Origin of the sequence: Rhizobium sp. 2MFCol3.1 (assembly GCF_000377565.1) — a bacterium.
In the GTDB taxonomy this organism is placed as follows: Bacteria; Pseudomonadota; Alphaproteobacteria; order Rhizobiales; family Rhizobiaceae; genus Rhizobium.
Map to the genome: position 1 here is coordinate 1 of NZ_KB898380.1, position 48,647 is coordinate 48,647.

General features: G+C 57.5%; 47 protein-coding genes and 4 pseudogenes. 29 read left to right on the forward strand and 22 right to left on the reverse strand.

Annotated features, from left to right (window positions below; translation table 11 throughout):
* The first annotated feature begins 171 nt into the window (after nucleotides 1-171).
* Nucleotides 172-1,725 carry an IS21 family transposase gene (gene istA, locus D460_RS0130390; protein ID WP_026282616.1) on the forward strand — a complete coding sequence of 518 codons (1,554 nt, stop codon included), beginning with the start codon at nucleotides 172-174 and terminating at the stop codon, nucleotides 1,723-1,725.
* 11 nt (nucleotides 1,726-1,736) lie between these two features.
* On the forward strand, nucleotides 1,737-2,513 hold the full coding sequence (gene istB, locus D460_RS0130395; RefSeq protein WP_018896424.1) for an IS21-like element helper ATPase IstB: 777 nt from the start codon (nucleotides 1,737-1,739) through the stop codon (nucleotides 2,511-2,513).
* 667 nt (nucleotides 2,514-3,180) lie between these two features.
* On the opposite strand, the gene catE is transcribed toward istB, so the two are convergent.
* The 5 genes from catE to xth all read right to left on the reverse strand — a co-directional run bounded on the left by catE (nucleotide 3,181) and on the right by xth (nucleotide 9,184).
* Nucleotides 3,181-5,325, reverse strand: a complete 2,145-nt coding sequence (gene catE / locus D460_RS0130400; RefSeq protein ID WP_026283714.1) for a catalase C — start codon at nucleotides 5,323-5,325, stop codon at nucleotides 3,181-3,183.
* 276 nt (nucleotides 5,326-5,601) lie between these two features.
* The gene (locus tag D460_RS0130405) at nucleotides 5,602-6,150 is read right to left on the reverse strand and encodes a response regulator (RefSeq protein ID WP_018902393.1); all 549 of its coding nucleotides are present in this window, start codon (nucleotides 6,148-6,150) and stop codon (nucleotides 5,602-5,604) included.
* 272 nt (nucleotides 6,151-6,422) lie between these two features.
* Nucleotides 6,423-6,956, reverse strand: a complete 534-nt coding sequence (locus D460_RS0130410; protein WP_018902394.1) for a DUF4142 domain-containing protein — start codon at nucleotides 6,954-6,956, stop codon at nucleotides 6,423-6,425.
* Between the two features lie 547 nt (nucleotides 6,957-7,503).
* Nucleotides 7,504-7,734 (reverse strand): hypothetical protein, encoded by a 231-nt coding sequence (locus tag D460_RS35640; protein ID WP_081620015.1) that lies wholly within the window; start codon nucleotides 7,732-7,734, stop codon nucleotides 7,504-7,506.
* 652 nt (nucleotides 7,735-8,386) lie between these two features.
* On the reverse strand, nucleotides 8,387-9,184 hold the full coding sequence (gene xth, locus D460_RS0130415) for an exodeoxyribonuclease III (protein ID WP_026283715.1): 798 nt from the start codon (nucleotides 9,182-9,184) through the stop codon (nucleotides 8,387-8,389).
* 84 nt (nucleotides 9,185-9,268) lie between these two features.
* On the opposite strand from xth, the gene D460_RS36250 reads away from it, so the two are divergent.
* Nucleotides 9,269-9,745, forward strand: a complete 477-nt coding sequence (locus D460_RS36250) for a hypothetical protein (protein WP_155947897.1) — start codon at nucleotides 9,269-9,271, stop codon at nucleotides 9,743-9,745.
* Nucleotides 9,746-9,901: 156 nt separating this feature from the next.
* Entirely contained in the window at nucleotides 9,902-10,279 is a 378-nt protein-coding gene (locus D460_RS0130420) for a response regulator (protein WP_018902396.1), read from the forward strand.
* A gap of 429 nt (nucleotides 10,280-10,708) precedes the next feature.
* On the opposite strand, the gene D460_RS0130425 is transcribed toward D460_RS0130420, so the two are convergent.
* The 5 genes and pseudogenes from D460_RS0130425 to D460_RS0130445 form a co-directional block, all read right to left on the reverse strand.
* Nucleotides 10,709-11,311: a general stress protein gene (locus D460_RS0130425; protein ID WP_018902397.1), complete on the reverse strand. Its 603-nt coding sequence runs from the start codon at nucleotides 11,309-11,311 to the stop codon at nucleotides 10,709-10,711.
* Nucleotides 11,312-11,333: 22 nt separating this feature from the next.
* Nucleotides 11,334-11,645 carry a hypothetical protein gene (locus tag D460_RS0130430; RefSeq protein ID WP_018902398.1) on the reverse strand — a complete coding sequence of 104 codons (312 nt, stop codon included), beginning with the start codon at nucleotides 11,643-11,645 and terminating at the stop codon, nucleotides 11,334-11,336.
* A 371-nt stretch (nucleotides 11,646-12,016) separates the two neighbouring features.
* Nucleotides 12,017-12,454, reverse strand: a complete 438-nt coding sequence (locus tag D460_RS0130435; protein ID WP_018902399.1) for a pyridoxamine 5'-phosphate oxidase family protein — start codon at nucleotides 12,452-12,454, stop codon at nucleotides 12,017-12,019.
* A 430-nt stretch (nucleotides 12,455-12,884) separates the two neighbouring features.
* A pseudogene (locus D460_RS34175) lies at nucleotides 12,885-13,136 on the reverse strand (GlsB/YeaQ/YmgE family stress response membrane protein).
* A 443-nt stretch (nucleotides 13,137-13,579) separates the two neighbouring features.
* Nucleotides 13,580-13,885 carry a hypothetical protein gene (locus D460_RS0130445; RefSeq protein WP_018902401.1) on the reverse strand — a complete coding sequence of 102 codons (306 nt, stop codon included), beginning with the start codon at nucleotides 13,883-13,885 and terminating at the stop codon, nucleotides 13,580-13,582.
* 655 nt (nucleotides 13,886-14,540) lie between these two features.
* Between D460_RS0130445 and D460_RS0130455 the strand changes: the two genes are divergently transcribed.
* The 6 genes from D460_RS0130455 to D460_RS0130480 are packed head-to-tail and all read left to right on the forward strand — an operon-like array spanning nucleotide 14,541 to nucleotide 21,744.
* Nucleotides 14,541-15,527, forward strand: coding sequence for a BMP family protein (locus D460_RS0130455; protein ID WP_018902403.1), 987 nt, complete (start codon nucleotides 14,541-14,543; stop codon nucleotides 15,525-15,527).
* A 9-nt stretch (nucleotides 15,528-15,536) separates the two neighbouring features.
* A complete protein-coding gene (locus D460_RS0130460; protein ID WP_018902404.1) occupies nucleotides 15,537-16,940 on the forward strand; it encodes an amidase in 1,404 nt (467 codons plus the stop codon).
* Nucleotides 16,937-18,454 carry an ABC transporter ATP-binding protein gene (locus tag D460_RS0130465; protein ID WP_018902405.1) on the forward strand — a complete coding sequence of 506 codons (1,518 nt, stop codon included), beginning with the start codon at nucleotides 16,937-16,939 and terminating at the stop codon, nucleotides 18,452-18,454. Before D460_RS0130460 ends, D460_RS0130465 begins: the two co-directional genes overlap by 4 nt.
* The gene (locus D460_RS0130470; protein ID WP_018902406.1) at nucleotides 18,444-19,493 is read left to right on the forward strand and encodes an ABC transporter permease; all 1,050 of its coding nucleotides are present in this window, start codon (nucleotides 18,444-18,446) and stop codon (nucleotides 19,491-19,493) included. Before D460_RS0130465 ends, D460_RS0130470 begins: the two co-directional genes overlap by 11 nt.
* On the forward strand, nucleotides 19,490-20,434 hold the full coding sequence (locus D460_RS0130475; RefSeq protein WP_018902407.1) for an ABC transporter permease: 945 nt from the start codon (nucleotides 19,490-19,492) through the stop codon (nucleotides 20,432-20,434). The genes D460_RS0130470 and D460_RS0130475 overlap by 4 nt, the downstream gene beginning before the upstream one ends.
* Nucleotides 20,435-20,457: 23 nt before the next feature.
* The gene (locus D460_RS0130480; protein ID WP_018902408.1) at nucleotides 20,458-21,744 is read left to right on the forward strand and encodes an amidohydrolase family protein; all 1,287 of its coding nucleotides are present in this window, start codon (nucleotides 20,458-20,460) and stop codon (nucleotides 21,742-21,744) included.
* A gap of 157 nt (nucleotides 21,745-21,901) precedes the next feature.
* Here the strand turns inward: D460_RS0130480 and D460_RS0130485 are convergent, their stop codons facing one another.
* Nucleotides 21,902-22,135: a hypothetical protein gene (locus D460_RS0130485; RefSeq protein WP_018902409.1), complete on the reverse strand. Its 234-nt coding sequence runs from the start codon at nucleotides 22,133-22,135 to the stop codon at nucleotides 21,902-21,904.
* 268 nt (nucleotides 22,136-22,403) lie between these two features.
* On the opposite strand from D460_RS0130485, the gene D460_RS0130490 reads away from it, so the two are divergent.
* From D460_RS0130490 to D460_RS0130505, 6 genes and pseudogenes are all read left to right on the forward strand, one after another.
* Nucleotides 22,404-23,912, forward strand: coding sequence for an ATPase domain-containing protein (locus tag D460_RS0130490; RefSeq protein WP_018902410.1), 1,509 nt, complete (start codon nucleotides 22,404-22,406; stop codon nucleotides 23,910-23,912).
* Complete coding sequence (locus D460_RS0130495; protein ID WP_018902411.1) at nucleotides 23,896-25,941, forward strand: response regulator; 2,046 nt, start codon at nucleotides 23,896-23,898, stop codon at nucleotides 25,939-25,941. The genes D460_RS0130490 and D460_RS0130495 overlap by 17 nt, the downstream gene beginning before the upstream one ends.
* Before the next feature lie 17 nt (nucleotides 25,942-25,958).
* Nucleotides 25,959-26,066 (forward strand): annotated as a pseudogene (locus D460_RS36990) (short-chain dehydrogenase); the annotation flags it as partial.
* A 98-nt stretch (nucleotides 26,067-26,164) separates the two neighbouring features.
* Nucleotides 26,165-26,428, forward strand: coding sequence for a hypothetical protein (locus tag D460_RS36995; protein ID WP_245267845.1), 264 nt, complete (start codon nucleotides 26,165-26,167; stop codon nucleotides 26,426-26,428).
* Nucleotides 26,346-26,561, forward strand: a complete 216-nt coding sequence (locus D460_RS37000; RefSeq protein ID WP_245267846.1) for a hypothetical protein — start codon at nucleotides 26,346-26,348, stop codon at nucleotides 26,559-26,561. The genes D460_RS36995 and D460_RS37000 overlap by 83 nt, the downstream gene beginning before the upstream one ends.
* A 1,155-nt stretch (nucleotides 26,562-27,716) precedes the next feature.
* Nucleotides 27,717-29,084 carry an FAD/NAD(P)-binding protein gene (locus D460_RS0130505; RefSeq protein WP_018902413.1) on the forward strand — a complete coding sequence of 456 codons (1,368 nt, stop codon included), beginning with the start codon at nucleotides 27,717-27,719 and terminating at the stop codon, nucleotides 29,082-29,084.
* A gap of 250 nt (nucleotides 29,085-29,334) precedes the next feature.
* Here D460_RS0130505 and D460_RS34180 read toward each other — a convergent pair.
* The 8 genes and pseudogenes from D460_RS34180 to D460_RS0130545 all read right to left on the reverse strand — a co-directional run.
* Nucleotides 29,335-29,706, reverse strand: a pseudogene (locus D460_RS34180) (LLM class flavin-dependent oxidoreductase); the annotation flags it as partial.
* Between the two features lie 131 nt (nucleotides 29,707-29,837).
* The gene (locus tag D460_RS0130515; protein ID WP_155947898.1) at nucleotides 29,838-30,041 is read right to left on the reverse strand and encodes a hypothetical protein; all 204 of its coding nucleotides are present in this window, start codon (nucleotides 30,039-30,041) and stop codon (nucleotides 29,838-29,840) included.
* Nucleotides 30,042-30,092: 51 nt separating this feature from the next.
* Entirely contained in the window at nucleotides 30,093-31,127 is a 1,035-nt protein-coding gene (locus D460_RS0130520) for an aliphatic sulfonate ABC transporter substrate-binding protein (protein ID WP_018902416.1), read from the reverse strand.
* Nucleotides 31,128-31,168: 41 nt separating this feature from the next.
* Nucleotides 31,169-32,026 carry an ABC transporter permease gene (locus tag D460_RS0130525; RefSeq protein WP_018902417.1) on the reverse strand — a complete coding sequence of 286 codons (858 nt, stop codon included), beginning with the start codon at nucleotides 32,024-32,026 and terminating at the stop codon, nucleotides 31,169-31,171.
* A gap of 14 nt (nucleotides 32,027-32,040) precedes the next feature.
* A complete protein-coding gene (locus tag D460_RS0130530) occupies nucleotides 32,041-32,877 on the reverse strand; it encodes an ABC transporter ATP-binding protein (RefSeq protein WP_018902418.1) in 837 nt (278 codons plus the stop codon).
* A gap of 14 nt (nucleotides 32,878-32,891) precedes the next feature.
* Nucleotides 32,892-33,218 (reverse strand): ferredoxin family protein, encoded by a 327-nt coding sequence (locus D460_RS0130535; RefSeq protein WP_018902419.1) that lies wholly within the window; start codon nucleotides 33,216-33,218, stop codon nucleotides 32,892-32,894.
* Nucleotides 33,215-34,846 (reverse strand): FAD-binding protein, encoded by a 1,632-nt coding sequence (locus D460_RS0130540; protein WP_018902420.1) that lies wholly within the window; start codon nucleotides 34,844-34,846, stop codon nucleotides 33,215-33,217. The genes D460_RS0130535 and D460_RS0130540 overlap by 4 nt, the downstream gene beginning before the upstream one ends.
* Nucleotides 34,847-34,898: 52 nt before the next feature.
* A complete protein-coding gene (locus tag D460_RS0130545; RefSeq protein ID WP_018902421.1) occupies nucleotides 34,899-35,486 on the reverse strand; it encodes a thioredoxin family protein in 588 nt (195 codons plus the stop codon).
* Nucleotides 35,487-36,235: 749 nt separating this feature from the next.
* Between D460_RS0130545 and D460_RS34185 the strand changes: the two genes are divergently transcribed.
* A complete protein-coding gene (locus D460_RS34185) occupies nucleotides 36,236-37,003 on the forward strand; it encodes an EAL domain-containing protein (RefSeq protein ID WP_018902422.1) in 768 nt (255 codons plus the stop codon).
* A 201-nt stretch (nucleotides 37,004-37,204) separates the two neighbouring features.
* Nucleotides 37,205-40,390 (forward strand): type II toxin-antitoxin system ParD family antitoxin, encoded by a 3,186-nt coding sequence (locus D460_RS0130555; protein ID WP_018902423.1) that lies wholly within the window; start codon nucleotides 37,205-37,207, stop codon nucleotides 40,388-40,390.
* Nucleotides 40,391-40,496: 106 nt separating this feature from the next.
* Here the strand turns inward: D460_RS0130555 and D460_RS0130560 are convergent, their stop codons facing one another.
* Together D460_RS0130560 and D460_RS34190 are read right to left on the reverse strand one after the other, a co-directional pair.
* Nucleotides 40,497-40,838: a hypothetical protein gene (locus D460_RS0130560; RefSeq protein WP_018902424.1), complete on the reverse strand. Its 342-nt coding sequence runs from the start codon at nucleotides 40,836-40,838 to the stop codon at nucleotides 40,497-40,499.
* A gap of 228 nt (nucleotides 40,839-41,066) precedes the next feature.
* On the reverse strand, nucleotides 41,067-41,258 hold the full coding sequence (locus tag D460_RS34190; protein ID WP_018902425.1) for a CsbD family protein: 192 nt from the start codon (nucleotides 41,256-41,258) through the stop codon (nucleotides 41,067-41,069).
* A 507-nt stretch (nucleotides 41,259-41,765) separates the two neighbouring features.
* Between D460_RS34190 and D460_RS35660 the strand changes: the two are divergent.
* The 11 genes and pseudogenes from D460_RS35660 to D460_RS34195 all read left to right on the forward strand — a co-directional run bounded on the left by D460_RS35660 (nucleotide 41,766) and on the right by D460_RS34195 (nucleotide 47,385).
* Nucleotides 41,766-42,038 (forward strand): annotated as a pseudogene (locus D460_RS35660) (aspartate-semialdehyde dehydrogenase).
* 92 nt (nucleotides 42,039-42,130) lie between these two features.
* Nucleotides 42,131-42,421 carry a hypothetical protein gene (locus tag D460_RS0130570; RefSeq protein ID WP_018902426.1) on the forward strand — a complete coding sequence of 97 codons (291 nt, stop codon included), beginning with the start codon at nucleotides 42,131-42,133 and terminating at the stop codon, nucleotides 42,419-42,421.
* Between the two features lie 235 nt (nucleotides 42,422-42,656).
* On the forward strand, nucleotides 42,657-43,133 hold the full coding sequence (locus D460_RS0130575) for an Hsp20 family protein (RefSeq protein WP_018902427.1): 477 nt from the start codon (nucleotides 42,657-42,659) through the stop codon (nucleotides 43,131-43,133).
* 75 nt (nucleotides 43,134-43,208) lie between these two features.
* Nucleotides 43,209-43,508 carry a DUF982 domain-containing protein gene (locus tag D460_RS0130580; RefSeq protein ID WP_018902428.1) on the forward strand — a complete coding sequence of 100 codons (300 nt, stop codon included), beginning with the start codon at nucleotides 43,209-43,211 and terminating at the stop codon, nucleotides 43,506-43,508.
* Between the two features lie 9 nt (nucleotides 43,509-43,517).
* Nucleotides 43,518-43,790, forward strand: coding sequence for a hypothetical protein (locus D460_RS0130585; RefSeq protein ID WP_018902429.1), 273 nt, complete (start codon nucleotides 43,518-43,520; stop codon nucleotides 43,788-43,790).
* A gap of 471 nt (nucleotides 43,791-44,261) precedes the next feature.
* On the forward strand, nucleotides 44,262-44,471 hold the full coding sequence (locus D460_RS0130590; RefSeq protein WP_018902430.1) for a cold-shock protein: 210 nt from the start codon (nucleotides 44,262-44,264) through the stop codon (nucleotides 44,469-44,471).
* A 124-nt stretch (nucleotides 44,472-44,595) separates the two neighbouring features.
* On the forward strand, nucleotides 44,596-44,820 hold the full coding sequence (locus tag D460_RS0130595) for a hypothetical protein (RefSeq protein WP_018902431.1): 225 nt from the start codon (nucleotides 44,596-44,598) through the stop codon (nucleotides 44,818-44,820).
* A gap of 31 nt (nucleotides 44,821-44,851) precedes the next feature.
* Nucleotides 44,852-45,232 carry a DUF6481 family protein gene (locus D460_RS37005; protein ID WP_018902432.1) on the forward strand — a complete coding sequence of 127 codons (381 nt, stop codon included), beginning with the start codon at nucleotides 44,852-44,854 and terminating at the stop codon, nucleotides 45,230-45,232.
* Nucleotides 45,233-45,327: 95 nt separating this feature from the next.
* Nucleotides 45,328-45,603 carry a hypothetical protein gene (locus D460_RS0130605; RefSeq protein ID WP_018902433.1) on the forward strand — a complete coding sequence of 92 codons (276 nt, stop codon included), beginning with the start codon at nucleotides 45,328-45,330 and terminating at the stop codon, nucleotides 45,601-45,603.
* A gap of 137 nt (nucleotides 45,604-45,740) precedes the next feature.
* Nucleotides 45,741-46,736, forward strand: a complete 996-nt coding sequence (locus tag D460_RS0130610) for a PAS domain S-box protein (RefSeq protein WP_018902434.1) — start codon at nucleotides 45,741-45,743, stop codon at nucleotides 46,734-46,736.
* Nucleotides 46,737-46,899: 163 nt separating this feature from the next.
* Entirely contained in the window at nucleotides 46,900-47,385 is a 486-nt protein-coding gene (locus D460_RS34195) for a hypothetical protein (protein WP_018902435.1), read from the forward strand.
* Nucleotides 47,386-47,497: 112 nt separating this feature from the next.
* On the opposite strand, the gene D460_RS0130620 is transcribed toward D460_RS34195, so the two are convergent.
* On the reverse strand, nucleotides 47,498-48,529 hold the full coding sequence (locus D460_RS0130620) for an IS110 family transposase (RefSeq protein WP_018902436.1): 1,032 nt from the start codon (nucleotides 48,527-48,529) through the stop codon (nucleotides 47,498-47,500).
* Nucleotides 48,530-48,647: the final 118 nt, after the last annotated feature.

Genomic DNA, 48,647 nt, shown 5'->3' on the forward strand with positions numbered 1-48,647 from the left:
TGCGGGTTTCACAAAGTCGCGGACAGGCATTTCAGTAAGTCGCGGACACCGATTTCACTAAGTACGGGACAGTGATTTCAGTAAGTCGCGGACAGTTCTTGCGGCGGATTTTGATCGATTTTCGTGAGCGCCGATCTGGCACATTCCCCTCGTGGTTTGAGCGAGGACATGATGCCCAGGCGGAAGCAAGCGAGACATACTGACGTGAAGGATATCCGATCGATCCTGCGGCTTACCTTCGAGCAGGGATTATCGATACGTGCCGTTTCCGAGCGGCTGAAGATCAGCAAGACATCGGTTTCGACGTACCTACTGCGGGCAAGGGAAGCTGGGCTTGCGGTCTGGCCTCTACCTGCGGGCCTGGACGAGGACGACGTTCTCGAGCGTCGACTATTCCGGCGTATGGGACGGCCTCCACGCGATACCGTCGAGCCAAACTGGCCAAAGATGGCCAGCGAGCTGAAGCGCAAAGGCGTCACGCTCCATTTGCTTTGGCAGGAATATCGGGAAGCTCATCCGGATGGCTATGGCTATACGTGGTTTTGCGGCCGGTTTGCCGATCATGAAAGCCGAGCCAGGCCCACCTACCGCAGCCGTCACGTTGCTGGTGTCGCGATGGAATGCGACTATGCTGGCCATACGATCCCGATCATCGATCCATCGACTGGCGAGATCCGCGCAGCTCAGATCTATGTCGCGGTTCTGAGCGCGTCGCAACTGACGTTCGCCTATGCCAGCTTCAGCCAAAAGCTGCCCGACTGGATTGAGGCCAATCAGCGGGCCTTTAGTTACTTTGGTGGCGTTACGAAGACGACGATCTGCGACAACCTCAGATCGGCTGTTGCCAAGGCTCTTTGGTTCGAACCCACACTGAATTCGACGTTCGCCGCTTTCGCCGAGCATTACGACACAACCGTTGTTCCGGCACGCCCGCGACATCCTCGCGATAAGCCGTCTGCTGAAGGGACGGTCTTGATCGTGGAACGGTGGGTTCTAGCGAGGCTTCGCAACGAGCGCTTCTTCAGCCTTGTCGATCTTAATATCCGCATCAGCGCTTTGATCGAGGACCTCAATACCCGAACCATGCGGCGATATGGAAAATCTCGCCGCGCATTGTTCGACGAAGTCGAACGCTCTCAACTCAAACCTTTGCCGTCAACGCCGTTTGAGTATTCGGAATGGAAAACCGCAAAAGTCCATCCCGACTACCATATCGAAGTCGACAAGACCTTTTATTCCGTACCGCATGGGCTGATCGGACGACGGGTCGATGTCAGGCTGACGTACCGGGCGGTTGAGATCTTCTTCGACCACAAACGTGTCGCAAGTCACATCCGGAGCTCGCAGCGTTCAGGCCACGTCACCGTCAATGAACACATGCCTAAGGCGCACCAGCGCTATGCAAACACGACACCCCACTCGTTGCGCAGCGAAGCAGCAAAGGTCGGGGTTAATACGGCGACGTTCATCGAGCGTCTCCTCAGTGATCGCCCCCACCCGGAACAGGGCTACCGATCTGCTCAAGGCGTTCTTTCCCTGGCGCGTCGCTACCAATCCGATCGGTTGGAGTTGGCTTGCGAACGGGCGCTGGTGATCAACGCGCTGAGCTATTCGTCTGTCGCCAACATTCTCAGATCTGGTCTCGATCAGGCTCCGGCCATGACCGAGGCTGTGAAGCCGGCCCCGCCGCACGGCAATATCCGCGGCAAAACCTACTATCAATAAGAGGACATCAGATGCTGACACATCCAACACTTGAGCAAATGAGTGCGCTTGGTCTGGCCGGTATGGCAACGGCCTATCGCGAGCTCCTGGAGCAGGCTCATGGAAATGATCTGAGCTTCGACGAACGACTGGGGTTGATGCTTGACCGCGAGATCGCTCTCAGAACGGACCGTAGACTGACAAACCGGCTCGCCACCGCCAAACTCCGTTTTGCCAATGCTTCCATTGAAGACATCGATTTTGGAGCGCACCGGGGACTGGATCGCCGAAACGTCCTGTCTCTGGCGCAGGGTGCATGGCTCAAGGCAAATGAAAACTTGATCCTGACAGGCCAGACGGGCACCGGAAAGACGTGGATCGCGTGTGCCTTTGCACGCCAGGCGGCCCGCCTCGACCACTCCGTTCTTTACGTTCGCATGCCACGGTTATTTGAGGACCTCGCGCTTGCCAGACTGGACGGACGCTTTCCGCGCCTCATCGACAAGCTTGCACGCGTTCATCTGCTGGTGCTTGATGACTGGGGAACCCATACCCTGAACGATCGGCAGCGCCTCGATCTGCTGGAAATCTTTGAAGAAAGATACCGTCGGAAATCCACTCTGATCACGGCCCAGCTTCCTGTGGCCGCATGGCATGAGATGATCGGCGAGGCAACTCTAGCGGACGCGATCCTGGACCGTATTGTTCACAATGCCCACCGTATAACGCTCGAAGGCGACAGCATGCGGAAGCGGAAAACACCAACGCTCTTGACCGGCGCCGAAATAAACGAAATCAATCACCCATAACAGCAACCAGGCTGGCGGAACTCGATCGAGCACGCTGTCCGCGACTTAGCGAAATGCTTGTCCGCGACTTGCTGAAATCGCTGTCCCGATTCATTGAAATCCGCATCCGAAAGTCAGCCGCGCTCTTCTATCGGTTGAATTAAGAGGAAATCAGGTCAGCCAAGACGAGATCAATTGTATCGAAGCTTCGAGCGGCCCGCTTTCGCAGGAGTAGCTTGAGTTTCGAGAGTGCCATTTCGATGGGGTTCAGCTCCGGCGACAGGGTGGCAGGAAGAGAAGTCTTGCGCCTTTTGTCTTCAGCGACTGTTCTGCCCTTTTGCTTTTGTGGACGTCGACATTGTCGAGGATGACGACATCGCCAGGCCGACAGTGTCGGCATAAGTTATGTCTCGATCCAGGTTTCGAAATGCGACTGTTCATTGGAGCATCCACAATCCATGGTGCAGTCAGGCCATGGCAGCGTAGACAGGCAATGAAGGTCTGCGTCTTCCATTTCCCGAAGGGAGCATTCACGGATAGACTGTTTGAAATCCCGAATCTGGTCGACACGCTTTAGGTCGCTCATTAGCAAGGCCAGCAGTCGTGCGTCCAGATCTAACAATTCGAAATTGCATCGAGCTCCATTCAACCCAGAGGAGGGCGCGGATCGCTCCGCACCCGCGCTCCCTCATGAGATTGGCGATGAAGCTTTCCCAAGTTTCACCGAAGGTTCGCGGCCCCAGACACGAAGTTTACCGAGTTCCTTGACGAAGGCTGCAACAGTTTTGCCGGCTGCCAATTCAATCGTACCCTCATCGAGCTGACCGGCAACGCCCGCTTTTTCCAGGAGCGGCATGGCGGACTGCTCAAAACCTATGAACTTGCAGTGCTGAAAGGCGTCCGCGACGAAGTCGCGCGCAGTCGCTTCCTTAACAAGATCATCAATTGCTTGATGGGACGTCAAAAGGACAATTGCGTCGAACAAAATCGACGGCCCGCCATCAATCATATGATTGGCTTCGATGAGAGTTCCGTCGTCGGCTGTGACACCGCCAACCTTGGGCGCGATCAGCTCGACGCTGGCTTTTTCGGCCACGACCGCCTTGATCAGCGTATTGAGCAGCTTTCGATCGACGCCGTCAGAAACAAGGATGCCAAGCTTGCGTCCTTCGAAACGTTTCGGTCCCCCTTCGACGATGCTAAGTGCGGGGGAGACATCTAAATCTTGGCGGGTCGGAATTGCCGCGTCAGCAGGATTGGGCATCGACTGAAAACCCAGCTTTTGCGCAACCGTGGTTGCAAGCGTCTCGTCGATATTAAGCAGGTGCGCTACCATCCTCTCTCGAATCGCTAATATTTCGACCTTGCTCAACTCAAACGTCAGCGCCGCAGCAATGTGACGCTGTTCCGCAGGGGTCTGGCTGATAAAGAACTGCCGGGCCTGGCTATAGTGATCCGCGAAGCTTTCTGGCCTCGCCTGCACCTTCTGCCCCTGTTCTTCCGCCGTGAAGTGCCGATAACCCCGCGTCGGAGCTTCGCGCGGGCCGTCGCCATGTGAGTTCGGCTGGTAATTGGCGCGGCCCACGGGGTTGCGCATAGCCATATGCCCGTCCTGCTGGAAGTTGTGCATCGGACACTTCGGCGCGTTGATCGGAAGGTGGGTGAAGTTAGGGCCTCCGAGGCGTTTGAGCTGAGTGTCAAGATAAGAGAAGTTGCGGCCTTGAAGAAGTGGATCGTTGCTGAAATCGATGCCAGGTGGCACGTTCTGCGTCATGAACGCGACCTGCTCGGTCTCGGCAAAAAAGTTATCGGGCATGCGGTCGAGGACCAAGCGGCCGATCCGACGCACTGGCAAAACTTCCTCCGGAATGATTTTCGTCGGATCGAGTACGTCGAAGTCGAACTTGTCGGCGAAGTCCTGATCAAAAAGCTGAACCGCGAGCTCCCATTCTGGAAAGCTGCCAGACTGAATTGAGTTCCAGAGGTCGCGGCGATGAAAGTCCGGGTCTGCACCGTTGATTTTCACGGCCTCGTTCCATACAACCGACTGCAGGCCCAGCTTTGGTTTCCAGTGGAATTTAACAAATGTAGATCTGCCTTGCGCATTGACAAAGCGGAAGGTGTGGACTCCAAAACCCTCCATGAAGCGGAGGGATCGGGGGATCGTTCGATCCGACATGATCCACATTACCATGTGCATGCTTTCTGGCGTTAAACTGATAAAATCCCAAAAGTTATCGTGAGCAGTTTGGGCTTGCGGGAAAGCTCGGTCCGGCTCCTGCTTGGCGGCGTGAACTAGGTCGGGAAACTTGATCGCGTCTTGAATAAAGAAAACTGGAATGTTATTGCCAACGAGGTCCCAGTTGCCTTCCTTTGTATACATCTTGACGGCAAAGCCGCGGACGTCACGTGCTAGATCGGCCGAGCCTTTGTTGCCGGCCACCGTTGAAAACCGCACGAATACCGGCGTTTTTTCGCCCGCACGCTGGAACACGTCTGCACGTGTGATGTCTGACAAAGATTCGTAGGTTTCGAAGAAGCCATGTGCGCCGTAGCCACGAGCATGGACCACACGCTCGGGAATACGCTCATGATCAAAGTGGAAAATCTTCTCCCGAAAATGGAAATCGTCCATCAAAAGGGGCCCGCGAGGACCAATACGAAGTGAGTTTTGATCGTCAGCGACTGGTGCGCCCTGTGAAGTGGTGAGCACATCCTGACCATTTTCGGCAAACTGATGGAGTTCACCTCCAGGACCACGCTGAAGCTGCTGGTCGTGAATAGCAATGGTATCATCGGTCATAGATGCGGATTTCGATGGACGTTTGGCCATGATAATGTCCCCTGGTGATAATCGTGCAATTGAGAAAAAGAGCCTGCCTACCGCGGCAGTTGGTTTGCTGTCTCCCTGACGGCGGCAAATACTCCTCGTGCACTGGCGCTATTTGATAGGAAGACGAGAGCAAACTTGGCTGTGACAGGTTTGTTCCTGTCTGATAGCGGACGAATGACGGGGTATGTAGAGAGCTTGCTTTGGTCGAAGTACCCGGCTTACACGCGCGACAGCGCCTGTAGTGACCCCCCGACGCTAAGGCGCGGTCCGGACTTTCTATTTGTCAGTGGTAAACAAGTCGAGCAACTCAAAAGCCGAGGCAGGTTTGGCGATAAACGAAATACCCAGCGCCTCATCAAAGTGCGGAAGTGCAATTAGACCGGACGTCACAATGATCTTGATTTCTGGCCACTTAACTCGGGTCTGCGCCGCCAACCCGAGGCCGTCCAGGCTGCCAGGCATGTCGACATCGGTGAACAGAATGTCGATCACGTTATTCCTGAGGTGTACCAGCGCTTCGTCCGCATTGCCCGCTTCGAACGTTTTGTGTCCGGCTTCGTCAAAGAAATCGACGAAGTTATAGCGGAGCTGTGGCTCATCCTCCACAATTAAAATGCTGCGTTTCGCGCCGAGGCCAGAACGGGCGATTTGCCGCGCGCGCGTTATCACCTCGGCGCCATCGCTCGAAGCGCGGGTGCGCTCGAGAAGATTCCGTTCAAGTACCGCCTGCGCCCAATGCCTTTCGTCTTGGCCGAATGGTCGTCCTGCCTGTTCCCAAAGAGAATAAGCTCGAGCTGCTGTCCAATCGTCTCTGTTCTCATCCATGATCGTCGCTCGCGGTCGTAGCAAGTTAAGGTGCGTGATTGGGAGCAGTAATCGGCACTGTTCTCAACGGGGCTGTTTACGGCCGAAAAATGTCCAAGCTTGTATTTGGTTCCGGGGGAGTTTTGCCATGAGTTATCACCATTGGCACATTGACGCGCTTGAACACACAGTCATCCGGATCGCAATCGGCCACGCCAACTTCGACCTTACGGTGTCGACCCTTACGAACATCTTGCGCGTATTCGCAGGGGACGCGATTCGCACGTCACACCTTATTTATTCAGGTCTTTCGCCATCATGAGATGGTGCTCCAATGCGGGCCGTGTCTTCGCTGCCCACGCCTTGAGATCGGCGTTCTCACCTCCATCACTATATCTTTTGAACAGATCGACCGCATCTTCATGCGTATCTTCCTGCTCTGAATGATATAGCTTGGCAAAGTCGTCACCCTTAACTTTCTTGAGATCGTCGAGCATGTTCTGCTGCCCCGAGGTCATTGAGGCGGGGACAGTGGCCTTGATCTTTCCACTCGTAATCATGGCCTTCAACTCTTCCGAGGTCTTGGTATGATCGGTGATCATCTGCTGAGCAAAACCCCGAGTAGCCGTATCTTGCGAGCGCTCAAGAGCAAGCTTGCTCGCCTCGATCTCGAACATGTCTGAACTAGCCGCTTCGGTGACAAAGTCCTCGGTCTTCGGCGCAACGCCCATCACGGAATTGACGCCAGTTTTCTCGGCGGCCGACTGAGCAAGTACGGGAGACGATAAGGCAATCGCTACCCCGACAGCGGTGAGGATGGTTTTCATCGTGTGATACTCCAATCAGGTGAACAAAGCGCCGGGTTAACCTAGAGCTCGACTGATCGTTCCATGATGCAGTGTCCGTTCACCGTTGCGAGGAGCGGGAAAACTGGAAAAGTAGAAATGCGACCGCTCAAGCCCAATCGAGGCACCAACGCCAAGCTCGAGTTCGAGCACATCGGAAGCTCAAAAACCGCTGCGCCCATCGTCTCAACGCTCAAATGTTTAGCTATAATCGCGAGATGCACGTCGACACCGCGTACGGTTGGATCCGCTGAGCTTGTCTGCCAAAGTACGCCCGGAGGTAAAATCTCGACCAATTCATTGCACACAATCGAGCAGGGCCGCTCATTCAGAAGACCGACCTGTTATTTGCCGAGGATGGATCAATTGAATTCGCGCTGCCCGTATTCGCCCTCATCGACAATACATGGCAAGAGGACATTCTGCTGAAGCGCATACCGGTGATACGATCACAAACCCCTGGCTCTTAGCTGGGTCCCCGTCTGCAACGGTTAACATGTTGCGGCCGATTTCGGGTCCGCGAGCGGCTCTATCTGCCATGAGGTTCTTGGCGTTCATCATTGAGCGATGGTAGGAAAGTTTCCACATCGCGTCGTTTGCGATCGGAAAGTGATGCGACCCTTTCTTTCCAGAACTTTGCCGCCTCCGGTGGATCGCCTTCCCAATCGCGAGACGAGCCAAGGTTGTCATCGATCACCGCGACCCGACGCCCCCCCAAACGAATGTACTCGTCTGCCAACTGCTTTGAGCTATTTTCCATTTCCGATTATCTCCTCAGTTACCGATAACTAAACTGTCAGGACGCCAGGGTGTTCCCAATCGCGTGCTGCTTCTTCGGATTGCACAGGCTCAGCCGATGGTCCAAAGTAGGCAGATTTTCGGCACTTCAATTGCTCGAGCTGGTCCGCTGATGCTGCGTGAGTGACGCATCCGTGAACCCTTGAACATCGACGCGAAGGTCAATAGGCTTCGTTGAAGATAGGGTTGTGCCGCGATCTCACCCTGGTACAGAGAGCGCAACAAAATTGTTTCAGGGCGACAATCTCAATGTCCAGAACATTGAACTGATCGATATTGACGCTTTGCCCTCTTGCGAAGATTGTACTCAATACTCCATCGTGAAGACGTCCTGATAGCCCTCGCAACGTTGAAGAACCCGCTGCAGGGGTTGCTTCTGCACGCGACGATCCTCCGCCTGTCAGTACTCTGAAATTAAAAGAGGTCATCTTGCTCCCTAGACCCAGCACCGACAATGGGACGTCGCTGGTGCTGGGCGTAGACAAGTGGTACCCAACTCTGGAAACTATGCAGTAGAATGAGCGCTCGGCTTACTTTCGTGAATGGATGCGATTGCGACAACTTGGGTGAACGCACCGGGCTTGCTTGTATCCTTGGCGTCTGAGCACAGGTCATCAGTCATCTGAGTTGCCCTCCATCGGGTTGTCTATTTCGATCATGACAGGCGCGTGGTCGCTCGTGTGTTCCCATGATCGCGGTCCTCGTCGCACGGACGCCGTTTTTAGCCCGCGCGCCATGGCTGGGCTGAGCAATAGGTGGTCGATTCGAAGTCCGGCGTCCCGAGCAAACGAATTCCTCCAATACTTCCAAAATGTGTAGATCCGTTCGTCGGGATGTAGATGTCTAACCGCGTCCGTCCAGCCCTGCGTGATAAGATCGGCATAGGCCTTTCGAACTTCCGGCCGGAACAGTGCGTCGTCCATCCATCGTTCCGGCTTGTACACGTCGAGTACCGTGGGAATGACATTGAAGTCCCCGACAAGAACGGTTGGTACGTCCAGCTCCAGCAATTCTGAGGCATAGTTTTTCAGACGATTGAACCATCGAATCTTGTAGTTGAATTTTGGGCCAGGTGCCGGATTGCCGTTCGGGACATATAGACAGCCAATAAGCACCCCGCTGACAGCCGCTTCGACATAGCGGCTTTGGCTGTCTTTGGGATCGCCAGGTAGTCCCCGTCGGGTCACATGGGGTTGTTGGCCTCTCGCAAGGATAGCGACCCCGTTCCAACTTTTTTGGCCCTGCCACACCGCGCCGTATCCGGCCTTTTCCAATTCCCGGCTGGGGAACGCGCTGTCTGCACACTTTAGCTCTTGAACGCAAACAGCATCGGGTTTGTCCTCTTTGAGCCATCGAAGCAGTATGTTCAGCCGCGCGTTAATTCCGTTCACGTTGTAGGTTGCGATTCTCATCAGCCAAAACCCTTTGTCGCTTGTGGCGGTAGATAAGCACAGACTTTGCGAACGACGTCTGCAAAGGCCGTCTTGTGGCTTTGCATGCGTAAAGCGAGCCTGAAACGGATTAACTGCTTCCTAAAGATGGTCTTCGTAACTGCATCGGCCGGCTGCACAGCAAGGCTCGGTGAGAAGCAGCTAGCCTTTTGCTCGCAAGAGTACTGCCGTTCATTGGAAGAGGTTGGCGGGTGGGTCAAGATCGATGGTTCATTTTGCCATGGAGCTGACATGGTTCTTTTTCGAGGCTTTGCAATCCCCCTGGATAAAACATCAGCGTTGCGTGTTTTTTGCCGTCGCAGGTCGGCTTTCCATTGCTTTCCCGGCATGTCCTGTGCCGAGGGTTGCCATCAAGGCGCATTTGGTCAGGCCTATGCTGTCGGTTCATCTATCGCTCTAGCTGAAGCTCGTAATTACTTCAAAAGCGCCAACGAGAAAGCTGGTCTTGGTTCCGCTCTCCTGAAATGCTCACCCGCTGCCGGTGCCTCCGACGCTCACGGCAAAGGTGATGTTGTTGGGTGAAAATGACTGCTTAAGATGCGAGTTTCCACGCCGGGAGGAACCAGGTTTTGGCGGATCGTTCGCATTTTATTAAATATGTCTGCGAATACTCTCGTCCGAGGGCGATCGAAATCTGGGTGGGCGAGTTCATCTCGTATCCACGGAAGGGAGACGGCCATGTACGAGCGTACCGTACTTATCGTAGAAGACGAGCTTTTAATCCGGATGGTGCTCGCCGACGCATTGTTTGACCAGGGTTATGATGTGCTGGAAGCGGGGAACGTGATTGAGGCTGTCGCGATCATCGGGCAAAAGCGGGTCGATGCCGTGATCACCGACGTTGACATGCCGGGGGGCTTTAGTGGCCTGGATCTTCTGCGAATGATGTCGACAAATCACGCGAACGTTCCAGTTATTGTTGCCTCTGGTGGTCATCAACTGCGTCAGGATGATATGCCGGTAGGCGCGGTATTCGTGCCAAAGCCTTACAGTGTGACAGGTATTGTGTCGATGGTCGGCGAAATGATCTGCGCCGACAAGCGCCGTCGTGCGTGAACAGAAAAAAGAATCAAGGGTCGAGTTGCGCCGAGTTTGTCGTCTCGAAACTAATCAATGCGAACGGGGTCTTTATCAGATTGTAAAAAGCTAAATACCGTGGCGTTTGCCTTTTTCGATCGTATCTCTGCGCGGTGTAAACTGCACGGAGCCTGCGCGCCCGCTGCATGACGCAGAGCCCTCTGTGTGGAGCCAGGCCCCCCATCAGCGGTAGCAGTCTTGTCACACTGGTCAATGGAAAATGTCGTGAGTTACCCGCTCGCTCGGCGCTGTCCAATGTTGTCACTCCGATGAAATGCGGCCGCGACTTTAATCACCTATATCCTGCCGCAGGACGTTCGTCTTGCGGGATGATGTCTTCTTGGTCCCGCACGATGCGCTTCGAGCGGCCCCTCAAGGACCGCTCGACAAGGTATTGCACACGGTGGATCAACCGCGACGGTAACGCGAACGTTCTGCCTCAATCTGGTCCGCGGAATAAGGCTCAGCATTCTCGTCGAAGCTGTTCCAGCCCTGTTCCTCATAGTTGGCGCGTCGCGATGCATAATCGACCGGATGAGACTGAGAGAGAATGGACTGAGCGGATGCAATCTTGCTCTCCTCGACCCTCGCGGTAACCACCGAACCGCCGCGGCGAATACCCTCGGCGTAGAAGTTAGCTTCGTCCTCGGGAACCCCTTCGCTTACCATAGCGCCGACAATCCCGCCAACCGCGCCTCCCGCGACCGCACCGGCGACAGCGCCAGCGGCTGTGGCTGCCAACCATCCGGCCGCGACGACCGGGCCGACGCCTGGAATCGCTAACATCCCGAGGCCAGTCAAAAGACCTCCTGCGCCGCCAGCGACGGCCCCGACGCCGGCCCCGGTTCCGGCCCCTTCTGCCGCGCGGGACCCCTGTCCTTCGACATCGATGCCACTTGCGTTGCTCGTGACAATACTGATGTCGTCAGACGGGACACCAGCGTTTTCAAGCGCTTTCACAGCGGAACGGGCATCGTCGTAGCTATCATATAGTTGAGTGACTGTTCGCATCTCATTTCTCCTCGTTTCGTCGTTACTTGGCCAGCGTCACGTTGCCCTGGAAGTCCAGGGAGACCTTGGCGTCTGCTCCATCCTTCTTTGCGTTCGCACGCCAAACGCCTTGGTCGTCGAGCTTCAAGCCTGTGACGTCGCTGTAGCCAGCGCCCTCGATGCGTGATTTAGCCTGATCTTCGGTGAAACTGTTCTTGCCGGCGACCGGCGCGGCCGGGTTGTGTTGCGTGTTTACGGCCGGGGTAGTCTGCGAGGTTGAAGGCGCCTCGCTCTGCGCAAACGCACATGTTGCCGAAAGCATAATTGCGGCTGAAAGCGTTGTGATCTTTTTCATTGGTGTCTCCTCGATTTGCGATGACCAAACCTAGAAATAGACTGTTTGTTCCATGTTTTACCGGAATTGGCTGATTGGATTGATGGATAGCAAGCGCCCATTTCCTCCTCTTTTTCTGCATCTCCTAGCAAGAGCTTCGCTCGGATTGAGCGCTCCTGTCCGTCCGGCTGTAACCGTGGAATTTGGGACCAGACGTAGTTGGAGAGAACGGGATACTATCAAGGCGAGTTTATAAGGAAACTGGACGCTGAGTTCCATGCATGGGCGGCCATATCTACAGTGAGCGGACGTCACGCACGTGCCACCGCCTCGTGCTGAGCGCACTACGTCGACGGACATAAAGTCCTTCCTAATTCGCGTGTATGCTCGGATCACATGTTTCTGGAAACGGCGACTTCGCCATTTTCCTCGCCATCCCAGTAGTGTAGCGATGAGCTTACGATCCGGATTAGTACGAGATCTGACGTCAAGACGCCTTGAGGAAACCAGCGCTCAAGCCCCGAAATCCAATGCTCCTCGAAGGCGGCCCTGTCTTGAATGATCGTCGCTTTTCCTTGAACCGTAATGAACATTCCTGGAGTTCCAAAAAGGCTTGGCGCCTCCGTGAACGTCAGCAACACATCATCCACGTTGCTAATTTCGGCAACTTTTCGTGTACCAGCGTGGGAAAAGAACCAGAAGTCTCCATCATAATCGACGTCACGGTTGTTGCTCATGGGCCGGCTGGAGATCTTTCCCGCGCCGTCATTTGATGACAGCATGCAGAAATCGATTTTCTTTGTTTTGGATGCAAGTTCCTCGAAAGTCATCGTCGATCTCCCTGATTTTTGGGTTCCAGGAGATATCGCTTGAGTTACTCAATTGTTGCGATATCGGCACCGTTGCGTGATAAGCGCGCGGTATTTTGCCTGTAGAGTAGCCTTAAGGGACTGCGCGGGCTTAATGCCGCGTTGCCACGGCCAGGGGTAGAGGTCGCCATTGGGTACCCGAACGCAATGAATGGACTGCGGATGACAGATTTCTGTCTGCGGCCTTCTGGAGTGAGGGCAAACCACCGCTAAGTTGCCTGAACTCGCAGTCGGGGGCATCCTTCAATCTGCTTTAGGCACATCCCCGAGTTGAGCCTCGTCGCGACCATCGACAGACCAAGGGTCGATAGGGTGCCAACACTAAAGAGGCTGGCAAGCTGACGCCCATGGTTTCTCGGAGGCTGTCTTGTCCCTGCTGCCTTGATTTACTTCAACGTCGAAACATTCGTGCGATCGCGATAAGTATACAAGCGCCAATGAAGCCTGCAATGAGGTAACCCAGTCAACCTCCAAGCACCACACCGAAGACGGAAAGGATGGTATTCGCGACAATTGCGCCGACGATACCTATAACGATGTTCATGATCACGCCCATGTCGGATCTCATGAACTTCTCGGCGAGCCAACCAGCGATCCCACCGATGATTATTGCCGCTATCCAGCCAATGCCTGCCTGTTCCATTTGTTTTTTCCGTTGAGGTTGTCGGCTGTGGCGCTTGAGTTAATGTCCTTCCTCCCAACTGACCGGCAAATGTGAAACGAGTGAGGGGAACTAATTTAATTGCCCCTTGTTCAGTACTCGGCATCCTGTGCTACCCGGATGTTCGCTCGATCTTATGATCGGGAAAGGCCCTCGCGAAAATTCGCGGGGGCTTGATCGTACGAGGAGCTGATCGCGGTTAGCACCGGCTGGATGCGAAGACACAAAATGAGCTTGAAGCGGAACCCCGTGGGAACCGCGTTCGACAAGGCTATCACAGCGGATTGGTGTCTGTTGATCTTTAAGTCTAATCCAACGCAAGCAGCCGTCCTTGGCCTCATACTCTCAGCGTCGGCGCCTCTTTGCATGCGGCGAGAAGCGATTGACGTTCGCTACGATCGGCCATCGAAAGGCGAGCGATTGTCTTACTCGGTCGCATACAAAGGTGTGGGAGGCCCCTCTGGAGCAGGCGCAGGCGCATCGTCGGGCTTACCGTCTTCGTTTTCCAACCCGGGTTGCTGCAGAATAGTCTCTGTGATTTGCTGTTCTATCTTCTCTCGATCCTTTTGGCTCATTGCTACCAGCTTGTCTTCATTCAGCTCGCGATCTTTCAAGACGAAATAGCAATTACGTTCAGCTGGGGTCATGTTGGACACCTTCAATAACTCGTCAGCCGCATCGGCTCTCTCGTATTTGCTGAGAGCAGTGCGATTGGGCTTTTCGTCCAGCACAACGCCGTTGCTGCGGCGACGAATATCGCAAACCGCCCTTCCTGACGGCTTCCGGCGACCTCAGCCATCACCTTGATGCCATCCCCTCGATCTATCTGGCGAAGACGGTGCCCGGTCGGCCCGGTCGGATGCGCGTATCCTCGGGCAGCGTTTGAGAGCCGACAGCCGGATGCAGTCGCGCGGTTCGCATCGGCAATCGCATCCTTGTCTCGGGCACGACCGCCACCCATCGCAGCGATCCCTGCATTGCGCCCGGTGATCCAGGCGCTCAGGTCACCTACATCCTCGACAAAAATTGCGGCCTCGCTTGCACGCCCGGCGGCAAGATGGAAGATGTGATCCGCACGGGCATCTATTTAAGGGGTGCCTGAAAATGGGAGCCGGTATCGCGCGCGCATGGCCGTTTCTCCGGCGAAATCCTGCTTGCCAATACGCCCATTCAAGCAGGCAATCTGGCTGGCGACTATGAGGTCGAGAGCGAGGCGCAGGCCGTGGTCAACTTAACCGTCAGCCCTGGTTGCCGTCGGTGAATATGCATCCGCGCTCGTACCAAAATATTGTGGCTGCCCAATCAGCGAGCACATCCGTCGCTTGACACTGTTTTGGGCACTGCCTACAAAACTTGACCAAATGATAAAACAGGGGGTTCTCGTCCATGATCAATGATTTCAAGCTCTCGCGCCGTGCTCTGATCGCATCCGCAGCAGCAGTCGGTGCCAGCGCGTTCATTCCGGCGGCTCGCGCGGCAGCGCCGCTGAAGGTGGCCGGCATTCATGGCTCCCCGGTCGAAAATGCTTGGAACTCGGTTCTGCATGCAGCCCTGCAGGAAGCCGCTAGAGAAGGCGTTATCGAATATGTCTTCTCTGAAGGCGTTTCGGGCACCGATTACGGCCGCGCGATGCGCGAATATGCCGAACAGGGCAACAAGCTGATCATCGGTGAAGCCTATGCTGTCGAAAGCGAAGCCCGTGATGTGGCGGGCGAATATCCGGAAACCGCCTTCGTTCTCGGCTCCAGCGGCAAGCAGGCCGGCGATAACTTTGGCGTCTTCGGCACCTGGAACCATGACGGCGCCTATCTCGCCGGCATGCTTGCCGGCAAGATGACCAAGAGCAACACGGTCGGTGCCGTCGGCGCCATGCCGATCCCGGAAGTCAACATGCTGATCAACGCCTTCGGCGAAGGCGTGAAGGCCGTCAATCCGGATGCCAAGGTGCTCGTCTCCTTCATCGGCACTTTCTTCGATCCGCCGAAGGCACGCGAGGCAGGTCTTGCCCAGATCGATGCCGGTGCGGACATCCTGTTCGGCGAGCGTATCGGCACGGCGGATGCGGCCAAGGAGCGCGGCATCAAGGCTGTCGGTTCGCTGATCGACTACACGCCACGTTATCCGCAAACCGTATTTGCCAACGCGCTTTGGGGTTTCCGCCCGATCCTCAACGCGGCGATCGCCGATGTTGCGGCCGGCAAGCCGGTCGGCAAGGATTACACTCCTTTCGGCCTCCTGAAGGAAGGTGGCAGCGACATCGCCTATACGAAGGGTGTTGCCCCGGCGGATGCAGAAGCTGCGATGGAAGCCAAGCGCGCCGAGATCAAGGCTGGTACGTTCGAAGTGCCGCGCAACATGAACGAGCCGAAGTAAGCCGGATCGATGCAGGCCGACGCGACAGCACTTGCCGAAGCGATCGGCCGCGGACAACTGACGGCGCGGCAGGCGATGGAAAGATCGCTTGCCGCAGCCGAAAAACACGAGGCGCTTGGCGCCATATGTTATCTCGATGCACAACAGGGGCTGGCATCGGCTAATGCGTTTGATGCGCTGCCTGTCGAGCAACGCGAATTCAGGCCGTTCGGCGGTGTGCCGACGCTTGCCAAGGATCTTGGTGGGCCGTTCAGGGGATTTCCGGTCAGTGCCGGATCGAGGTCCCTACCGAGGCAGGGCGGCGAGGCGGATTCCGATCTCGCGGCCCGTTATCGCAATGCCGGTTTCTGTCTGCTCGGGATCACCACGACGCCGGAGTTCGGCCTGTCGCTGGCAAGCGAGCCCCTGATTGGTCCGATATCGCGCAACCCGCTTGATCCGTCGCTGACATCCGGCGGATCTTCCGGCGGAGCCGCTGCGGCTGTTGCGGCCGGCATTGTTTCGATTGCGCATGCGACCGATGCCGGTGGGTCGATCCGTGTTCCGGCGGCCTGCTGTGGTCTGGTCGGGCTGAAACCCGGACGCGGGGCGATGGCGGCGGGGCCGTTGTTTACCAACCATCTAGGCGGCATTGCCAGCGAACTTGCCGTATGCCGCTCGGTTCGCGATGGGGAGCGGGCATTTTCGGTGCTCTCAGGCTCAGCGCGCGGGCCCTATCCGCCGGTCGAGCAGGCCGTGGCCAAGGCCGGGAAGCTTAAGATCGGGCTGCTGACGGAGCTTGGATCGGATTTTGCGATCGATCCGGTTCGAGCCGAGGCCGTTACGGATGCTGCCCGTGTCTTGGAGGACAAGGGGCACGAGATCGTTTCGCTGGCATGGCGCGATATTCGCGCGGTCATTGAAGCATCGGGCAGGGCATTTCGCGATGTGATTGCGATCAATCTCGCAAGTCTTGCGAAGCTGCCTGGTATCGATGCATCCCTGTGGGAACCGATGACGCAGGCCGTTACCGAAGAGGGCGGCCGGATTAGCGGCGTTGCGGTCTGGGATCTGGTGCAGGCGATGGTGTATGTCAGCCGCGATCTGCATTCGCTGTTCGACCGTTTTGACTGCTTGCTGACGCCGATGCTCGCCTCTGCGCCAAGGCCGATCGGGTCTTTCCCGAGCGATAACCGCGATACCGACCTGCATTTTGCCCGTATGGGATCCTTTGCCCCGCTCGCGGCAATTGCCAACATATCTGGTTTCCCGGCGATCACCCTGCCTTTCGGGGTGGATAAGGCCGGTCTGCCCTTGCCGGTGCAGATGATAGCTCCTATGGGGCAGGAGGCGCTGCTTCTGGACCTTGCCGCAAGGCTTGAGGGCGAACAACGCTGGTCGCACCCTTTCCCAATCACAGGCCTCGACCGATGACGGATACCGTTCTCGACATCAGAAATGTCAGCAAGCGTTTTGGCGATAATCTTGCCAATGACGATATTTCGCTGTCGCTCGCAAAGGGCGAGATCGTTGCGCTGCTCGGCGAAAACGGTGCCGGCAAGACGACGCTGATGAGCATTCTCTTCGGCCATTATGTGCCGGACACGGGGTCCGTTTCGGTGATGGGGCAGGCGCTGCCGCCGGGCAAACCGCGCGCCGCGATCCGCGCCGGTGTCGGCATGGTGCACCAGCATTTTTCGCTGGCGCCAAACCTGACCGTGCTCGAAAACGTCATGACTGGGACGGAAAGCCTCTGGTCCCTCGGCTCCAATGTCTCTGCCGGTCGGAAAAAGCTTTTCGATATTTCGCAGCGTTTCGGCTTGAAGGTCGATCCGGATGCGCGGCTCGGCGATCTTTCGGTCGGCGAGCAGCAGCGCGTCGAAATTTTGAAGGCGCTTTATAACGATGCGCGCATTCTGGTGCTCGACGAGCCGACGGCGGTTCTGACCAAGCTGGAAGCCGAGACGCTGTTTTCGACCCTGAAGGATATGGCACGGCAGGGCCTGTCGCTGATCTTCATCTCCCACAAACTGGACGAGGTGATGGCGACGGCCGATCGGATCGTCGTGCTGCGCGGCGGCAGACAAGTCGCCGAGCGCAAGGTGGACGAGACCAGCAAGGCCGAACTTGCCGAACTGATGGTAGGCCGCAAGGTGACGCGGCCGGTACGCGAGGCTTCGACTCCGGGAGAGATTGTGCTGGAAGCCGCTGGTATCACCGTGCGCTCTGGCGGCGTGGAGCGGCTGAAATCCGTCAATTTCCGGCTGAGGGCTGGTGAAGTGCTCGGCATTATCGGGGTTTCCGGCAACGGGCAGGCGGTGCTGGCCCAGCTTCTGAGCGGCACGATCGGCCGCAGCGCCGGCGATCTGGTTCTGTTCGGCAAGGGTGTCGGCGACCTGACGGTGGCGGACGCCGTGTCTTCCGGTATCGGGCGCATTCCCGAGGATCGCAACCGCGACGGCGCGATCGGCGAGATGTCGATCTGGGAAAATGCGGTGCTGGAACGGCTGCCGGAATTTTCGAAGGCCGGGCTGGTCGATCGCAAAACGGGGATCGCCTTTGCAAGAAGGATCATCGAGGGTTTTGACGTGCGTGGTGGGACGCCTACCAGCCGTATCCGGCTCTTATCCGGCGGCAATATGCAGAAGCTGATCCTGGGCCGTAACCTGATCGAGCACCCGAAAATCCTGCTTTCGGCGCAGCCGGCGCGTGGACTGGACGAGGGTGCCGTGGCGGCCGTGCATGAACGTATTCTTGACGCACGCAAGGCAGGCACGGCGGTGCTTCTGATTTCCGAGGATCTCGACGAAGTGATGGCGCTGGCAGACCGAATCCAGGCAATCGTCGGCGGGCGGCTGTCGCCCTCCGTCAATGCCGAGGATGTCGATGCGCGAAGGCTCGGGCTGATGATGGCCGGTGAATGGGGAGGTGCGTCCGATGCGGTTTGAGAGGCGCGAACATCGCTCGACATTGCTGGTAATCGCAACCCCAATCCTCGCCGTGATTGCGGCGCTTGCCATTGCCGGCGTGCTGATCGCCGCTGCCGGTGCGCCGATTTTCGCGGCCTATTGGAAGATCCTGACGAGTGCCTTCGGCTCGCGGCTTTCCGCCACCGAGACGCTGACACGCGCTTCGCCGCTGATCCTGACCGGACTTGCCGCAGCCGTCGCCTTTAGGGCGCGGCTCTGGAATATCGGCGGGGAGGGGCAGTTCTATCTCGGCGCAATTGCTGCCGCTGCCGCAAGCGCGCATCTGTTTGCGGGCTTGCCATCGCTTTTGCAGATCCCGCTTCTCTTCATCGTCGGAGCATTTGCCGGCATGGTTCTGCTGCTTTTGCCGTTGTGGCTGCGGCTGCGCTTTTCCGTCGATGAAGTCGTGACGACACTGCTTCTCAATTTCGTGGCACTTCTGTTCGTCTCGATGCTGATCGACGGTGTGCTGAAGGACCCGGCCGCCTTCGGCTGGCCTCAGTCGGAGGCGGTGGATGCCGCCGCCCGCCTGCCGAAACTGCTTGCCCGTTCACGGCTGCATATCGGCCTCGGCATTGCCGTGGTGATCGCCTTCCTGATCTATTTCGTTCAGACACGCACGGTGTTCGGCGTGCAGTCGCGCGCTGCGGGCTTGAATCCTTCCGGTGCCGTTTTCGCCGGTGTGCCGCTCGGGCGGACGCTGATGATCGTCGCGATGATCTCCGGTGGTCTCGCCGGTCTTGCAGGCACAATCGAGGTTCTGGGCGTCAAGGGTTATGTGACGACCGATCTTTCGCCCGGTTACGGTTATTCCGGCATCGTCGTCGCCATGCTCGCCAATCTCAATCCGCTCGGCGTCGTGCTGGCGGCGCTGTTTACCGCCACGATGTTTGTGGGGGCGGACGGGATGAGCCGCAGCATGGGCATTCCAACCTATATTGCCGACGTGACGGTGGCGCTGTCGCTGCTTTCCATGCTGGTCGCGGTGTTCTTCACGCAATACAGGATACGCCGATGAGCGCGCTTTTCGACATCCTCGCCTCTGCCGGCCTCTGGGCCGCCGTGCTGCGGATCGCGACACCGCTGATCCTTGCGACGCTCGGTGCGCTGATTTCCGAACGCGCGGGTGTGCTGAACCTCGGCATCGAGGGGATCATGACTTTTGGGGCGATGTCTGGCTGGTTGGCCGTTTATAATGGCGCTGATCTCTGGGTTGGGTTGCTCGTGGCGGCACTCGGCGGGGCGATGTTCGGGATGTTGCATTCGGTGCTGACGGTGACGCTCGGCCTGTCGCAGCATGTCTCGGGTCTCGGTGTGACGCTGTTCGCCTCGAGCTTTGCCTATTACGTGTTCCGGCTGATGGTGCCGGTGGCAGGTACGCCGCCGACGATTACGCCGTTCCAGCCACTCGACATTCCTACTCTTTCTGATCTGCCTTTCTTTGGTCCGGCATTTTTCAACCAGACCGCGCCGACCTATCTGGCGATCGGGCTGGGGATTGCGCTTGCCTATCTGATTGCCCGCACGCCGGTGGGACTTGCTATCCGCATGACGGGCGAAAACCCGCACGCGGCGGAAGCGCAGGGGCTAAACCCGATGGCGATCCGTTATGGCGCGGTGATTTTCGGCAGCGCGCTGATGGGCGTCGGCGGTGCCTTCCTGACGCTTTCGGCGTTCAATAGTTTCTTCCCCACGATGGTTCAGGGGCGTGGCTGGATCTGTATTGCGCTTGTCGTCTTCGCCTCGTGGAAGCCGGAGCGGGCGCTGCTCGGCGCGATCCTGTTTGCGCTGTTCGATGCCTTCCAGCTTCGCCTGCAGACGGTTTTGAGCGGCGTCGTGCCCTACCAGATCTTTCTGATGATCCCCTATCTGCTGTCGATAGCAGCGCTTGCCGTCATGGCACGGCGCGCCCGTGTGCCGCAGGCGCTGATGCAGCCTTATCGCCGCGGCGAGCGCTGACATTAATTCTGAGGAGTCTTTAAATGTTCGATCTCATCATCAAAAACGCCAACCTGCCGGACGGCCGCAAGGGCGTCGATATAGCCGTTTCGGGCGGGAAAATCGCTTCGATCGAGGCCGACATTGCTGGTGAAGCGCGCGAAACGATCGATGCGACGAACCGGCTTGTCAGCACCTCCTTCGTCGATCCGCATTTCCACATGGACGCCACGCTGTCGCTCGGCCTGCCGCGGATGAACACGTCGGGCACGCTGCTGGAAGGCATCACGCTCTGGGGCGAGCTTCGGCCGCTCTTGACCAAGGAAGCGCTGGTCGAGCGGGCGCTCGCCTATTGCGATCTCGCCGTCTCTCAGGGCCTTCTGCATATCCGCACCCATGTCGACACGTCCGATCCGCGGTTGGTGACGGCGGAAGCGATGCTGGAAGTGAAGGAGCGCGTGGCGCCCTATATCGACCTGCAACTCGTCGCTTTCCCACAGGACGGTTATTATCGCGCGGCCGATGGCGTGAAGTCGTTAGAGCGGGCGCTCGACATGGGCGTCGATATCGTCGGCGGCATTCCGCATTTCGAGCGCACCATGCAGGACGGCGCTGCCTCCGTTGAAGCACTCTGCCGCATCGCTGCCGATCGCGGCCTGCCGGTCGACATGCATTGCGACGAGACCGACGATCCGCTGTCGCGGCATGTCGAGACCCTGTCGGCGCAGACCGTGCGGTTCGGACTGCAGGGGCGCGTTGCCGGCTCGCACCTGACATCGATGCATTCGATGGACAATTATTACGTCTCGAAGCTGATCCCGCTGATGGCGGAAGCCGAGATCAACGTCATTCCAAACCCGCTGATCAACATCATGTTGCAGGGACGCCATGACAGCTATCCCAAGCGCCGCGGCATGACGCGGGTGCGCGAACTGATGGCAGCAGGCCTCAACGTTTCCTTCGGCCATGACTGCGTGATGGACCCCTGGTACTCGATGGGTTCCGGCGACATGCTAGAAGTCGGGCACATGGCAATCCATGTGGCGCAGATGTCGGGCGTCGAGGACAAGAAGAAGATTTTTGACGCGCTGACGGTCAATTCGGCAAAAACGATGGGGCTGGAGAATTACGGCTTGTCGGTCGGCTGCAATGCCGACCTTGTCATGCTGCAGGCGGAAGACGTGATCGAAGCACTGCGGTTGAAGCCGACCCGCCTCGCCGTTATCCGGCGCGGCCGGGTCATTGCCCGCACAGAGCCGAAAGTCTCGCATCTGAAGCTTTACGGCCGGCCGGGCCTGGTCGACGCCGGCCTCAATCCGACGCGGCGGTAGTCAATCCCTCGCGCTGGGCGCAATGAACTGAACAGGACTTTGTCGTCATCGCGTTGCAAGCCGGAACCTGCCTGGTTTCAAAACAATTGGCGCCTGCCTGGGGCGCCATTCCAAGCTTTTTCAAACCTTAGTGTGCTCCAAGCTCTGTAAAATAGCCCTAGATGGAAAGACGACTGGCAACGATGCTTGAATCGAGCTCGTCGCAGCTCGCAAGATCGATAAGGTCATACAGGGCAGCACGTGTCTGCATGCGACCTTGCTTACCGGCTGTCGATCCAGTGCGCGCAATTTCATCATAAAGGTATTGCTGTGCCTTGTTCGCGACCCTCAGAGGGGAATCAGGCCAGATCGCCATGCGATGTTCGAGCGATTGCAGTTTCTCCGCCGTCATTGTTGAAGATCGTCCGAACTCCGTCATATTGGCGAGCAGCGACGCTGACCACGGCGGACAGCCTTTACCGCGATGATCGCATTGGTTTCAGCACCGCCTCGACCGGATGCAATCATCAACTAATTACGCTTGCCCCGCAGACAGCTGGTGCTCAACATTCCGACGGTCCGGGCGGCACCTGGCGGGGGAACGAATCTATTGGTTGCAACGTCTGCCTTCTGGCAGATCGGCGCACTTATCCTATATCAAACGGCACGATGGAGGATGTATGACGGATAGTTTAGGAGCAAAAGCAAAGACAGGGGTGGAGGGACTCGACGATATCCTGTCCGGTGGACTGTCGCGCCGTCACGTCTTTCTGCTGGAAGGCGCTCCCGGATCGGGCAAAACTACGATCGCTCTTCAGTTTTTATTGGAGGGCGCCAACATCGGCGAGCGATGTCTTTACATCACCCTTTCTGAAACCGAGGAAGAACTTCGTGACAGCGCTCTTTCACACGGGAAAGACATCGGCGATCAAGTGGAGATCTTTGAGCTCGTTCCGCCAGAGAGCCTCCTGGACGCCGATCAGCAACAAAGCCTCCTTTATTCCTCGGACCTGGAGCTTGGGGAGACGACAAAGCTCATCTTCGAAGTGTTTGAGCGGGTCAAGCCACATCGAGTGGTGATCGATAGTCTCTCTGAAATCCGGCTTTTGGCGCAGAGTTCGCTACGCTACCGCCGTCAGATCCTTGCACTGAAGCACTTTTTCTCGCGGTCCCACGCGACGGTCTTGCTCCTGGACGACATGACATCCGACGCAATGGATAAGACCGTCCACAGCGTCGTGCATGGCGTGATCCACCTGGAGCAGCTTGCCCCGGATTACGGATCTGAACGTCGTCGGCTTCGGATCCTGAAATATCGCGGCCAGGCCTTTCGTGGCGGGTACCATGACTTCGTTATCAAAACCGGCGGCGTCGCCGTTTTCCCGCGGTTGCGCGCTATCGAGCACAAGTCGGGATTTGAACGGTCTCTTTTGACGACTGGCATCAGCACGTTCGACGATCTTCTTGGAGGCGGCATTACGCGGGGCTCCAGTACACTACTGATTGGACCCGCCGGCACCGGTAAAAGCCTTGTCGCTCTGCAGTTTGTCGAAGCGGCGATCCGACGCGGCGAGCGGGCGGCCGTGTTTGTATTCGACGAGGAACTAGGGGTGCTATTCGCCCGCACCAAGGCGATGGGGCTCGACCTTGAGGCGTTGCGCGATCAAAAACTCATCCACATCGAGCAGGTCGATGCCGCAGAACTCTCCCCGGGCGAGTTTGCACAGCGCGTCAGAGACAGGGTCGCGAGTTTCGACGCCACTACTGTCGTCATCGACAGCATCAACGGATATCAGGCTGCCATGCCTGAGGAAAATGCACTGATCCTGCACATGCACGAATTGTTACAGTATCTCAACAGACAGGGCGCCAACACATGCATCACCGTCGCGCAGCATGGCCTCGTGGGCGATATGAAATCACCTGTGGACGTGACGTACCTTGCGGACACTGTCATTTTGCTGCGGTACTTCGAGGCGGAAGGTCGCGTTCGCAGGGCGATTTCGGTCATTAAGAAGCGAACCGGTCCGCATGAAGATACGATCCGTGAATACAAGATCGGCAGTAACGGACTAACGCTGGGAGAGCCACTATCTGGGTTCCAGGGTATCCTGCGTGGCGTTCCTGTTTTGGTCGGAGGAGGACACGCCCTGTTGCAACTTCTTAACGAGGATGGCACCAATTCCTGATCGTGATGTCATTGGTTTGATCCACGCCCCGCTGGGCCGCGACGCGAAGATCGCGTCGGCCCTGTTGCAGGATGCGGGAATGACTGCAAAAGTTGCCCCTTCGCTCGGTACACTCGTCGCGGAATTGGGCGAAAACATCGCATTTGCAGTGATCACCGAAGAGGCCCTCCGGTCGGCAGACCTGCGTCCACTGGTAGCCTGGATCGAGACCCAGCCAAGCTGGTCAGACCTTCCATTCATCATTCTAACAGCGCGCGGCGGCGGCCCCGAGCGCAATCCGACCGCTGCCCGGCTTTCTGAAGTACTCGGTAATGTCAGTTTTATCGAGAGGCCCTTCCACCCTACGACATTCATCAGCGTAGCCCGGTCCGCAATGCGTGCCCGACGTCGCCAATATGAGGCCAGCGCCCGCATGGAGGCGCTGGACGAAGGGGAGCGCCGGCTTCAGACGGCACTGGAGGCCGGCCGGCTCGGAACGTGGGAGCTGGATCTCGGCACGAACGTGCTGACGACGTCATCGACCTTCAGGGGAATTTTCGGCCGCGGCTCCGAAGAGGAGTTAACCTATGACCATTTGATGAAGGCCATTCATCCCGACGATGTGATGCGCATGCGGGAAGCGATGCGCAATGCACTCGAAACCGGGGTCGATTATGCAATTACATACCGGGTGGCCTGGCCCGGCGGCTCCATCCATGGGGTAGAAATCCGCGCCCAACTCCACCGCGATCGCATGGGCCGTGCTCTCAAACTTGTGGGAGTGGCGGCCGACATCACGGACCGGCTTCTGGCCGAAGAGCAGCAGCGTCGTCTCAACGAGATGCTTGAGCAGCGCGTAGCGGAGCGTACGCGCGAGTTAGAAGAGGCGCACCGGCTTGTGCTAGCCGAGGTCGGTCAGCGGGAGAGAGCGGAGGAGCAGCTCCGACAGGCTCAGAAGATGGAAGCGATCGGGCAACTCACCGGCGGGGTCGCCCATGATTTCAACAACCTCCTGATGGCCGTGCTCGGCAACCTTGAACTTCTGCGCAAGCATGTGGCCGGCGATGCGAAGGCGACGCGTTTGATCGACGGCGCACTGCAGGGTGCGCAGCGCGGCGCTTCGCTCACCCAACGTCTGCTTGCCTTCGCCCGGCGACAGGATCTTCAGGTCCGGCCGGTAGACCTGGTTGGACTCGTTGCGGATATGAAGGATCTCTTGCAGCGCTCCGTCGGCTCGCGGATTGCGGTAGAGTTGATCGTTAGCGAGTACCTGCCGCCGGTGTCGGCAGATGCCAACCAAGTGGAACTGGCTCTCCTCAATCTCGTCATCAACGCCCGCGACGCCATGCCGGACGGCGGAGCGATACAAATAGAGCTCAAACAAGCAGAGCAGACGGCGCGATCGGATTCATTCGCGCCGGGTAGCTATGTCGTCCTGGCGGTCATCGACCAGGGCATGGGCATGGACGCGGCGACGCTTGACAAGGCCATAGAGCCGTTCTTTTCCACCAAGGAGCTCGGCAAGGGCACCGGTCTCGGCCTGTCGATGATCCATGGGCTGGCATTGCAGTTAAAGGGTCGGTTGATATTGAAAAGTGCCTTGGGCAAGGGAACCACGGCGGAACTGTGGATCCCCATTTCAACCTCCAAGATCGAGCAAAAACCGGAGGATGTCTCGTTGGCCGAAAGTCCCGCCGCCGCTGGGCCTAAACGAATCCTTTTGGTCGACGATGACGCCCTGATCGCCATGAGTTCGGCGGACATGCTGACGGACCTTGGCCACGAGGTGGTGGAAGCCCATTCCGGAAGAGAGGCGCTGGAGTTGCTGGACGGGGGTGCCGTCTTTGACCTTCTGATCACGGATTACTCGATGCCAGGCATGACGGGCGCGGAGCTGGCGCAAGCTGCCCGCGAACGTGTGCCAGGACTTCCGATCTTATTAGCTTCCGGCTATGCCGATCTGCCCTCGGGCGTGGAGATCGACGCCGCTAGGCTGGCAAAGCCGTATTCCCAGGATCAGCTGGCTTCGGTGCTCGGCAAGATATTGTAGAGGAGGCAAGTCTTGAGGAACCAGGGGAGGTCGCCGACCTCATCGCATTCCTGGCACCAGACGGCGCGTCGTCCATCACAGGGACCGAACACGTGATCGACGTCGGGACGACTCCGACGGCTTGATCTCGCCATCAAATGTTCGCGCAGAGCAGGCAGGTGCAGTCCACCCAGCGCTCGCAGATGACATCTGGCTTTCGGAACTCAACCTCAATCTTCTTGCGATGGTTCGTCTCGATCGCCTCCTGATCCCGCAGATGAGAGAACGAGGCAATGGCGCGGTAGTGCACGTCACCTTGACCCAGTCAGTGCTGCCCCTGCCTGGGTCAACGACTGCTTACGCCGCAGCCAAGGCGGCGTTGAGGACACACAGCAACCATTTCCAAAGAACTGGGTCCAAAGGGTATTCGGGTCAATGTTGTGTGTCCCGGGTGGATCATGACGCAGGGCGCCCTCGAACAGGTGAGAAACCTGCAGGCTCCAAATGATGGAACGTACGAGGAGCCGCGGCACGCCGCATGCGCCGGATCGGAGGGATCCCGATCGGACGTGGAGCCGAGCCATATGAGTCGCCTAAGCAATCGCCTTCCTCGCTTTGGATCGCACTCATCAAATCCATAGCCCGGAGCTGGTTGTCGACGGCGGTACCGCAGGCCTGGCTTAGGCAGAAGAAGGTCCCCGAAGGTTTTCCATCTATTTCCATCCAATTCTTTAAGCGCCGTTTTGCGCCATTTATCCATCCATTTCCATCCAATTTTCACGGTGGAGCTTGTTAGATCGGCGGGTTGATCGCGAACCACCACAATGGTGTTTTCATTGTGAGCAGACCCATATTTTTGCAGCGAGACGAGAGAAGATGTGCGAGGACACAAGCATTCCGATATGGCGGTCCTCCTATGATTTGACGAGGCACTGTCGAACGCGATTAAGAACTAGGATTTCTGAGTCTCTGAGAACCTGAAGAGTCCGGATGAGATCAACGTAAAACGACAACGCTGTCGTAAGTTCGATTTGGTTCAAGGCGAAGGATCAGGCCAAGCGTTCAAATCGCTGGCCTTAACCCGCAGCGTCAATGGATGTTTAGGCGACGTTAGCTTTACACGAACAAATCGCGTGCCTGTTGGAACATCCCGACCACTTGAAAACGTCCTTGCTCGCAGGCGCTGAACCAAAATCACAAACCCTCAATGAAGGATCGCTGCGGCCATGCAGAGGGGAGGAACGCAAGCCCTGCGCCCGTCCGCGCCGCAAGGGAATGAAGATACTGGTCTTTGGCCCAAAACGCCACGTAAGCGCCCGGAAATTTCCTTGCCAGCCAGGCTGCCTGAGACAGATATGCGTCAGCTTCGTTAAAGCTGACGAAGACCAGCGCGCTCTCTGACTCAGCCGCATGGCAGCCCTCTTCCGTGCCGTATAAGCCATCACCGACGGGCTTACCTCGATGTCCACTTCGGACGTCGCCGTTCCGGCAGCGATCTCGCTGGCACATCTTGTGGCCCTTGCTACTACTGTCGCGCGATGGCAAAAAGGCCGCGGCGGAGGGATCGGTTGGTATCAATGTCGTCTTCCGCTATCTGCTAAGGTCCGATGCGTTTTCGGACGGCTGGTCCGAAGCTCCAGAGCGGCGGCTCTTCAGCACGGACTATGAGGAGCATCGCTGTGTAACAATCTCGGGCTGCTCCCCGACAAAAGAGCCGCTGCGCCTGAGGCGCCCGTCACGCCGCGGGAACCCAATCTTGTCGGGGCGCGTTTGCCGTGCGAATGTGAGGGATACGAATGATCTATGATGCGGTACTGGTCGGGTCTGGGTTCTCAGCAATCGCGACGCTTTGCAATCTCATCGAACGGCTTCCCGCGACGGCGACGGTGGCCGTTATCGGCGACGACCCCGGTTTTGGACGCGGCACCGCCTACCGGTCTGAGCTCTATCTTCACCGGCTCAATGTCCCGGCTGGGCGGATGAGCCTGTTTCCAGACAGACCGAATGGCTTCGTCGATTGGCTTGCGGAGCGCAAGCGGCCCTTGAGGGACGGCGATTTTGCATCACGACAGGATTATGGCCTTTACGTTCGCGACAGCCTGGCGGCGCTGCTGCGCAACAAGAAGAATAGATGTAAGGTGGATCTTATCCGGGCTAAAGCGACAGGTTGCGTCGAGCGCTACAACGCAACGCTCGGCTTTCTCCTAAAAAACGGCGGGGAGATCGCAGGGCGAAATGTCGTGCTGTGTCTTGGCGTCGGCAACGCGCCGCTGCCTGTCGATGTCTCCAGATTGGCCGCTTCCGCCAAAGAGCGGATCATCGAAAACCCGTGGCGCCTTTCTTGGCTGAGGCGTGTTGGGCGCGATGACGACGTCTGCATTCTCGGCTCCGGTCTGACGATGATCGATCAGGTTCTGGCGCTTCACGCTCGCGGCTTCCGCGGCATGATCGATGTACTCTCGCGACGCGGGCTCGTCCCTCATGGGCATGTGGCGCCAAAGCCGCCAGCCGATTTCGACCCGCAGACCCTGCCGGTCACCATGAGCGCGCTGCTTCACCGGTTGCGCGAGGAGAGTAAGGTTGCAGGCGACTGGCGCTCGGTCATGGACCGCTTGCGTCCGCAGACACAAGCGCTCTGGGCACGTCTGCCGGCGGCGGAGCGCGTCCGCTTTCTTCGTCACGCCTTGCCGTGGTGGAACATTCACCGCCATCGGGTGGCACCGGATGTACATGCGCGCTTTCGCGACCTGATGGAGAGCGGCCAAGTCGTCGTGCATGCGGGCTTTCTCTTAAGTGTGGAGCAGACAGGGAATAGCCTCGCCATCCACTACCGCGCCAGGGAAGCAAGAGGTAGCAGACAGCTCGACGTCGATTGGCTGATCAATTGCACCGGTGTCGAAAGGGCAGGCATGGCGCATTCGCCGTTGCTTGCGGAAATGAAGCGCCTGGCGCTGATCAAGGCAGATCCTCAGGGTCTAGGCATCGTTGTCAATCCGCAATCCAGAGTGATTGGCGATGCTGCGAGCAGCGTGCGGCTCTATGCCGTCGGCGCGCTGACCGCGGGCCAGTTCTGGGAGATCACGGCCGTTCCGGATATTCGCATCCAGGCTCAAGCCGTCGCAGGCGACGTCGCCGCCGTAATTGCTGGCAAGGAAGGTGGTTAACGAGATAATCCGATAGCGCCACGGGAAATGGGAATGCATCTAACCTAGACATCGATGTGCCGCCATCAGTCGCGCCGCTAGAGTTAGCTAGGCAGCACCGTATCCGAATTCGTAGGGCGAGGTGCCGCGAGCCGTTTTCACGAGGCTGGCGACGATGTCTAAGCATTTTGATGGCGCGGATTCAGGCTCAACCCCCTTCGAAACTATCACTGTCAGTGCCGGCCCTGCCCAAGGAGTTAATGCCGTAAGGTTATCGAAGGAGCGTCAGCAGTTGATCGCCCTGGCGCTTGATCTCCTCCAGATACGGAGTATCGGAGAGGATAAAATAGGTGATGCCAAGCTCCTGGTATTTGCGTAGAGAAGCTGCAACGTCCTGTGCTGAACCGACGAGCCAAGTCGTGCCGGCACCACCGCCACCGAACTGGCCCGGAGCAGTGTAAAGATTGCTGTCGAGCACATCTCCGCGTTTGTGCAGGTCGAGTAATTGCTGCTGGCCGACCGCACCTGCTTTGTGATCGTTCCAGCTACCGCTTTGGCCTTCAGCCAACTTGGCAACACGCGCCTCTGCATCAGCCCAAGCACGTTCCGTCGTCTCGCGGACAAGGGTGGTGATCCGAAGCCCAACCGCAATTTCGGGAAAACAATTCCAGCTGGCCTTGTTTGGCGAAGACGGGACATCAGCAAATTGGGCCGCAGATCAAGCAAAGGGGGCAACGTCGAATTGCCGGCAAGTTTCGAGGAGGTGTTAGGCAGCTAGGGAGTTAAGCCAGAAGCGAGCACTGTCATGGCCGTTGCGTCGATCTCTTCAGTATCGCTTATCCCAAGCAGCAGACAGACGGTGACCAACTTCTCGTAGCGTTCGGCTTCCTGGCGTTCCCAGAACGCACGCTCCCCACGCAAGCGCTCGACGGCACGCAGACTTTCTATAATTTTTCGGCAGCGCTTGATTGTGAGCATCGCGACATCCTCTAGGGCGCACCCCAAGCGGTAGGGTACGCCCACTTTCCTTTAATTGGACTGCTTCTGATCTACGTCCTTGTAGGCGGCATCCAGGAAGCTGGTGTCGATCCACTTGTCATAATCGACCGACCCTTTGAGAAGCTTGGCGTCAGCCATGAACTGCTCTTCGCTCTTCAAGGATGCGAGTGCCTCGGGCGTAATCTTAGGATCCTGGTAGAAGACATTTTCTTTGTAGGTTTTCCGGACAGATTTCTCTGACGATTTGGTCTCATCGACGAAAATCTTGATCGTGTCCTCGGGATGAGCATCAGCCCAGCGCGCGGTCTCGATATCGACCTTCAGCAGGCGCTTAACGAGGTCCGGATACTTGCGAACGAATTCGCCATTGGCCGAGATCAGGAAGGGGGCCGACCATTCCGGATGCGAAGAGGCATCAAGGATAACGCGAGCCTGGCCTGTATCAACGAGCTTGGCGGCGACATCACCGCTTTCCACGACCGCATCGACGTGACCGCGCATTAGTGCCGGACCCGAAGCATCGAAGGCAAGGTTGAGCGATTCCACGTCGTTGAGCGAGAGACCAGCAGACTTCAGGGCCTTGGCGAAAGTCGAGTGGCGCACTGTCCCCGTTAAGTAAGCTACCCTCTTGTCTTTCAGGTCCTGCAGCGTCTCGATCGGCGAATCCGATTTGACGATGATGGCGGAACCGTTCTCTTTGACGAAGCTAGAAAGGCCGATCGCCTTGACGTCAGCACCGGCTGCCGCGACGCGTAATGCCGGGTTGTTGCCGGTGTAGATGAATTCGACTGCGCCCGTGGCGAGCGCCGTCGTCGCCTCGGAGCCGCCATTGGTAAAGGCGATGAATTCGACTTTTATGCCGTCCTTCTCGAATTCCTTAGCAAGGGTTCCGTTGTGCCTTTCAAGGATGAATTTCAGGTGGCCGGGTGCTGTGCTACCGATGCGGATAACGCTCGGCTTGTCTTCTGCGAAGGCCGGCGATGCCAGCGTGACGCTGCCGAAGGCGAGTGCTGCAAGGCCGCCAAGCACGGCACGGCGCAGTATGGATGAATTGAGAGCGGTCATTTGGTGTCCCCATTGAAACCAGGTCGAAAGCGGGTGCGAATTCAAGCGTGCGATATGTCGGAATTGCCCTTCCAGGCGGTAGCCCAGCGCTCGAACCAGACGAGCAGGTAATTCACCAGGAGGCCGATCGCAGTCATCGTGATGATCCCGGCATACATATCGGCGGTCTCCATCATCAGCTGCGACTGTTGGATCAGGAACCCAAGGCCAGATTTCGCCGCCAGCATTTCAGCGCCGATCACGGCAAAGATCGAGGATTTGACGGCAAGCCGCATTCCGGAGACGATCGACGGGATGCTGGCCGGCAAAATCACCTTGCGGAACGTGTCTATATCCGACGTGCCCATGGAGCGTGCCGCCTTCAGAAGCAGGGGGTCGACGGATTTGACGCCCGAGATCGTGTTGATCAGCAGAAAGAAAATCGACGAGTAGAAGGTTATCGCGATCTTCGATGCTTCGCCGATACCGAGCAGTAGAATGAAGACGGGCAGCAGAGCGAACTGCGAGGTGTTACGCAATGTCTGCACCAGCAGATCTGAGACCTTTTCGAACAGTGTATAGCGGCCCATCAAGAAGCCGAGTGGTACCGCGACAATGACTGCGAGAACGAAACCGATCGCGGCGCGCTGGAGACTGATGCCGATATTGGCCGTCAAAGTTCCGGCGAGGAGCATCGCATACCAAGCCTCGCAGACCTCGCTCATCGGCGGAAAGAAAATCCGGTTCAGCCAGCCGAGGCGCGGCGCGATCTCCCACAGAGCAAGGAAGGCCACCATCAGCGGCAGGCCACAGATGAACGTGCCAAATTCCAGGCGCCGCCGGGGTTTTGGCGCTCGCTTCGTCTTGCTCCTGGAAGTAAGGCGTGCACTGAACGCGGTCTTATCGGTTACATAGGCCATAAACGCTCGTTCCTTCAGTGAGCATAGGCGGGCGATAGCGCCCAGTCTTTTTGCGCCTTGTTGACTTCATCGCGCAGCGCCTGCCAGACGCGGCCGCGATGCGCATTGAACTGCGAACTGGCGCGTATGTCGCCGTCGCGCGGACGGGGCAGGTCGATGTCGATGATCTCCTTGATCGTCCCGGGACGCGCGGTCATGACGACGATCCGGTCGGCGAGATAGATGGCCTCATCGATGGAGTGGGTGACGAAGACGACCGTTGTGTTGATCTTCTCCCAGATGCGCAGAAGCTCTGTCTGCAGGATCTCGCGTGTTTGCGCGTCGAGTGCGGCGAACGGTTCGTCCATCAAAAGCACCTCGGGATCGGTCGCGAGGGCCCTGGCGATTGCAACGCGCTGTTGCATGCCGCCTGAGAGTTGGTTCGGGTAGCGATCCTCGAAGCCTGAAAGCCCGAACAGCGATAAGAAATAGCGCGCCTTCTCTGTCCGCTCGCTTTTCGCAACGCCATGCACTTCCAGTGCATATTCGATGTTGGAGAGCGCGGTACGCCACGGAAACAGCGCATATTGCTGGAAGACGTAGCCGGTCTTCGGATCCGGCTTGACGATCCGCTTGCCGTCTATCCTGACAATGCCGTCGGAGGCGTCCGTCAATCCGCCGATGATGTCGAGCAGCACCGATTTACCGCTGCCGCTCGGGCCTACCAACGTAATGAACTCGCCCTTGCGGATGGCAAGATCGACGCCATTAAGGACGGTGACGTGTTCGGAAGGTCGACCATCGATCAGCACCGACTGGCCGGGCTTGAGCTGAAAGGTCTTGTGGACGTCGGTGACGGTGATGCGGTCCATACGGTTCTCCAATGTCATACTTGCGCGACGCGGATGCGGTGGGTCGGATCGAGTTGCGATCCGCCCGCCTTGCCGCGCTTCCATCCGAGCGCGCGAGAATAGCTTCCGAAGAGGTTTCGTTGTTCAACTTCAGCCTCGCTTATCGCAAGCGGGCCGTCGGCGCGCGCAGCGACATAAAGAGCGTCCGTCGGGCAGTAGATTTCACAGAGGAAACAGGTCTGGCAGTCATCTTGCCGAGCGATGACCGGAACGCCTTCGGTCATATCGAAGACATTGGCTGGGCAGACTTTCACGCAGATATCGCACTCCACGCAGCGGCTTTCCGAAACGAGCTCGATCATGACGCGATCTCCTGGCGGCTGTCCGCCGCTGCCGACACGCTGATTTCGCCCAGGCCACGCAATGTGATCGGATGTGCGAAAGCCGCAACGCTATCTTTGCAATCGCTACGGCGATGCATGCCGCGGCTCTCCTTCCGGGCAAGTGCCGCCATCACCGACCAGCGGCCGGAAGCAGCGATTGCGGCCGCCTCGCGCGCCTTCAGGCGATCGAGGCCGGAGGCCGAAAGGTGGTTCCTGACGTCACTCCAGACAGCATCGAGCTTCTCGCTGCTGGCCCGCAGCCGGCCGCCTTCGCGAAAATAGTTCTTCTCCAGCGGCGTCACTTCCGCACGCACGCTGTCGATGACGTCCTTGGGCGTAAGCGACGCCTTTGATGTCGATCCCGGGCGCAGGCCGGCCTGGCCGAGCGGGGTGGAATTGGCTCTAAAGGCCTTGTTGCCACGCCGCTTGGCATGCGAAGCGGCTCCCTGACCGGACCACCAGCCGCTGGCGATTGCCCATGAGGAGTTCGGCCCGCCACCGCCTGACGTCGCGCCGGCGACCAGCTCGCGGCTTGCTGCATCCCCGGCGACATAGAGACCGGTGACATCGGTGGCGCAATCCGGTGCGGCAATACGGATGCCGCCAGTGCCGCGAACGGTGCCCTCAGCGCGGAACGTGACTCGGAAGATCTCGCGAAAGGGATCGACGGGTGTCCTGTCATAGGGCAGAAAACAGTTCGGCTGGCCGCGGCGCAGCCAATCCTGCAGCGCCGGCTCCGCCTGATCGAGGACCGCGTAAACCGGAGCTTCGATCATCGCCTTGGCGATTTCCCTCTCGCGCTCGCCGATACCGTTACGCAGATGGTTGCCATCGCTATCGAGAATGGGCGTACTATCCTCACGGAAGAACGAAGCCCAGCGGAATGGCAATCCCTTGTTGAGGGAAGAGCCAAAGGGGGCGAGTGTATATTTGCCGGTGAACTCCATTCCGGAGAGGCTTGCGCCGGCTTCTGCCGCCATCAGAAGGCCGTCGCCTGTTAGGGCCGCAGCCCCCATGATCCGCTCATGAAAGGCGCAGCCGCCCGTCGCCAGCACGACAGCGCCGGCATCGACCCGCCAGTCTCGGTTGCGCTGACGATCCATGCCCGCAGCTCCCGTAACCGCTTCGCCGTCGAAATAGAGTTCGAGGGCGGGGTGGTGATCGAGAACGGTGATGCCGGCTTTGAGGACGCGGCGGCGCATGAAGGCCATATAATCGGGCCCGCGCAGATTGGCGATGTAGAGCTTGCCGTCTTCGTCGTCGGGAAAGGGATAGCCCCATTCGGCCAGTTTCAGCAGGTTTTCATAGGCCTGATCGACAGTGCGTAGCATCCAGCGCTGATCGGCAAGATTACCGGTGCGCTGCCAGCGCCGCTCGACGATTTGCGCCCGGTTTTCACCTGGCGGCACCAGCCAGGTACCGGTGTTGGACGGTGCGGTGGCTCCGCTGGTGCCAAAATAGCCCTTATCGGCAAGCACCACCCGCGCGCCGTTCTGCGCCGCAGACAACGCGGCCCACGCGCCCGCGGGACCGCCTCCCACAACAAGCACGTCGGTTTGCAAATGCAGCGCATTACCGCCTGCCAGGTCTTTTCGCTTCAGCGACATCAATATCCCCGGAAAAACAGTGCAGAAGGGCGGCCGTTAGGCCGCCGTGCCCTCACGCGGCGTTGGAGAACCAAGACGGCTCGTTTCCGGCGGTCCATTTGATGTTGCAGCCGATCGAGGGCGTCTGTTCCGTGGCAGGCTTGCCGCCGGCAAGGACTGCATTGACCGCAGCGCGGAGGTCCTCGCCCGTGGCGACCTTGCCGTTGCCGGGGCGCGAAGCATCAAACTGGCCGTGATAGACGAGCTTGCGGCTGCCATCGAAAAGGAAAAGGTCCGGCGTACATGCAGCGCCATAGGCCTTCGCGACGGCCTGATTTTCATCCTTCAGGTAAGGAAAGGAGTAGCCGATCGCTTCGACTTCGCGGCCGATGGCGTCAATGCTCTCCTCTGGATGCGCATCGGCATCGTTGCTGTTGATCGCGATGACCTGCAGACCTTTCGCCTGATATTCGCGAGCGAAAGATGCAAACTCGTCGCGGATGAGCTGCACGAAGGGACAGCGATTGGAGATGAAGGCAACGAGCACTGCCGTAGCAGCGTCAAAGTCAGAAAGCTTGTGCGGGGCACCCTTTGCGTCGCTGAGGATGAAGTCCGCCGCCTTGGTGCCGAGCTCTATTGAATTGGATACCGTCTTTGGCATGAAACCTCCTTTGCTAGAAGACCTTATAATCTATTAAATACATAGATAATGAAGAAATGGAAATTGCGTTCTGCTTGGCGAATTGGAATTAAGTTCTCATGCGTCTAAACTCGCAGGAAAAATAACATCGAACCTCAACCAATCGCCAGTTCGTCGAGCGTCCCGTGCGGCATTAGCTTGTCGCCATACGCGAGGCATAAAAAGGTACGGAGCCAATGTGAGCTTCCCAAGCCAGCATTTGGTTATCTGTATTGCGCTACTTGTCCGTCTGGTGGATCACATTTGTCTGCGGCCTTGAATTTAAGCCGCTTGAAGTCCGGAGATGCAGGTGGATACTGTCTGGATGTCGGGGGTCTTGGGAGAGGTAGTGTCATTACGCAGTGACGCGCCCTTCCAATGTCTTACCGGTTGAATGGCTGGGGCATAAGTGTTTTGGATCCCTCGAAGGCGTGAAAACCCATTTCCTCGTCTTGCGGGTGTGTTCGTAATCTGTTCACAAAATCACGGGCCTGCTCGGTAAGGCACTTTGTGTTTTCGTTTAAAGCGGGAAGGCTGGAAATCCATTCATTGTGATCTCTTCGCGCGAAAATTGCTTAAACATACACTCAAATTATAGGCTGCATGAGGTAAAGATAGCCGCCTTGGGGGATATTTCGCTGCCTAGAACGAACAGCGACTTATCGGGTTGCGAAGCAACGGAAGATTAATCGCTGATCCTGTAAGGCTTGCCCCTTGATGGAGGGCTCTATATGCCGACGCACTGTAATGGCTGCCGCAATGGCGCCGCTTTCGACCTTCCCTTTTCGATGGCGTTTCAGCCGATCGTCAACATAAGTACGGGCGCTGTCTTCGCTCATGAGGCGTTGGTGCGAGGTCCGAACGGCGAGGGCGCTGGTTCCGTTCTCAGCCAAGTCAAGGAAGGCAATCGCTATGCGTTCGACCAGCAATGTCGCGTGAAGGCGATTGAGTTGGCCTCTGAACTTTACGATCCTGCTGATGATGTAAAGCTGTCGATCAATTTCATGCCGAACGCCGTCTATGAACCGCGGGCCTGCATTCGGCTGACACTCGCAACCGCCTTGAAGACCGGCTTTCCTCTTGACCGCATCATTTTCGAGTTCACCGAAAACGAGCAGCTCGATACCAAACATGTTCTCCATATTCTTCGCACCTACAGGGATATGGGATTCAAGACGGCAATCGATGATTTCGGAGCCGGTCATTCCGGGCTCGGCCTTCTAACCCACTTCCAGCCCGACATTGTAAAATTGGACATGGACCTGATCCGGGGGATCGACACAGACCCCGTCCGGCGCAAAATTGTAAAACATACGCTCGAAATGCTAGAGGATCTGGCAATTGTTCCTTTGTGCGAAGGGGTGGAAACTGCGGACGAGATGGCGACACTGAAAGACCTTGGCGTCTCCCTCATCCAAGGTTACTTTCTGGCAAAGCCTAGCTTTAAATCCCTCGCAATCCCCGCACGTCCGAGGGATATGTGCTCGGACGCCGCCTAAAGCCGGAGTGAAAGCTGGATGAAAGCACGGCGGTCGCCGTAAGTTAAGCTTGGTTTCACGTAAAGGTCCTCGTCCCATTTTAAACATTCTTGGCTGTTGAGATGCAAAGATTGGGCCCAAGCCGACGCCCTATCGCATCGGCAAACCTCTTTTGCAGTGCCACACGTTGACACATTTGAAATTCCATGAGACGAGCCAGTTATGGCCAAACGTTCCACACGCAATTTCTCGCTGACCCCGGAGCTTGAGGGGTTCATTTCCGAGTGCCTGTCGTCGGGTAACTATGGCAATGCCAGTGAAGTCGTCCGATCGGGGCTGCGCCTGCTTCGTGACGGTGCCAAGCCCGCGATAACACCCACATCAGCTTGGCCAATCGGGGGCGGTGCCTGCGGCAGCATCATCCGGGAAAAGGACTGGTCGAAAACCGCCCTTGGGCCGACGAGCGGATGGTCCGTCGAGCTCCGTACCACGGTCGCCAATATCGTCAATTCGCCGGTTGCGAAAGTGCTGATGTGGGGGCCGGACCATGTGATGATCTACAACGATACCTATGCGAAGATCGCAGGTCAAAAACATCCTCGCGCACTTGGCAGCAACGTTGCAGAAGTCTGGCCAGAAATCTGGGACTGGAACCGTGACATGATCGAGGCCGGCCTTCGCGGCGAGCTTCGTTCCTATCGCGATCAGAGCATGACGCTTGTGCGAGATGATCGGCCTGAGCTATTCATCTTCGATCTGTTTTACACACCGGTATACGAGGCCGACGGCAAAATCGGTGGCGTGATGTGTACGGTCGTTGACAACAGTGATCGCGTCGCCATGGAAAAACGTGTGAGCGAAAGCGAAGACGAACTGCGCCGCGTAACCGACGCCGTGCCGATGCTGATCTCCTATGTCGATCGCAGCCACGTCTACCGCTTCGCAAATCATGCCTATGAAGCGTGGTTTGGTATGAAGCCGGACGACATGGTTGGAAAACATATCGCCGCGGTCATCGGTGAGGGACCATACGAAAATCGGCGGCCAGACATCGACCGCGCACTGGCTGGCGAAGTCGTGACCGGCGAAGCCGACATGCCGGTGCAGGGCGGCGCGCCACGCCGCCTCGAAATTCGATACGTGCCGCATTTGGCGGGGGATGGATCAGTCCCCGGTACCTACATTCTCGGCATCGATATCGAAGATCGCGCTGTGCGCGAAGCCGAGCTGGAAATGAGCAACAGACGCTTTCGTACGGCCGTGAACGCAGTGCATGGCGTTCTGTGGACCAACAGTGCGGACGGCAGAATGGTCGGCGAGCAGCCGGGCTGGGCAGCGCTCACCGGCCAGACGTTCGAGCAGTACCAAGGGTTCGGTTGGGCACAAGCTGTGCATCCGGATGACATGGACGCGTCGGTCGCGACCTGGAATGCCGCAGTCGAAGCGAAATCCATGTATGTGCATGAACACCGGGTCCGCCGGCATGATGACGCGTGGCGTCAGTTCGCCATCCGCGCTCTGCCGATCATCGGCTCAAAAGGTGACATCGTCGAATGGGTAGGCGTTCATACTGATATCACCCATCAGCGCGCCGCTGAGGCGGCTTTGCGTGAGCAGGCAGAGGCGCTTGCGCGCCAGGTTCGTCACCGGGAGCGTGCCGAAGAGCAGCTCAAGCAGCTAAACGAAAATCTGGAAGCGCGCGTCATCACGGAGATTACCGAGCGCCGCCAGGCCGAAGTGAAGCTGGCGCAGGCTCAAAAAATGGAAACCGTGGGGAAATTGACCGGCGGGGTCGCGCACGACTTCAACAACCTGTTGCAGGTTGTGTCCGGCAATCTTCAGCTTCTGTCGAAGGAGGTTGCGGGCAACCAACGTGCCGAAGCAAAGCTCGCAAACGCCATGGCCGGCGTATCGCGAGGTTCAAAACTCGCCAGCCAGTTGCTCGCCTTCGGTCGCCGTCAGGCGCTCGAACCTAAAGTGGTCAATATAAGCCGTTTCGTCCGCGACATGGACGACATGATCCGCCGGGCGATCGGGGAAGCCATCGAGGTCGAAACCGTATTTGGTGGAGGCCTCTGGAACACTTTCATCGATCCGACGCAGATCGAGAATGCTCTGCTGAACCTCGCCATCAATGCACGCGATGCGATGGAAGGGCAGGGCAAACTAACGATCGAGCTGTCGAACGCTCACCTCGATGATGCCTATGCCCGCACGCATGATGAGGTCAGTGCCGGCCAGTATGTGATGATGGCGGTGACAGATACCGGGTCCGGCATGCCGCCCGAGATCATCGAAAAGGTTTTCGAGCCGTTCTTTTCCACGAAAGCCGAAGGCAAGGGCTCCGGTCTTGGTCTGTCGATGGTTTACGGCTTCGTCAAACAATCCGGTGGCCATGTCAAAGTCTATTCGGAAGTCGGCCACGGCACGACCATCAAGCTTTATCTGCCGCGTGCGAACGAGGCCGAAGATGTCGAGGTCGCTGTCGATAACGGGCCAATTGTCGGGGGGACGGAAACTGTCCTCGTCGTTGAGGATGATGCGGAGGTCCGCGAAACCGTCATCTCGATGCTGACCGACCTTGGATATCGCACGCTGAAGGCGGTCGATGCATCGAACGCGCTGTCCGTGATCGATAGCGGCATCCCCATCGACATCCTGTTCACCGACGTCGTGATGCCAGGCACGCTCAAAAGTCCCGAACTCGCCCGAAAGGCAAAAGAACGGCTGCCGAATATCGCCGTGCTCTTCACGTCAGGCTACACAGAAAATTCGATCGTGCACGGCGGCAGGCTCGATGCAGGCGTCGAGCTGTTGTCCAAGCCCTATACCCGTGAGGCGCTGGCGCGTAAGTTCCGTCATGTCTTGGCAAACCAGGCCCAGCGGGCGAATACGAAAACCAAGGACCGCCTGGCGGACTCAGTGCAGAAGCTGAAGCAATCTCCAGCGCCTTCCGCCATCAATGTGGAACAAAGCAAAGTTGAGCCAAACAAGTTGAAAGTCGGTCGCGCGACCGTTTTGCTGGTTGAGGACGATGCCCTTATTCGTATCAACACAGCTGAAATGCTCCAGGATGCCGGACTGATCGTCGTCGAAGCGGGAAGCGCTGAAGACGCGAAAGCTGTCTTACAAACAATGGCGGTCGATGTCCTTGTCACCGACGTTAATCTCCCCGGCGCATCAGGCTCACAGCTGGCTGCTGAGGCTAGGGCTTTAAGGCCTGCTGCGCTGATCATATATGCGACCGGTGACCCGTCCTCCGTTCGCGATGAAACGGATGCCATTGTGGTCGCCAAGCCCTACGACGCCGAAAAACTCGCCGAAGCCATTGCGAAAGCCGGGATTGGGAAATTCACGAGAGCAGATTTGGATCGCGTTCAGAGTAACGACGCATTGGATGAGGCATAGGTGGTGGTCTGACATGCATCCGGATATGCGTGCGCTGCGAGGTCGTCACGAGGTGTTCGGCTCACTCCGCTTCCATATGCTCGGACAACTGAGATAGCTCTGCGCTTCACTGCGGGGATGGTTCAGCCGCGTCGGAGCCGGGCGTTGGATTGTCTAGCTTTTCGTCATGACCATCCGGGTCAACGTCTCTCTTCTTTGACCGATCGACATTTTCCTGCGCGCTTCGCTTCAGTGCCTCGCGATCTTGGTCGGCGGTTTCAGGATCGCTTCGCGCAGCATCGCTGCCGAGATCTTTGTCTTTTGTCATCTGTAGAACCTTTTTGATGATCGATCGGTCATAGAGGGTAGGCGGATCATGATGCGTCAGAGGCGCTGCGAAAATTTGCCAGAACGCGTCCGGCTCTAAGGGGTCGCCTTCCCGATATCGGGTGCTGACGTCGTCGGCCATCTTGACCGACCGCCGGCTGCCAGTACTCAGTTGCGATCTTTGAATTCGACGTCTCGGTCTCGTTTGGTTCCAACGGATCGGCTATGTCAGGGACAGGTTGGCCGAGGTTGGAGCGTCATACTCCTCTTTGCCGGCCCGCTCGTCGAGCAAGCCCGCAAGCGCAGCTTTAAGAGGGCGAGGTCGAAGCGAAATCGCTCCGACCTCATCTTGCAGTCGCTAAGAGCCTATTCAGGCTTTGTCGACGACGCCTTTCACAGCATCTTTCGCATGACCTTTTACCTGCTGGGCGTCGCCCTTTGCTTCCTGAGCGGCGCCCTTGGCTTGCATACTTTTGTTGTCGGTGGCGTCACCGACAACTTGCTTTGCTTTGCCAGTCAGTTCATTCGCCTTGCCGGATACTTTATCGGCTGTCGAACCCATCTTCGGTTCTCCTTTTGAGAGCGGTACGCACGACCTTCGAGTCGCTACCCGGTCAAATGCCGGGGAAGTCCATCTTGGGTAGCTTAACGACCCGCTCGTCTAAACAATGCGCCGTCTGGCTTATCGTTCCGCACTGCTGGATGGGATTGCGCCCGCGATGCGTCTGACCGGTGATCGATAGGTTCAAGTGCGCAGGTCGGATCCTACCGGAGTAGGTCGTTTTCACCTTAACGCTGTCGTCAGTTTCCCGATTACAGCGGGGTCATGGGTGAGGCCCTTTTGGAGAGTAGACTTCCTTAACCACAGACGCGCTTAGGCGCGAGCCATAACTTGAAATGGCTCTATCATTTTTCCGTCTCTGAAAGCTTCACCCCGGCGGAAATGGCCGGTCTCACCGACTATTGCTTAGAAGTCCTTTCCAGCAACTGCTGGCAGGGCCGGTGCTGCGTGCTTGAAGGCTTCAAGATCTTGCGTCACCATCATCGTGTCACGAAACCAAGATGACGCATGCAATTCGCAACGGATCTCGCACGGCAAAGGAACGGCTACGGATTAACCACCGCCCATATTCTTCTATCGCAGCCTGGACTTTAGATCCCTCCACCAAACCTACGTCCAGCAGGGCTACGATCTCGCCCGGGGTTTGCTCAGATGCTAAAGCTTCGAGACTTTTGGAGGGCCACTCGCGATCGGCCACTTCACTTGGTTCGCTACAGCCACCAGCACGTGATCAGGCTGAACCGAAGGTGGTGCGTCGATGGCGAGTTCAAGCTTCATTGACGTCTTGATTTTGATGTTTCTGCTTCCCAACTCATCGACCGCCCGAGACGTTGAACTCGGCGTGCGTTGATTGTGTATGGAGTGAAACCTGGATGGAAGAGAACATCAGCATCATCAAGACTGTTGGCATCTATGAACGCGAAGAGATCATCGTGGATTTTGCCCGGTGGCTTGAGACCGCCTCTAAAGAAGCGCTAGTCTACGGAGAAGGGAAGTTCGCAATGATGTCCGCCAGCATGGCACAAGCAATGCGTATCAATGCGGACGAACTTGCTCGTGATAATCCAGAAAATACCGAACGTGTGCTGCAGCAGGCCAGCGCGATGATGACGCAGTTCAAGGCCGCATATCCCCATAGGCTGATCAGTCGATCCGTCCACTGAATGGGCGATAAGGCAGACGTCGGCGCATAGAAAGACGGGCACTCCCCGGCACAGATGCGAGCGGATGAAGTCGAAAATCTTCTTACGAGGGCGAATTTTTTCGCGGCACGGGTCTTGGATCCAAATCTCTCAAAAACGAGGTCGTTTGGCGCCAGCCGCTGAGACAGGGTTGGCTTCGCCGGGAGCGCCGCTTTTGGCATTCCCGTACCCATGTTGCTTCAAGGAGAATATGGCTATGGCAACATCTTACGATTATGCACCCCTTTTCCGCTCGAGCGTTGGCTTTGACCGGATCTTCAACCTGCTTGAAAATGCCCAGCGCGCACGCTCGATCAGCGACTGGCCACCCTATGATATCGTCAAGAGCGGTGACGACAGCTACCGAATTTCGATCGCAGTCGCAGGCTTCGCCGAAGACGATCTCGATATTACCTTTCAGTCCAACCTGCTGACCGTCACCGGCAAGAAGCAAGAGGCCACGAATGAGGGCTATTTGCATCGTGGCATAGCCGGCCGTCCGTTCGAGCACCGGTTCGAACTTGCCGACCACGTGCGTGTGAACGGAGCCGATTTGAGGAATGGTCTGCTGTCGATTAATCTTGTCCGTGAAATCCCGGAAGCCCTCAAGCCGAGGAAGATCGACATCCAGAGCACGCCGGCCCTCGCAAAACAGGCCGCCGCGGCGCAAATCGAAGCGCAGAAGGCTGCTTAATTTCCATATGCAATCATAGGCGAGGGCGCCACGCGCTGGCGCCCGTCAACATTCCGGGTTGGGAAGGAGACAGCGATGAAACCCGATATGTTCAAAGACCCTGTCACAATTTTAGTTGGCCTGGGCTTCCCCGCGCAAGTTCGCAGCGTGATGGACGCTTACCGACACCTTGCCGAATGGCCGACATCATTCAGAGACACGGCGCACTGCGTGGCTATGAAAGCGTGTCAGGCCGCACTTCGTGGTGAAATCGAAGCAGAGACGGCGCGCGGCCTCTTCGCGGCATTCGCCGCCAGGCATGATCTGCTGGCTCCCGAAACGGCCGCGATTGCTGCCTCTCGTATGCGACGAGACCGCGATTCCCACGTGCAATGAGGTGATTTCATGGATAATCCGATACTGCAGCAGGTGGTCGAGCGGGCAGTCACCGTGGGGCCGGCGGCGTTGATGCACGGCCGGTGGCTTAGGCGGCCGAGCGATGTCGTGAGAGCGTCATCACTCTCGCAGGACGACAAGCGCGCGATCCTGGCCGCGTGGGCGTCCGATCTAAATGCGGTAGTTTCGCAACCGGCTCTTCGTAAGTTGCCGGGCACGATCGAACCCGTCTCAATCGATGAAGTTCAGGCAGCGCTGAGAGAACTCGATCGGCAAAGCTGAGCCTAGGGGTGACGGGCGGCGGGTCGGACCGTCCATTGGCACTCATGTCCTGCTTCGAGTGGTTCATCTCCGCCACTTGCTGACCTGTGCTGCGTTCGTCAGACATGCCACTTCAGACGCATTTCGGTTCGGGCAGGACCGCCTGAAGTTCGGCAAGCCCCTCAGCTTCGTGACTTTCTTCCATGGTGCACCCTTTGGCTCCGTTGGCCCGGTTCGAAAGCGGTAGGAAGTCACCGATTGTACTCAGAGAAATACAACCAGAAGATAAGATCTCGAAAAATTCAAAACTAATCGTTGACCCCTGGCTGTCATTCCATTATGTATAGTTTATCGATCTTTTGCTTGCCGAGCTTTGTTCACCGCGCGATTGGCACCGTGCTCTAAGCGAACTTTTCTTTCAAAAATAGTCGGTTTTCGCCTGCGGAGCAGCTGGTTCGCGGTTCATCAATCTATGCTTTGAAAAGGTTCATCATGACCACCGGCACAGTAAAATGGTTTAATTCCACCAAGGGCTTTGGCTTCATTCAGCCTGACAACGGCGGTGCTGACGCCTTCGTTCATATCTCGGCTGTCGAGCGCGCCGGAATGCGCGAGCTCGTCGAAGGCCAGAAGATCGGCTTCGAACTCGAGCGCGACATGAAGTCGGGCAAGATGTCGGCCTGCAATCTGCAGTCCGCTTAATCGATATCTGCTTCCCTTTGACCACGGATGTACTGGCACTGCCGGAAGCAATTATCAGTTTGAGGCCAGGCAGTTCGCCTGGCCTTTTTCGTTTTGGCGTTTTAGCCAACATCGAGGACATTCAATGACAGTGACATATAGCAAATACCGCCAGCAGGCCGAGACCGCGTTCGGCAGTCTCCAGACAGAGTTCTTCGCCAAGAACAATGCGACGGAAGAGCTCCAATCTCTGGTCCAGGCACGCGACGCCAGGACGTTCAGGCTGCGCGAAGCGCGTCTAGCCAAGGAGCAAGCCGACCGGATGTCTGCAACATCCGCGCTGCTTGCCAAACGAACCAAGGCCGGCTGATCATCCCAACGACGAATGTCAGGATAAGAATTTGAGACACTCCAGAAACAACGACCTTACCGACCGACGCTCAGCTGCTGCGGACGCCAAGGCAGCTCTCCTTATGGCCTACCGCGCTGCAAAGACGGCGGCTGAGCCGTCACAAGCCGCCAGACAGGCCGAGCGCGTCTCCCTTGTGGAGGCTCGTGAAGCGCGCCGCGCGCAACGGGAACGACTGAAAGTCGAGGAGCGCGCCCGGATCGAGACCCTTGCGGCTCAAGAACGGGCGGCCACAGAGGCAGCAGCCGCGGCCGAGATCGAGGCTCGGCAGTCGGCCCAGAATGCCCGGATAGCACGGGTTGTTCAAGACGAGGCCGCCCGCAAAGCCGAGCGGGACAGGCGTTACGCCGCCCGAAAGGCCCGGCAGGCTTAACGTCCACTCCCGCCTCGTATGGGATGCGGCCGTGGAATAGACCAGGGCGTGATATACAGTCGCGCTCGAACTTACTCATTCCTTAGGAGCCTTTGATGGCACCGGACACCAACGAGCTGCAGGCAATCAATACGGCCTGGCAGATAGCGATTCAGGAAATCCTGCGCATGGTCATCCGCGACATGTACCATGGTGCGGGTGAAGCGGGCTTTAGTTCCCACATTGAGCGAATAGAAGAAGCGGCCGTGGACAGCATCCAGACTGACTTGAGGCTTCGCGGAACTGACGAGTGGACGGAGGTGCTGGTAAAGGAGAGGGCTTGCAATTTCGTGACGACTTTGCTGACCTCGTTCACCTACGACCGTGCCTGATCCGGTCGATTCTCATCTGAGCCGTTGGCTGTCAAAAAAATTGCGCTTCTTGAACTTTCCAACCCTGTGCGGGGTTGATCTGTCGGGCCTCTGCCTAGATCAACCCAGCGAAGCAGCAATGAGCCAAGCGGTCATACATGGAAGAGCATAGCGCAGAACGCCTCGCAGCCATCGTAGAGTCTTCCTTCGACGCGATCATCAGCAAAGACCTCACCGGGACGATCGTCAGCTGGAACAATGCGGCCGAGCGCATGTTCGGTTTTGCGGAAAGCGAGGCAGTCGGAAAGCCGATCTATCTGATCATTCCAGACGACAAACGTGATGAGGAGGCCGATATCCTACGGCGGCTGAAGTTAGGGGAGCGGATCGAACCTCTGCAGACGACCCGCCGCCATCGAGATGGGCGGATAGTCCCTATCTCGATCACCATATCCCCCATCAAAAGCCGCGGCGGCGAGCTAATAGGGGCGTCCAGCATCGCTCGGGATATCTCGGAGACGCGCGAGAGTGACCGCCGGCTTCGCCTTTTGATGCGAGAAATCAATCATCGCGTCAAAAATCAATACGCCATTGTGCTTGCCGTCATCCGGCAGACGGCAACACGCTCCCGCTCAATCGAAGAGTTCGAGAGGCGGGTTCGTGAGCGCATCATGGCGCTATCGCATTCGCATGATCTTCTCTCGCAGGTCGATTGGGCCGGCGTCAGCCTTGCCGATCTGGTGGCTCATCAGCTCAAACCTTTCGAAGCTGTGCAGCCGGTCCAGATTATCGGCCCGCAAATCGTTCTTGACGCAAACGCCGTTCTCAATCTTGGCATGGCCTTTCACGAATTGATCATGAATGCGATGCGCTTCGGCGTTACGGATGTCGGCGGCATATCCATCACGTGGCGAGTGGCCAGTGATGAGGGCGTCGACATGTTCGAGCTTATCTGGTCTGAGCAAGCCGTGCCCTATGCAGATTTACTGGCGCAGGATGAAGGCTACGGTGCTCTTGTCCTCTCAAAGGTGGTGCCATCGGCTCTCTCAGGTCAGGCGACCTGGAGTGTTGACGGCGGACTGGTCGTTTGGAAGTTCGCAGCGCCACTCGCACGTATCCAGATCGGCCTAGGGTCTACACCTCCCCTGGCATAAAAACGATCGCTTTCTGCCCACCTAAGGATGGGCAAGCTGCACTAAAGACGGATTGGCTTCTCCGTGCATGTCGAAGTATTTAAAGCGTGTCGCGCAAAACCAGATTCGGGATTTCCAAATCAGTTGATCCGTGATTCTTTTAGCCCATGGAAGGAGCCACACCATGGGCAAGCCGCATCCGATCGAGTTGCGTGAGCGTGTCGTTGCGTTTGTAAATGAAGGGCATAGCAACCGTGAAGCCGCTCGGCATTTCCGGGTTTCGCCTCGGTTCGTCAATAACATGATGATCCTGCATCGGTCATCCGGTTCTCTCGCCGCCGCCAAGCAGGGCCACCCGCCTGGTGGCGCGAAGCTTATGGCTCATGCTGATTGGGTTCGCGAGCGGATGTCCGCGCATGGCGAAACGACTTTGGATGAGCTGTGCGTTGCACTCGCGGAGCGCGGCATTGAAATCCATCGCGCTACGGTCGGGCGGTTTTTGCACCGGCTCGGACTAAGCAATAAAAACGTATGGCCCGCCCCGTTTGCAAGGAGATTTTACGGTGTGGTGATCAGTCTGCGTCAACGTATACGGTCTCGTGGGATAATTCCCACGGCCAAGATGGACATCCGCACGTTCAGGGCCCCAATAAAGCACTTCGGCATCTAGTGCCATTTTTTTAGCCGGGCTTTCCAAACGCCGTTCGACTGTCAGGCCATCTGCGCAATCCTTCCTGCAAAACCTAGTGGGCTAGCTGATTGACATTGCGTAGCCGATCCAATTACGCAGCTGCTGGATAGCTGCTATCAAAGCGAGTTTCTTTTCGCAGTGCAGCCCAGGCGATACGCGCCAGTTTGTTAGCCAGAGCTACAACCACCGCATTACGGTGTACACCCCGCTCGATCATGGCTTTTAGCCATCGTCCTAGAGGCGTGTCAGTTGTTGAAAGGGATGGTAGCGCCGCTCGAGCGCCATGAATGAGCAGCGTGCGCAAATAGGTATTGCCACGTTTTGATATCCCAAACAGCCGGGGCTTACCGCCGGTGGTGTATTGTCTAGGTACGAGTCCGAGCCATGCACCTAGATCACGCGCTTTTGCAAAGCTGCTCGCATCACCCACAGCGGCCACCAGGGCCGTCGCATTGAGCACGCCTATACCGGGAATGGAAGTCAGCCTGCGCATGGCGGCATCATCGCGTGCCAGCTGGACAAACTCCGTATTCAGGTCGCCGATCTTTGTGTCGAGTTCTCTCCATTCAGCTCGCAACTCGCCAACCAAATGAAGCATACGCGGAGACAATGTCTTATTGTCTTCTGCAAGCAACCCGTCCAATGCGAGTTCAAGTTTTCGTCGTCCAACAGCGAATATCAACCCGCGCTCCAGCAAGATGGCTCGAAGCTGATTGATCAAATTCGTTCGTTCGGCCACAAGGCGAGAGCGCACTCGATGTAGTGTTTGAATATCAAGCTGCTCCTGGCTTTTAAGTTCAACGAAGCGCATGGTCGGCCGAGATGCAGCTTCTGCGATCCCTTCAGCATCCCGGTCATCATTCTTCTGGGCTTTAATATACGGACGAACGTATTCCGGTGACATCAACCGGACCTCGTGGCCTTGCGCAGCAAATTGGCGACCCAGATGATGGGCACCGCAGCATGCTTCCATCGCCACCACGCAACCGGGAAGCTTTGCCACGTAATCAATCAGTGTTTGACGACGCATTGTCCGGCGAGCAACTACCGCGCCGGATATATCGACACCGACTAAGCTGCAAGAGTTCTTGCCCAGATCAATTCCAAGGATCCTTATAGTCATTGGCTCGTTCCTTTCTCTCTTAGATGCTACAGCATTATAGCAGACGAGGGGGACAAGGGCGGGCCATTCCATAAAGCCTCAAGGCAAGCGAGCAGCGCAGGCCGGAGATCGCCAAGGC

What these genes read in the sequence shown, in the direction of transcription:
- istA (WP_026282616.1), top strand. Translation starts at nt 172, where the DNA reads ATGCCCAGGCGGAAGCAAGCGAGACATACTGACGTGAAGGATATCCGA.
- istB (WP_018896424.1), top strand. Translation starts at nt 1,737, where the DNA reads ATGCTGACACATCCAACACTTGAGCAAATGAGTGCGCTTGGTCTGGCC.
- catE (WP_026283714.1), bottom strand. Translation starts at nt 5,325, where the DNA reads ATGGCCAAACGTCCATCGAAATCCGCATCTATGACCGATGATACCATT.
- D460_RS0130405 (WP_018902393.1), bottom strand. Translation starts at nt 6,150, where the DNA reads ATGGATGAGAACAGAGACGATTGGACAGCAGCTCGAGCTTATTCTCTT.
- D460_RS0130410 (WP_018902394.1), bottom strand. Translation starts at nt 6,956, where the DNA reads ATGAAAACCATCCTCACCGCTGTCGGGGTAGCGATTGCCTTATCGTCT.
- D460_RS35640 (WP_081620015.1), bottom strand. Translation starts at nt 7,734, where the DNA reads ATGGAAAATAGCTCAAAGCAGTTGGCAGACGAGTACATTCGTTTGGGG.
- xth (WP_026283715.1), bottom strand. Translation starts at nt 9,184, where the DNA reads ATGAGAATCGCAACCTACAACGTGAACGGAATTAACGCGCGGCTGAAC.
- D460_RS36250 (WP_155947897.1), top strand. Translation starts at nt 9,269, where the DNA reads ATGCGTAAAGCGAGCCTGAAACGGATTAACTGCTTCCTAAAGATGGTC.
- D460_RS0130420 (WP_018902396.1), top strand. Translation starts at nt 9,902, where the DNA reads ATGTACGAGCGTACCGTACTTATCGTAGAAGACGAGCTTTTAATCCGG.
- D460_RS0130425 (WP_018902397.1), bottom strand. Translation starts at nt 11,311, where the DNA reads ATGCGAACAGTCACTCAACTATATGATAGCTACGACGATGCCCGTTCC.
- D460_RS0130430 (WP_018902398.1), bottom strand. Translation starts at nt 11,645, where the DNA reads ATGAAAAAGATCACAACGCTTTCAGCCGCAATTATGCTTTCGGCAACA.
- D460_RS0130435 (WP_018902399.1), bottom strand. Translation starts at nt 12,454, where the DNA reads ATGACTTTCGAGGAACTTGCATCCAAAACAAAGAAAATCGATTTCTGC.
- D460_RS0130455 (WP_018902403.1), top strand. Translation starts at nt 14,541, where the DNA reads ATGATCAATGATTTCAAGCTCTCGCGCCGTGCTCTGATCGCATCCGCA.
- D460_RS0130460 (WP_018902404.1), top strand. Translation starts at nt 15,537, where the DNA reads ATGCAGGCCGACGCGACAGCACTTGCCGAAGCGATCGGCCGCGGACAA.
- D460_RS0130465 (WP_018902405.1), top strand. Translation starts at nt 16,937, where the DNA reads ATGACGGATACCGTTCTCGACATCAGAAATGTCAGCAAGCGTTTTGGC.
- D460_RS0130470 (WP_018902406.1), top strand. Translation starts at nt 18,444, where the DNA reads ATGCGGTTTGAGAGGCGCGAACATCGCTCGACATTGCTGGTAATCGCA.
- D460_RS0130475 (WP_018902407.1), top strand. Translation starts at nt 19,490, where the DNA reads ATGAGCGCGCTTTTCGACATCCTCGCCTCTGCCGGCCTCTGGGCCGCC.
- D460_RS0130480 (WP_018902408.1), top strand. Translation starts at nt 20,458, where the DNA reads ATGTTCGATCTCATCATCAAAAACGCCAACCTGCCGGACGGCCGCAAG.
- D460_RS0130485 (WP_018902409.1), bottom strand. Translation starts at nt 22,135, where the DNA reads ATGACGGCGGAGAAACTGCAATCGCTCGAACATCGCATGGCGATCTGG.
- D460_RS0130490 (WP_018902410.1), top strand. Translation starts at nt 22,404, where the DNA reads ATGACGGATAGTTTAGGAGCAAAAGCAAAGACAGGGGTGGAGGGACTC.
- D460_RS0130495 (WP_018902411.1), top strand. Translation starts at nt 23,896, where the DNA reads ATGGCACCAATTCCTGATCGTGATGTCATTGGTTTGATCCACGCCCCG.
- D460_RS36995 (WP_245267845.1), top strand. Translation starts at nt 26,165, where the DNA reads ATGGTTCGTCTCGATCGCCTCCTGATCCCGCAGATGAGAGAACGAGGC.
- D460_RS0130505 (WP_018902413.1), top strand. Translation starts at nt 27,717, where the DNA reads ATGATCTATGATGCGGTACTGGTCGGGTCTGGGTTCTCAGCAATCGCG.
- D460_RS0130515 (WP_155947898.1), bottom strand. Translation starts at nt 30,041, where the DNA reads ATGCTCACAATCAAGCGCTGCCGAAAAATTATAGAAAGTCTGCGTGCC.
- D460_RS0130520 (WP_018902416.1), bottom strand. Translation starts at nt 31,127, where the DNA reads ATGACCGCTCTCAATTCATCCATACTGCGCCGTGCCGTGCTTGGCGGC.
- D460_RS0130525 (WP_018902417.1), bottom strand. Translation starts at nt 32,026, where the DNA reads ATGGCCTATGTAACCGATAAGACCGCGTTCAGTGCACGCCTTACTTCC.
- D460_RS0130530 (WP_018902418.1), bottom strand. Translation starts at nt 32,877, where the DNA reads ATGGACCGCATCACCGTCACCGACGTCCACAAGACCTTTCAGCTCAAG.
- D460_RS0130535 (WP_018902419.1), bottom strand. Translation starts at nt 33,218, where the DNA reads ATGATCGAGCTCGTTTCGGAAAGCCGCTGCGTGGAGTGCGATATCTGC.
- D460_RS0130540 (WP_018902420.1), bottom strand. Translation starts at nt 34,846, where the DNA reads ATGTCGCTGAAGCGAAAAGACCTGGCAGGCGGTAATGCGCTGCATTTG.
- D460_RS0130545 (WP_018902421.1), bottom strand. Translation starts at nt 35,486, where the DNA reads ATGCCAAAGACGGTATCCAATTCAATAGAGCTCGGCACCAAGGCGGCG.
- D460_RS34185 (WP_018902422.1), top strand. Translation starts at nt 36,236, where the DNA reads ATGCCGACGCACTGTAATGGCTGCCGCAATGGCGCCGCTTTCGACCTT.
- D460_RS0130555 (WP_018902423.1), top strand. Translation starts at nt 37,205, where the DNA reads ATGGCCAAACGTTCCACACGCAATTTCTCGCTGACCCCGGAGCTTGAG.
- D460_RS0130560 (WP_018902424.1), bottom strand. Translation starts at nt 40,838, where the DNA reads ATGGCCGACGACGTCAGCACCCGATATCGGGAAGGCGACCCCTTAGAG.
- D460_RS34190 (WP_018902425.1), bottom strand. Translation starts at nt 41,258, where the DNA reads ATGGGTTCGACAGCCGATAAAGTATCCGGCAAGGCGAATGAACTGACT.
- D460_RS0130570 (WP_018902426.1), top strand. Translation starts at nt 42,131, where the DNA reads ATGGAAGAGAACATCAGCATCATCAAGACTGTTGGCATCTATGAACGC.
- D460_RS0130575 (WP_018902427.1), top strand. Translation starts at nt 42,657, where the DNA reads ATGGCAACATCTTACGATTATGCACCCCTTTTCCGCTCGAGCGTTGGC.
- D460_RS0130580 (WP_018902428.1), top strand. Translation starts at nt 43,209, where the DNA reads ATGAAACCCGATATGTTCAAAGACCCTGTCACAATTTTAGTTGGCCTG.
- D460_RS0130585 (WP_018902429.1), top strand. Translation starts at nt 43,518, where the DNA reads ATGGATAATCCGATACTGCAGCAGGTGGTCGAGCGGGCAGTCACCGTG.
- D460_RS0130590 (WP_018902430.1), top strand. Translation starts at nt 44,262, where the DNA reads ATGACCACCGGCACAGTAAAATGGTTTAATTCCACCAAGGGCTTTGGC.
- D460_RS0130595 (WP_018902431.1), top strand. Translation starts at nt 44,596, where the DNA reads ATGACAGTGACATATAGCAAATACCGCCAGCAGGCCGAGACCGCGTTC.
- D460_RS0130605 (WP_018902433.1), top strand. Translation starts at nt 45,328, where the DNA reads ATGGCACCGGACACCAACGAGCTGCAGGCAATCAATACGGCCTGGCAG.
- D460_RS0130610 (WP_018902434.1), top strand. Translation starts at nt 45,741, where the DNA reads ATGGAAGAGCATAGCGCAGAACGCCTCGCAGCCATCGTAGAGTCTTCC.
- D460_RS34195 (WP_018902435.1), top strand. Translation starts at nt 46,900, where the DNA reads ATGGGCAAGCCGCATCCGATCGAGTTGCGTGAGCGTGTCGTTGCGTTT.
- D460_RS0130620 (WP_018902436.1), bottom strand. Translation starts at nt 48,529, where the DNA reads ATGACTATAAGGATCCTTGGAATTGATCTGGGCAAGAACTCTTGCAGC.